The 48,382-nt window shown below is 64.8% G+C and carries 49 protein-coding genes and 1 pseudogene; 12 read left to right on the plus strand and 38 right to left on the minus strand.

Annotated features, from left to right (window positions below; translation table 11 throughout):
* Both AC1DBX_RS19355 and AC1DBX_RS19360 read left to right on the plus strand, forming a co-directional pair.
* Nucleotides 1–186: pseudogene (locus AC1DBX_RS19355) on the plus strand (hypothetical protein); the annotation flags it as partial.
* A 347-nt stretch (nt 187–533) separates the two neighbouring features.
* Entirely contained in the window at nt 534–1,016 is a 483-nt protein-coding gene (locus AC1DBX_RS19360) for a sensor histidine kinase (RefSeq protein WP_476932507.1), read from the plus strand.
* An 856-nt stretch (nt 1,017–1,872) separates the two neighbouring features.
* On the opposite strand, the gene AC1DBX_RS19365 is transcribed toward AC1DBX_RS19360, so the two are convergent.
* The 9 genes from AC1DBX_RS19365 to AC1DBX_RS19405 all read right to left on the minus strand — a co-directional run bounded on the left by AC1DBX_RS19365 (nt 1,873) and on the right by AC1DBX_RS19405 (nt 9,479).
* Nucleotides 1,873–2,223 carry a winged helix-turn-helix transcriptional regulator gene (locus AC1DBX_RS19365; RefSeq protein ID WP_476932508.1) on the minus strand — a complete coding sequence of 117 codons (351 nt, stop codon included), beginning with the start codon at nt 2,221–2,223 and terminating at the stop codon, nt 1,873–1,875.
* Nucleotides 2,220–2,624 carry a VOC family protein gene (locus AC1DBX_RS19370; RefSeq protein ID WP_476932509.1) on the minus strand — a complete coding sequence of 135 codons (405 nt, stop codon included), beginning with the start codon at nt 2,622–2,624 and terminating at the stop codon, nt 2,220–2,222. The genes AC1DBX_RS19365 and AC1DBX_RS19370 overlap by 4 nt, the downstream gene beginning before the upstream one ends.
* A gap of 1,051 nt (nt 2,625–3,675) precedes the next feature.
* Complete coding sequence (locus tag AC1DBX_RS19375) at nt 3,676–3,972, minus strand: GNAT family N-acetyltransferase (protein WP_476932510.1); 297 nt, start codon at nt 3,970–3,972, stop codon at nt 3,676–3,678.
* Nucleotides 3,973–4,778: 806 nt separating this feature from the next.
* Complete coding sequence (locus AC1DBX_RS19380; RefSeq protein WP_476932511.1) at nt 4,779–5,312, minus strand: hypothetical protein; 534 nt, start codon at nt 5,310–5,312, stop codon at nt 4,779–4,781.
* A 306-nt stretch (nt 5,313–5,618) separates the two neighbouring features.
* Complete coding sequence (locus AC1DBX_RS19385; protein ID WP_476932512.1) at nt 5,619–6,152, minus strand: hypothetical protein; 534 nt, start codon at nt 6,150–6,152, stop codon at nt 5,619–5,621.
* Nucleotides 6,097–6,489, minus strand: a complete 393-nt coding sequence (locus AC1DBX_RS19390; RefSeq protein WP_476932513.1) for a hypothetical protein — start codon at nt 6,487–6,489, stop codon at nt 6,097–6,099. The genes AC1DBX_RS19385 and AC1DBX_RS19390 overlap by 56 nt, the downstream gene beginning before the upstream one ends.
* Nucleotides 6,486–6,686 carry a hypothetical protein gene (locus tag AC1DBX_RS19395; RefSeq protein ID WP_476932514.1) on the minus strand — a complete coding sequence of 67 codons (201 nt, stop codon included), beginning with the start codon at nt 6,684–6,686 and terminating at the stop codon, nt 6,486–6,488. Before AC1DBX_RS19395 ends, AC1DBX_RS19390 begins: the two co-directional genes overlap by 4 nt.
* A gap of 161 nt (nt 6,687–6,847) precedes the next feature.
* Entirely contained in the window at nt 6,848–7,231 is a 384-nt protein-coding gene (locus AC1DBX_RS19400) for a hypothetical protein (RefSeq protein WP_476932515.1), read from the minus strand.
* Nucleotides 7,232–8,081: 850 nt separating this feature from the next.
* Nucleotides 8,082–9,479 carry a hypothetical protein gene (locus tag AC1DBX_RS19405; RefSeq protein WP_476932516.1) on the minus strand — a complete coding sequence of 466 codons (1,398 nt, stop codon included), beginning with the start codon at nt 9,477–9,479 and terminating at the stop codon, nt 8,082–8,084.
* Nucleotides 9,480–9,587: 108 nt separating this feature from the next.
* Between AC1DBX_RS19405 and AC1DBX_RS19410 the strand changes: the two genes are divergently transcribed.
* Nucleotides 9,588–10,244 carry a hypothetical protein gene (locus AC1DBX_RS19410; RefSeq protein WP_476932517.1) on the plus strand — a complete coding sequence of 219 codons (657 nt, stop codon included), beginning with the start codon at nt 9,588–9,590 and terminating at the stop codon, nt 10,242–10,244.
* Between the two features lie 492 nt (nt 10,245–10,736).
* Here the strand turns inward: AC1DBX_RS19410 and AC1DBX_RS19415 are convergent, their stop codons facing one another.
* The 18 genes from AC1DBX_RS19415 to AC1DBX_RS19500 all read right to left on the minus strand — a co-directional run bounded on the left by AC1DBX_RS19415 (nt 10,737) and on the right by AC1DBX_RS19500 (nt 27,246).
* The gene (locus AC1DBX_RS19415; RefSeq protein ID WP_476932518.1) at nt 10,737–11,351 is read right to left on the minus strand and encodes a site-specific integrase; all 615 of its coding nucleotides are present in this window, start codon (nt 11,349–11,351) and stop codon (nt 10,737–10,739) included.
* Between the two features lie 221 nt (nt 11,352–11,572).
* Entirely contained in the window at nt 11,573–12,085 is a 513-nt protein-coding gene (locus AC1DBX_RS19420) for a site-specific integrase (RefSeq protein ID WP_476932519.1), read from the minus strand.
* Between the two features lie 718 nt (nt 12,086–12,803).
* Nucleotides 12,804–13,970, minus strand: a complete 1,167-nt coding sequence (locus tag AC1DBX_RS19425; RefSeq protein WP_476932520.1) for a flagellar hook protein FlgE — start codon at nt 13,968–13,970, stop codon at nt 12,804–12,806.
* 31 nt (nt 13,971–14,001) lie between these two features.
* Nucleotides 14,002–14,436 carry a flagellar hook assembly protein FlgD gene (locus tag AC1DBX_RS19430; RefSeq protein ID WP_476932521.1) on the minus strand — a complete coding sequence of 145 codons (435 nt, stop codon included), beginning with the start codon at nt 14,434–14,436 and terminating at the stop codon, nt 14,002–14,004.
* Between the two features lie 18 nt (nt 14,437–14,454).
* Complete coding sequence (locus AC1DBX_RS19435) at nt 14,455–16,602, minus strand: flagellar hook-length control protein FliK (RefSeq protein WP_476932522.1); 2,148 nt, start codon at nt 16,600–16,602, stop codon at nt 14,455–14,457.
* The gene (locus AC1DBX_RS19440; protein ID WP_476873958.1) at nt 16,599–17,327 is read right to left on the minus strand and encodes a C40 family peptidase; all 729 of its coding nucleotides are present in this window, start codon (nt 17,325–17,327) and stop codon (nt 16,599–16,601) included. Before AC1DBX_RS19440 ends, AC1DBX_RS19435 begins: the two co-directional genes overlap by 4 nt.
* On the minus strand, nt 17,324–17,758 hold the full coding sequence (locus AC1DBX_RS19445; protein WP_026538968.1) for a flagellar FliJ family protein: 435 nt from the start codon (nt 17,756–17,758) through the stop codon (nt 17,324–17,326). The genes AC1DBX_RS19440 and AC1DBX_RS19445 overlap by 4 nt, the downstream gene beginning before the upstream one ends.
* Nucleotides 17,755–19,083 carry a FliI/YscN family ATPase gene (locus AC1DBX_RS19450; RefSeq protein WP_476932523.1) on the minus strand — a complete coding sequence of 443 codons (1,329 nt, stop codon included), beginning with the start codon at nt 19,081–19,083 and terminating at the stop codon, nt 17,755–17,757. The genes AC1DBX_RS19445 and AC1DBX_RS19450 overlap by 4 nt, the downstream gene beginning before the upstream one ends.
* On the minus strand, nt 19,080–19,814 hold the full coding sequence (locus AC1DBX_RS19455; RefSeq protein WP_476860124.1) for a FliH/SctL family protein: 735 nt from the start codon (nt 19,812–19,814) through the stop codon (nt 19,080–19,082). The genes AC1DBX_RS19450 and AC1DBX_RS19455 overlap by 4 nt, the downstream gene beginning before the upstream one ends.
* Nucleotides 19,804–20,820 carry a flagellar motor switch protein FliG gene (gene fliG, locus AC1DBX_RS19460; protein WP_476851547.1) on the minus strand — a complete coding sequence of 339 codons (1,017 nt, stop codon included), beginning with the start codon at nt 20,818–20,820 and terminating at the stop codon, nt 19,804–19,806. The genes AC1DBX_RS19455 and fliG overlap by 11 nt, the downstream gene beginning before the upstream one ends.
* Nucleotides 20,817–22,421: a flagellar basal-body MS-ring/collar protein FliF gene (gene fliF, locus AC1DBX_RS19465; protein ID WP_476932524.1), complete on the minus strand. Its 1,605-nt coding sequence runs from the start codon at nt 22,419–22,421 to the stop codon at nt 20,817–20,819. Before fliF ends, fliG begins: the two co-directional genes overlap by 4 nt.
* Nucleotides 22,421–22,732: a flagellar hook-basal body complex protein FliE gene (fliE, locus tag AC1DBX_RS19470; protein WP_028277073.1), complete on the minus strand. Its 312-nt coding sequence runs from the start codon at nt 22,730–22,732 to the stop codon at nt 22,421–22,423. The genes fliF and fliE overlap by 1 nt, the downstream gene beginning before the upstream one ends.
* Nucleotides 22,732–23,124, minus strand: a complete 393-nt coding sequence (locus tag AC1DBX_RS19475; protein WP_028277072.1) for a flagellar basal body rod protein FlgC — start codon at nt 23,122–23,124, stop codon at nt 22,732–22,734. The genes fliE and AC1DBX_RS19475 overlap by 1 nt, the downstream gene beginning before the upstream one ends.
* Entirely contained in the window at nt 23,124–23,465 is a 342-nt protein-coding gene (gene flgB / locus AC1DBX_RS19480; protein ID WP_028277071.1) for a flagellar basal body rod protein FlgB, read from the minus strand. Before flgB ends, AC1DBX_RS19475 begins: the two co-directional genes overlap by 1 nt.
* A 145-nt stretch (nt 23,466–23,610) precedes the next feature.
* Nucleotides 23,611–24,018 carry a hypothetical protein gene (locus tag AC1DBX_RS19485; protein WP_476932525.1) on the minus strand — a complete coding sequence of 136 codons (408 nt, stop codon included), beginning with the start codon at nt 24,016–24,018 and terminating at the stop codon, nt 23,611–23,613.
* Between the two features lie 10 nt (nt 24,019–24,028).
* On the minus strand, nt 24,029–24,532 hold the full coding sequence (fliS, locus tag AC1DBX_RS19490) for a flagellar export chaperone FliS (protein WP_476932526.1): 504 nt from the start codon (nt 24,530–24,532) through the stop codon (nt 24,029–24,031).
* Nucleotides 24,529–25,860 (minus strand): flagellar filament capping protein FliD, encoded by a 1,332-nt coding sequence (gene fliD, locus AC1DBX_RS19495; protein WP_476932527.1) that lies wholly within the window; start codon nt 25,858–25,860, stop codon nt 24,529–24,531. Before fliD ends, fliS begins: the two co-directional genes overlap by 4 nt.
* A gap of 150 nt (nt 25,861–26,010) precedes the next feature.
* Nucleotides 26,011–27,246, minus strand: coding sequence for a flagellin N-terminal helical domain-containing protein (locus AC1DBX_RS19500; protein ID WP_476932528.1), 1,236 nt, complete (start codon nt 27,244–27,246; stop codon nt 26,011–26,013).
* A 294-nt stretch (nt 27,247–27,540) separates the two neighbouring features.
* On the opposite strand from AC1DBX_RS19500, the gene AC1DBX_RS19505 reads away from it, so the two are divergent.
* From AC1DBX_RS19505 to AC1DBX_RS19520, 4 genes are read left to right on the plus strand one after another with little or no spacing between them, the layout of a single operon-like run.
* Nucleotides 27,541–28,029: a flagellar protein FlgN gene (locus AC1DBX_RS19505; RefSeq protein WP_018775825.1), complete on the plus strand. Its 489-nt coding sequence runs from the start codon at nt 27,541–27,543 to the stop codon at nt 28,027–28,029.
* A gap of 10 nt (nt 28,030–28,039) precedes the next feature.
* A complete protein-coding gene (gene flgK, locus AC1DBX_RS19510; protein WP_476932529.1) occupies nt 28,040–29,452 on the plus strand; it encodes a flagellar hook-associated protein FlgK in 1,413 nt (470 codons plus the stop codon).
* Nucleotides 29,453–29,454: 2 nt separating this feature from the next.
* The gene (flgL, locus tag AC1DBX_RS19515; RefSeq protein ID WP_476932530.1) at nt 29,455–30,378 is read left to right on the plus strand and encodes a flagellar hook-associated protein FlgL; all 924 of its coding nucleotides are present in this window, start codon (nt 29,455–29,457) and stop codon (nt 30,376–30,378) included.
* Nucleotides 30,375–30,779 carry a flagellar assembly protein FliW gene (locus tag AC1DBX_RS19520; protein WP_223914333.1) on the plus strand — a complete coding sequence of 135 codons (405 nt, stop codon included), beginning with the start codon at nt 30,375–30,377 and terminating at the stop codon, nt 30,777–30,779. The genes flgL and AC1DBX_RS19520 overlap by 4 nt, the downstream gene beginning before the upstream one ends.
* A 53-nt stretch (nt 30,780–30,832) precedes the next feature.
* On the opposite strand, the gene AC1DBX_RS19525 is transcribed toward AC1DBX_RS19520, so the two are convergent.
* The 3 genes from AC1DBX_RS19525 to AC1DBX_RS19535 all read right to left on the minus strand — a co-directional run bounded on the left by AC1DBX_RS19525 (nt 30,833) and on the right by AC1DBX_RS19535 (nt 32,689).
* A complete protein-coding gene (locus tag AC1DBX_RS19525) occupies nt 30,833–31,378 on the minus strand; it encodes an AMIN-like domain-containing (lipo)protein (protein ID WP_476932537.1) in 546 nt (181 codons plus the stop codon).
* A gap of 320 nt (nt 31,379–31,698) precedes the next feature.
* On the minus strand, nt 31,699–32,001 hold the full coding sequence (locus tag AC1DBX_RS19530) for a DUF4193 domain-containing protein (protein ID WP_018775830.1): 303 nt from the start codon (nt 31,999–32,001) through the stop codon (nt 31,699–31,701).
* A gap of 193 nt (nt 32,002–32,194) precedes the next feature.
* Nucleotides 32,195–32,689, minus strand: coding sequence for a GyrI-like domain-containing protein (locus tag AC1DBX_RS19535; protein ID WP_290370286.1), 495 nt, complete (start codon nt 32,687–32,689; stop codon nt 32,195–32,197).
* Nucleotides 32,690–32,917: 228 nt separating this feature from the next.
* On the opposite strand from AC1DBX_RS19535, the gene AC1DBX_RS19540 reads away from it, so the two are divergent.
* The 4 genes from AC1DBX_RS19540 to AC1DBX_RS19555 all read left to right on the plus strand — a co-directional run bounded on the left by AC1DBX_RS19540 (nt 32,918) and on the right by AC1DBX_RS19555 (nt 38,111).
* On the plus strand, nt 32,918–33,943 hold the full coding sequence (locus tag AC1DBX_RS19540) for a nitrilase-related carbon-nitrogen hydrolase (RefSeq protein ID WP_476851553.1): 1,026 nt from the start codon (nt 32,918–32,920) through the stop codon (nt 33,941–33,943).
* The gene (locus AC1DBX_RS19545) at nt 33,940–34,983 is read left to right on the plus strand and encodes an agmatine deiminase family protein (protein WP_476932531.1); all 1,044 of its coding nucleotides are present in this window, start codon (nt 33,940–33,942) and stop codon (nt 34,981–34,983) included. Before AC1DBX_RS19540 ends, AC1DBX_RS19545 begins: the two co-directional genes overlap by 4 nt.
* Nucleotides 34,980–36,548: an APC family permease gene (locus tag AC1DBX_RS19550; protein ID WP_476932532.1), complete on the plus strand. Its 1,569-nt coding sequence runs from the start codon at nt 34,980–34,982 to the stop codon at nt 36,546–36,548. The genes AC1DBX_RS19545 and AC1DBX_RS19550 overlap by 4 nt, the downstream gene beginning before the upstream one ends.
* A 183-nt stretch (nt 36,549–36,731) precedes the next feature.
* Nucleotides 36,732–38,111, plus strand: coding sequence for a hypothetical protein (locus AC1DBX_RS19555; protein WP_476932533.1), 1,380 nt, complete (start codon nt 36,732–36,734; stop codon nt 38,109–38,111).
* Between the two features lie 25 nt (nt 38,112–38,136).
* Here AC1DBX_RS19555 and AC1DBX_RS19560 read toward each other — a convergent pair whose 3' ends face one another.
* The 7 genes from AC1DBX_RS19560 to speB form a co-directional block, all read right to left on the minus strand.
* Nucleotides 38,137–39,015: a polysaccharide deacetylase family protein gene (locus AC1DBX_RS19560; protein ID WP_476887925.1), complete on the minus strand. Its 879-nt coding sequence runs from the start codon at nt 39,013–39,015 to the stop codon at nt 38,137–38,139.
* Nucleotides 39,016–39,072: 57 nt separating this feature from the next.
* On the minus strand, nt 39,073–39,996 hold the full coding sequence (locus AC1DBX_RS19565; RefSeq protein WP_476932534.1) for an NAD-dependent epimerase/dehydratase family protein: 924 nt from the start codon (nt 39,994–39,996) through the stop codon (nt 39,073–39,075).
* 38 nt (nt 39,997–40,034) lie between these two features.
* A complete protein-coding gene (locus tag AC1DBX_RS19570; RefSeq protein ID WP_476932535.1) occupies nt 40,035–40,793 on the minus strand; it encodes an SDR family NAD(P)-dependent oxidoreductase in 759 nt (252 codons plus the stop codon).
* 100 nt (nt 40,794–40,893) lie between these two features.
* Nucleotides 40,894–42,189 (minus strand): D-arabinono-1,4-lactone oxidase, encoded by a 1,296-nt coding sequence (locus AC1DBX_RS19575; RefSeq protein ID WP_223914341.1) that lies wholly within the window; start codon nt 42,187–42,189, stop codon nt 40,894–40,896.
* A 28-nt stretch (nt 42,190–42,217) separates the two neighbouring features.
* On the minus strand, nt 42,218–43,720 hold the full coding sequence (locus AC1DBX_RS19580) for an aminobutyraldehyde dehydrogenase (RefSeq protein ID WP_476872206.1): 1,503 nt from the start codon (nt 43,718–43,720) through the stop codon (nt 42,218–42,220).
* A gap of 99 nt (nt 43,721–43,819) precedes the next feature.
* On the minus strand, nt 43,820–45,292 hold the full coding sequence (locus AC1DBX_RS19585; RefSeq protein ID WP_476851562.1) for a purine-cytosine permease family protein: 1,473 nt from the start codon (nt 45,290–45,292) through the stop codon (nt 43,820–43,822).
* A gap of 179 nt (nt 45,293–45,471) precedes the next feature.
* The gene (gene speB / locus AC1DBX_RS19590) at nt 45,472–46,476 is read right to left on the minus strand and encodes an agmatinase (RefSeq protein ID WP_223914344.1); all 1,005 of its coding nucleotides are present in this window, start codon (nt 46,474–46,476) and stop codon (nt 45,472–45,474) included.
* 195 nt (nt 46,477–46,671) lie between these two features.
* On the opposite strand from speB, the gene AC1DBX_RS19595 reads away from it, so the two are divergent.
* A complete protein-coding gene (locus AC1DBX_RS19595; RefSeq protein ID WP_476932536.1) occupies nt 46,672–48,216 on the plus strand; it encodes a PucR family transcriptional regulator in 1,545 nt (514 codons plus the stop codon).
* Here AC1DBX_RS19595 and AC1DBX_RS19600 read toward each other — a convergent pair.
* Nucleotides 48,197–48,382, minus strand: a 186-nt coding sequence (locus tag AC1DBX_RS19600; protein WP_476931835.1) for an L-serine ammonia-lyase, iron-sulfur-dependent, subunit alpha, incomplete at its 5' end; no start/stop codon positions are given. The two genes, AC1DBX_RS19595 and AC1DBX_RS19600, sit on opposite strands and share 20 nt — an antisense overlap.

Below are 48,382 nucleotides of genomic sequence, written 5' to 3' on the forward strand. Positions count from 1 at the left end.
GCCCCAGTCAACCTGACGTACCAGTGGTACCGCTCAGGCACCGCCATCACCGGAGCAACCGCTGCCACCTACCGGCTCAACAGCGCAGACGCAGGCAAGACCCTGTCCGTCCGGGTCACCGGAACCAAAACCGGCTACACCACGGTCACACGGGCATCCGCGTCGACACTTCGAATCGTTCGCTAGGGTCTTTCGAAGCTGCCTAGTTTGATAATCAACACACCCGAGACGAGGGAAACCTCACTCCCAGCCTGATAACCCCGCACTGATAGCGGATGCTACGTCAACTAACCAGCCTGATAGTTGCGTGGGCCTTCTATTATGGCCCTACCCCTCACGCGCATGCTGCGGGCCCATACGCCCCCGACACCACTGTGGATCGGCAGGATCAGCGGGATACGGGCGGGCATCAGGAAACCCGGCGGCGCGTTCGGCCAAGGTGCCTTGTGCGGGAGAAAAGCCGAGCCCTTCAAGGTCTGGTGCCCTCGGCGCGGCACCAGAAAATGCCAACGACGCAAGCGCACAGTAAGGGTATGAAATCACTACTAAGCGACGAAGTGGTCGCCGTACGTGGCGTCCTCACCGATACTCACCCTGTCGACTTCCATGCCCTTGGCGTAACCGGTGCAATTGACCGCCTGGCGCTTCCCCTGCGCGGGAGCGGAACTGAGGTGCATCTGGAAACTCCGCACCACATGATGGAAGTAGACCGGCAATCCGCTACCCTCCTGTACCGGGCGGCGCAGGAACTCCTCAGCAACGTCTACAAATTCGCACAGGCGTCAGAGGTGACGGTCCGGCTGGGCTTCGTCACCCGAGGCATGAGCCACAGCGTTCAGCTCAAAGTGACCGACGACGGCCGCGGTTTCGACGCGCCGGCAACCATGATCGGTCGGCACACCGGCATGGGGTTGCGCCTCATGCGATTGGCCGTAGTCCTTGCCGGCGGAGAGATGATCCTCGACTCGTCCCCCGACGCGGGAACCTGCGTGACGATAACCCTGCCCCTGGACTAGCATCCTTCACCGCACATGCGAAGCGGGATGGCAGAACGGCGATGCCGGGATCTGCTTGTGGAAATGCGATCCTGGTGGGCGGCTCATGGAGCCGGGCATATCCCTGCAGTTGCTCAAGGGCATCCGGCTCGACAGGGGCGTGCGTCAGATCCATTTCCCCGGCGAGACCTTCGGCGAGGCTGTTCATGCGTCCGACGATGGGATAAAGCGTGAAGATTCGATGTGGTCACGTGACCGGTCGTAGCGATCTGGATCCGAGCCCGTCGACGTCGACACGAACAACTACGGAGAGCTTGTCGCCAGCCAACACGCTGCCTTTCGCCGGTTCGCTGCCACGCTGCAGCCACCCCAGCGAGTCGGCCGCTCCCCTGGCCCTCACCGACTAGATGACGAATCGTCCGTTGTCGGCCTTCGGTTCGCGCTGTCGTTAGACGAGCGAACAGTGCACTTAATGCAGGCTGCAGCTGTCATTGCGCGTGGTGTGGATTTCACGTTTTGCAGGCCGCGTCGGCGATCTCCTCGACAGCGTGGGTGCGTGCTGTGATTGAGACGGCCTGAACCAACTCGCCCCACCGGGCATCGTCAGTCCACGCACATCCGCGACCTTGGACGTTCAGAACACGGCGTTCATGGCGTTCCAGCCGCCCCCGACCCTGGTCCGCGTCAGGAAACCACCACGGGCATTACCCGGGTACAGCCAAAGCGTCCCCTGGCCAAAAGATCGGCCTTGCCGTCAGCATTAATATTCCCAGGACCCGCCAGCGCAGTCATGGCGTTCCAGCCACCCCCGATCCTGATCCGTGCCAGGAAACCACCACGTGTTAATCCGGGACCGCGATGAATCACACGCGGGCGCTCATACGGCACCGAGACCCGGACTCTCCTTGTGCTGCTTTGGGCCGGCAGCTGGCTCCTGGGCCGCGGACGGACCCTCCGCAGCGCCCCAGCGTGCTAGCGCGACGATCGCCTCGCGCAAGGCGAGCCCGCGATCGGTCAGCGCGTAGGCTCGGGTGTTGTGCCGGAGTGGCAGGCGGGACAGTACGCCGGCGGCCTCGAGCTCGCGCAGGCGGGTCGCGAGTATGTTCGTCGGCACTCCGAGGTCGCGCTGCAGATCGCCGTAGCGCTGTGGCCCGTCGAGCAGCCGCTCCACGACGAGCAGGGCCCACCGTGCTCCCACGATGTCGAGGGCGGCGGCGAGGTCGCTCACGTAGTCGGATCGGCGTCCGGCTTCATCCAAAACGGCGAGTAGTGGTAGCCGTCGGGGTCGTCGAACTGGCGCTGGTACATGAAGGGGTAATCGTCGGTGTCACCGATCCGCCCGCCGGCGGCGCCGGCGCGTTCGGTGAGCTCGTCGACCGCCTCCCGACTGCCGAGATCGAATGAGACCGTGACCTTCGAGGGGGTGTCGGGTCCGCCGACCAGCTCCTCGGCGCCGCCGACGCTCGCGTACATCTCGCGGCTGCCGAGCATGACGTACTGCTCAGGCGCGATGGCGAAGCATGACACGTTGTGATCGGACATCTCGGCGTTGAGGGTCCAGCCGAGGGCGGTATAGAAGGCTGTCGCGCGCTCGACGCTCTCTACCGGGCAGGTAATGAAAAGGCTCATGTGGCCTATGCTTGCAAAATGCAAGTATGACGTCAAGCCCCGGCCGCGCTTAACGATTTGCGGGCTTGTAGGAGCCTATTCAGAGGTACGGCCGAGTAATAGGGACCAGCCCGTGCGTTCGGCCTTGGTGCAGATAGGGATCCTTCAACGGACGGTTGAACTTCCCGGCTGACTTACGAGTGCTCCCAACTCAACACGGCATCACGGAGTACCGCTACCGGCATTTCGCTGCCCAGACGCAGAACCGGCAGATCCAGTTGGTCAAGCCACGCCTCGTGCGCGGCACGGCTTCGGCCGTCGAACGCCGGATCGTCGTAACCTTTTGCCCAGTCTAGGAAGTCGGACCACGCCGCCTCATCGAAATCTTGGCCGGCCCGGCGATGGGCCTCGCGGCCTCGAGGCGTCGCAATCGCTCACGATGGTCGAGCGTCAAAAAGACCACGGCGTCGCACTCTGCAACGATGCTCTCCCCCAGCCGATCATTGACCCGGACAAGACCCAGCCCTCCCGCGGGACGAAAACTTCGCGCATCAGAGACCGCCGAGTGCTCTCCGGACGCTTCTCGACATAAGGCGGGACGGTGGGCACCCAGAAATAGTCGTCGGCGTCCGCGTGAGGAACAGACCAATAGTCAGCCAACGCCCGACCGAGCGTCGTCGTACCGCTACCGCTCGCCCCCATCACATGAACCCTCGCACGCTGCATGACTCAATTATCGGTTGTGGGAAGGGCGCGAATGCATGCGGCGCGCCTTTCTCCTACGCAGCGCTGCTATCCCTTAAACCGGTGGATCTTCGGGCGCCAGGGCGTCCGATGGGGGATCCTCCACCGGGACAATGCAGTCACTCAACGCCTCAGGCGAGGGAGTCAACAAAACCGGGGGCAAGTCCCGAGGCTCAATTTAGGACGTGCCGTCAGTCAGCTTCCTGTAAACGGTCGACTATCCAGGGACGACGACGCTCGCCTGGAGCGAATCCTAAATCGGACGGCCGGAACCGGCCGGCGGGAACACGCTGAATGTTCCCACCGATCGATTGCGCGAAACGCTCATTCAACCGTCGTGCGTCGACGTTGTCGTCGAAGTGGCCATCACGATGTCGCGTTGTGGCTGCCACTCGGCGGCCGCGCTAAGGAGCGCAAGTCCTACCCCTCGTCGCCGCGCGGAGGGAACTACTGCAACAAGCTGAATGAACAGCGGGGCCGGATCGGTTCGACACGCGAGCACACAACAAAAGCCGACAGGAAAATCAGCGATCCTTGCCAGCAAAACGAGCTGCTGCCCAATCTTCGATACGTCGTCCTCGACAGAGTGAATGTTGGTTGACTCGCAGACTGTGCCTGCATCCATCGCATCCAGCGACCGTCCTGCGCCGTCTGCTCCGCCTTACGGACCAAGATCTCCGAGGTGGCAATGCCTCTAGCCCTTGCTTCCATGCGCCGAACCCTGGTTCGTGGTGCGGGGAGTAGGGATTGAACATACCCGCACACTATCAACGACGAATGGCCGCTCCGGGACCTGTCTGAGCGGGTGGCGGACTGGTCACCCCTCCCGTCGCCTGTAAGCCGGTCCCTCACCGGCCGCATCTAACGTCCTTTAGAGTCCTCGCCGTTCCAGGGCTACTGGATTCCCGTAAGACCTGCCGCAAAACGCCCGGCGAAGGTGCCCTTAACGCTACAAGGTCTCATCCCACTTCCTTTGTTTTAGGACGAGTCAGTTGAAGGAACCAGCCCTGACGACGACCAAGCCGGCCAAGTTGGTTGTGTCCAGTCCAACAGGTGAATCTCCGTTGAGAGCGTTGAGGACGTATCCCGGGGGAGATCGACGCAACCCCCGCAGTATTTGAAGGAAGTAAGGAGCGGGGAGGTGTCCTTGGTCGAGCGGTAGCGAGGCGAACATAAAATCCTCACTGATCTGGTCATCGCGAGTCAGGGTCTCTTCCACAAGATTGAATTGCAAAGATCGCCGTTCCCTCGCCTTGGACACGAGCTGTCTTGCCACAGCCTGAGGGACACCGGTCGCTTCGCTGGTCAGGAATTCCTTCAACTCCGTTGTAAGTCCGTCAACCCACGTCTTTGCACGAGGCGTCTCAGTGTCCGCTTGTGGGTCCGCGAGACTCTCCATTGGGATCGATTGTCTATATGCAATCTCCGGCTCTACGCAAGTACGGATGGGTAGAACGAAACCGATTTACGGATGCAACGCTCACACTGCTCATAGTCGGAAGGATGGTTGTTTGCACCGCATTCAACGGGCTGCCTGTAATTGGGGGAACCAAGATAAAGCGCGTAGCTCGGCGCCACTTGGAGGGCATCTGCCGTCGCATGCAGATCTTGCCACTGCTTGCCCGACCTATATCCGAAGTCGATGAACCATTCTTCGTTCTTGACCTTCTTGAGTCGCTTCGCTTGCACAAGCATGCCGAAGGATGCGCCGTCATCGCCAACCCACCACCATAACCAGTCAGCCCCGACACCTGCTCCGTGCTCTTTTAGCCGCTTATCTCCGCCCTCGTGAAGCCTGGTGAAAGGAATGACCTTCACCAAAGGGGGTACCTCGACGAGCATGATGTTGGTAACGGTTTCTTCGTCCCAGCCCAAACCGGAAGTCTCACCCTTGACCATGAGTTGATATGCAGCGTTTCGTGCTTGCTCAAGGACTTGCTGGAGAGTGGGGCTGGAGTTAGTCACCTTGTAATGATGCCAGTTTCACCACCAACAGAAGCTGCGCCTTACGTGTGGGGGCACCATCGGGCGCCGAGCCCCGTGAATCCTGCACCTACAGAGGGGACTCGGGAGAGAAGGCTGTCCCACTGCCTTGGATCCAGGATGACCCCGGTGGGACACTCTCCGCCGACCGCAAACGGCAGCCCGCCGCTTAACTTGGCCGTCCCGTATGTTGTCCCACAACCCCCGCCACAATCACCGTCACAGGTGCAATCTTCGGTACGGAGCGGGTTGCACAATCTTGCGCCGGCGCTGACCGAGCCGGGCTCGTCAGCCCACGCGGATGCCATTGTCAGCGAGGAACTCGCGGGCACGGCCCATCTGCCGGTCGGCGGAGAAGGCATACCACTGGTCGCCAAGGTTCTCGCTGTGGACGAGGTCGCGGAACCGGAAAAAGGCACCTTTGCCCTCGATCGCCCGCTCCAACCGCTCCCGGAGGGCCTCATCGTGCTGCCGCTCGGCGAAGGCTGCCATGTCCCGCCAGGCGTTCCGCGAACCGGTGCAGTTGAGCCGAAGCCAACAGTCCGGCTCCTCCTCGGCGTCGATGGCGGCACCCTCCCCGACCATCATCGGGTCAGTGGCGCTGTCGTCGTACACCTGCCCGGTGCGCAGGTCGAGATAGCCGCCGGTCGACAGCTCGGGATCCCCTTCCAGCACGGTGCTGAGCATGTCCAGGTCTACTGGCACCACTTGGCCTGTCAGCGGCTCGCGGCGCAGACCTGCCAGCAGGTCCTCTGCGAGCAGCCGGTCACCAGCGCCGCCGCGCCACGTCAGCCGGTTGATGACCGACACTGCCACCGGCATCCCGGCGTCTCTGCTTCAGCGCCATCGGTATGCCTGCCCCCACCTGTTGCAGAGCGTCATCGATGACGTGTCCCGTCACCACAGCGAGGAAGCGAGCCGCATCTGTTGCCGCGATCGCTTCACGCAGCTCGGACAGGTCGAGCCCCGGCACCTGCACCTCTGCGGGCCATGCGTGCAGCAGCATCGGGTGCGGCCGGCTCGGTCTCCCCGGCGCCCGGCTCTCCCCATCGTCAGCAGCCCACCGGCGCCCGTACTGGTCCGGGATGCTGCCCCAGCCCCAGTACGACAGGGGGACATCAGGACGGATACCCAATACCTCCACCGGGTCGACCTTCACTTCCCCGACCACACACCGGTGCATCCACGCGTCACCAAGATCGAACGTGAATTGAAACTCAGCCCCGGCCCCACCGTCCGGGCGACCTTGGCAGCAGCGATGTCGATTGGCGCGATGATCGGCCCGCAGATCGATGTGGCCATCTCGGCTCCCGTCTCTTCATCGGTGATTACCCGGCCGTCGGCCAGGGTGAACACTGACAAGTGTGAGCGGTCCCACCGGGCGAAAGCATCGTTTGATGGCATCGGCGAGATCCATGAAGGTATACGACGGTCCCACGGCGAAAATGCGCCCGGGCCACGGCCACAGCTCCTCGCCGCGACCACCGAGCAATTCCACCGTCACCGGCTCTCAGTCTTCAGTCAGCAACTTCGACTACCCGGAAACTGCCACATTGATCTGTTCGCCAGCTAACAATTAGCCAATCTGAGCGGCCCAAGGACATAGCCGCCGTGCGTGCGTCATCTAGCGATGGATACAGCCCGGTAAGCTGAATTTCACATTCTTCACTTAGCGGGTCACGTCCAACACCACAGAACACTTCTAGAGACCCCACCCCATAATCCGCCATAGCGTCAAGCAACGGATTGGCCAGATTAGGCAGAACCTGATCCACCGGCAGCACGGCCTTGGCTGAAGAGCCCACTTCCACTAGGACTACGACTAGCCCCGTCAGTCCGGCAGCCACTTTCGCGAGCATGAGTTCCCATCCAGCAATAAGAACCTCTGCACCGCTAATCATGTGGGCCAGCTCCTCACCGGGGCTCGGCTCCCCCGCAGGGATACAGGTATACCCTAGTTCAAGGCCGTCGATCGCTCCCTGTCGCCCTGCTTGGACACCCTCCGAATAGGCCGTATCGTCCTCAGACGCTACTTCCTCGGGCGGATCTATGGGCATTGATGGATCTGCGAATCCTCGTAGGAAACCCATGGCCCACGCGTCTGCGAGGCTGGGGCTCGGATTCCCGACGTAAGGATTGGATGTCATGGTATTACCCCTGATCCTGGGTTCTTATAGGACCCTTATTGGAGGCTTCGCTGGTGCATCTTGTCAATACGTCCGGGAAGTAGTTGCTTGAATCGGTCCGGTAATCGGCCGCCGTTGTTCGAGAGGCAGGGGGCAACCCCGGAACACTTCAGGTTTTCGTCAACGTTGCCACATCCAGCGTGCTGTCATGAGCGCGCAAGAAAGCGCGCTGTGGGTACGGCTGGTCTCTTGGTCAATGCAGATTAGGACCCGGTGATAAGCTCTTCTACGTTTTGGGACATCTGGACGCTGAAGCCGCGCCATTACAGGGACCTAGGACCACTCTGGGCAGCACGGAGCATTGGGCCGGAACGTGGAAAGGGCGATGTTGCTTGAGTTGCCGCGAAGGCTGATAATTCGGCATATTTTGGAAGTTTCCTTGGCATGCATTTTGCGTCACAGCTTGTTGCGCAAATAGGAGGCTCAGCTCGATTTCTCCGGTGGTCCATTGCAGGACACACTGTTTGTTGCCCTTCCAGTAAGGAGCGTTACCCATGCCTTTTGGGTCTATGGACACAGTGAACGAGCGGAGCATATGCACCGCTTAATTTCAGGGCCGTCAGCATCAGTTTGAGACCGTAAGGATAATGACTGCACCCGGGACCACCGCAACGCCAGCGGGGGGGAACTGTGCGAGTATGCGGGATTCGGGGGGGTTTGGATTCCCCAGTATCTTGAATTCTACATGTGTCCGCGATACTACAAAGATAAACTCTGCCAATTGGCGTGCCTCCGGTCCAAGCTCCTTCGCGGCGTTCGCGACGAAGGCCAGGCAATGATCAACGTCATCTAACTGGACACAGGCGAGCAGGCTGGTGAATGGATTCGCCAGTCTTCCAACAAGATTGGGCATCGTGTTAGCCGCCGGCTTGGGTAGCTCCACCTTCACCCGCTCCAGTTTCACTGGAGCCGGCTCGGGTATCGGCGTGGGAAGGGACATCGGATCAAATATCTGCGGTGGCACAAGCTGACCACGTGCAAGCGAGATGGCGTGGGTCATCACTGCATTAATAAGCTTTGTATACGTGTCTATCGAAGCGGTCAGGAGGCCTGCCTCAGGTTTTTGCTCAAAAAAAGAGGGATTTCGAAGGGCGAACTCTAGATCATTACGCGTCTGAATGTACCGGAGCTTCTTTTCTCGCGCGTCGGCGAGTGCGAAAAGAAAGTCTTCCTGTTCTTCGGGTGTTGGCAGCGGCAAGGGCAGGGTATCGTATGTCACGACTTCGGTCTCGTAGGCGGCAGCACTTGCTTTTGCAATCACAGGAAACTCTTTGAATCGTTTGACGACTTCCGCAATCTCGACGGTCGGCGATATTTCTGCACCTGACCCGGCCTTCTGGTACATTACTGCCACAAACTCGGACTTGGTATGAGACTCTGCATTCGCCTCCGTGAACTCTGCCTTGAAGCTTCCGCTTGCCACCAAGCCGTTAGCTTCGGCTTGCAAACTAGCAGCCAGTTCAGTTTGCTTACTCATCGAAACGGAGGTGATGCGGATGACCGAGGAAAACTCGCCACCCGTTTGGAGACCGCGCACGAAACTATCTCCGAACGCAGTCTTGAATTCGTCAAGACGGTTCGAATCAAGCAGAGCTTTCGCTTGTTCCGTGACCCTGAAGCCCTTGCCTCGGCGCAACGGGTTTTCGACAACGACACTAGCTACCAAAAAGGTTGAGGTGGAATTATAATTGGTCTGCTCAGAAAACCTTGCCTTCGCTGATCCCGAGTAGATGCCGTATCGCCCCTGAGCCTCGAAGGACATGCCGATCCGCTCCTGCAGTTCTTCGTGAGAGTTCACGATGGTGATAGAAGCAGACACTTCTTGCCCAGCGGCAACAGGATTCTCTTGTATAGTGAAGTCCTGAAGTGCCGATCCAACAGCAAATCCAGTGGCACTATCGAAACCCATTCCAATCTCTTCGTCATTGAAGGTGACCCTTCGGACTTGCGGGATCAGTGCCATCTCGTTTCCTCACTCCTGGTCTTTGAGCCAGTTGAGCTCGTGACCGTGTGCGTCATCCACGCGTTTCCGCGATGCGCGTAGTGTGGACCCGACTCCATCATCGCGTCAATGGTAGGCTGGATCTTCATCGCCACGGTCCCTCGCGTGGTGGCAGCCTACGCCCTCCTCGTTGCGGTGATGATCTGGAATCCCGGCACGGCTCCCTGGTGGGCCATGGCGCTGATCGCGTTCGTTGTCGTGCTGATTTCCCTGACCGGCGCCGGTCTTGCGCTCACCCTCAGGGACGGCGACAGGGCCTCCCGCAACGACCTGAGCTTCTCGGTGTTCTTCATGCCCGGTATCCTCGGGGTCCCCATGCCCTGGACCGGACACGGCCAGCATGAAAGCTACGAACAGGCCCTCCGTCGGGCGTGCATGGTGGGCACAGAAAGCTGTCTCGAGCGCCGCCTTGGCCGGGATCTACATCATCCTCAGCACCGCGCTCCGCGGAGCGGGTTTCACCGTGACGACCTCCATAATCTGGGGATCGTCGGCGTAGCCGTGATGCTCAGAAACGGCTTCATCGAGCTCACCCAGCGCCAGGCGGACCCGGAGCGGGCTCGTGAAACTGAAACCATACAGGACGCGTTACGTTCCGGGACGCTTCCCGCCACCATCGACCCGGAAGCATGGTCACTGCGTCTGAGGCGGAGGTACAAGGAGACCCGGTCAGCCATCCGGGTCGCGGCCCGCTTTCATCCTCGTGGCGGCACCGGCGGTCTATGACGCGGTGCGGGTCAATCAAGGGGCATGGTTCTTCTACGTGCTGGCCGCCTTCTTCGTCCTGCTCGCTGCCTTCATCCCCACCAAAGAACGGAAGAACCTGGCCAAGATAAAACGCCTTCTGCTGCAGCTGGACGCGGGCGCCTTCCCAAACGACGGCGGGGCTGAATGCTTCGTCGTTAAGGTCGACTATGGTGTGCTCTTTCCGGAGCCACTTAAGAAAAACCCGAGCCAAATGCCAGTTGAATCGCAGCGTTTCAACGGATGTCCACGTCCCTCCCGCGATATGCAGCCGTCTCAGGAGCCCCTGGGTAAGTTGTCCGGCGGCCGGGGTCGCGCCGAGCGATGCGAACACGGTCGGTGTCTTGCTTCCACGCGTCTGAACCGTAATCTGGCCCGACTCATGAAGTTGAGCGTTGGTGATGAAGTTGATATGGACGCCGCGGTCGTCGGCAATGCGTCGCCGGGTGACGTGGCGGTCGCTGCGAGAGGCCATCATTTCCTTCCCAGAAAGTCGTCGATTCCGAAGCGGAGGATCATCATCCCCACCTGCTGGATATACAGGATGGTTGTTGCTTCATTAGCGTGGCCAAGTGCCATGCTGGCCATCTGGACGGCGCTGCGGATATCGACCCGGTGGGGTCTTCCGTGCAGGTCCCGGCCCGGGCCGGTGGGGATCCCAAGCATGAAGAGTGCTGCCAGGTGCGTGGAATACGTGTGGCGAAGGTCGTGGGTGTGGACGTGCGGGAAGAACCTACCGTTGGCTCGTGCATTTGTTTCAGCGATGCGCGACACGTCACTGGTGATTTCCTCTGCCGTTCTGTAGGACAACGGCGCCCCGTCGGTGGCCGAGAGGAAGAGGATTGCGGGTTCGCCATCCTGGGTGAGAAGGCGTCGGCGTTCCTCGGCTGTCATTTTGTCAAAGGGCCGCTTGATGCCGTTGGTGTCAGTGATTCCACGGAAGGCAGGGGTGGGCGGTTCGGCAACCTGAATGGGATCTTTCGGCACCCATCCTCGCAGGAGCATGCGCCGCGCGCCGCGGATGTAGTCGTGGACGCGTTGCAGGTGGCAACGGAAGGCTGGGAGACGAACGTCGCGCCCCCTCTTCATGATTGCGCCGGGAAGCCACATTTCGATGAGATCGCCCGGCAGGCGCAGGTCCGGCAGCTCGTAGATGGTCAGATGTGCCAGGGTATATGCACGTGCACCGCAGGCTACGCCGAGACTGATGAAGGCTGCGTCCCGGCCCCCGGTCCGATTGATGCGTGTCGTCCGGCCGTCGGGCCCGACGCGCCAAGCCGCAGCCAGTAGTTCCGGGATCGTTGGGGGCTCTAAGGGGTGCCGTCCGCACTTTTGCGGGCAACATTTCGCCCCTCCCGCATCGAAATCTTCGGACCGTCGGGGGTACGGACGACGTCCACGGTGAACGGCACCTCGATCCCGTACGTTTCGCGGAGCCATTCATGAAATGGCCTGATCGTGCTGCGATCGCGATACCAGGTTGTGCCGGAGACCCGAGTGTCGTCGTCTACCGTGCGGTAATTGACGTAGTCGATCAAGTGGGCGTTAGTCGCGCCACGGAGCGAACAATTTCTGTCGACCAGAAACGACGCATACATGCGGAGGCTTTCCGCGTACGACTTCGCCGTCTTCGTTCCGCCGGTTTTGGCATATACGTAGGCCAGCCACTCAGTGGCGTCGTCTTCGATCAGACCGTCTACGGTCAGAACCGGCGACAAAACCGGGCGGAGGTCGAGAGGGCGTTCGCCCAGCTCAGCCGCAATGACGTCTGGGTCCCACGGGCCGCCGTATATGACCCGGACCCTCTGTGTGCCGGTTGCCACGTTACGTCTCGGTACGTGGCACGTGAGTACGCCCCGGCGCCGCCCATCGTTGGCGCGGGCCGGCGAATTCCCCCCGACCGAACCTGCGGGCAGCCGGGAAGACACTCCTGATATTCAGTTCGGGAGCGAAACTATGATGCAGAGCCAACTTGTGTCTTCCTTCCTCCCGCGGCCAGAGGCGCCTGCGGGAACTGCGGAAGGTGTGGTGACAGAATCAGAGTACCGGATGTGTCAAGCAACCGGCCCAGGCCGCGTCGTGCCGGCGGGCTCTACCGGTCAACGTCATCATGTCCGGACTCAGGTTCGGCTGCCCATGGCCAATCTTCGCCACTGGACGTTTCCGGATCCCTGGGTTTTGCGGGAGAGGACTGCCGGCAGCCTGAAGCCGGTGCGTTTTGTCCCTCCCCTGGGCGGCCCTCCCGAACTGCGCATCCCGGGCAGGGCTTCGGCTCTTTAGGATTTCGTGTCTGGCTGGTGGGGTCGATGGACCCTGCTTGCCGCACCACAAGGCTTTCTGCCAGTGCGGACGGCGCGAGTCGCAACCGTCCGCTTGCCTCCGGCCGAATAAGAAGTTCCTGCGTATTCCCCGCGGCCCGAGTCGGCAGACAATATTCTGCAGACCCGGGCGGGGCACAGGAGACACCCCTGCTCCGCAGTTGAACGCGGGGTGAAGTCGCCCACGTGAGCCGGGCAGGAGACAGCCAGTTGTTCCGTAACTTTAGCGCTTGAGCTGGGTCAGTTCCTGGAGAACCTCATCCGAGGTGGTGATGATGCGGGCGTTGGCCTGGAAACCGCGCTGCGCAACGATCAGGTTGGTGAATTCCTGGGACAGGTCCACGTTCGACATTTCCAACGAGCCGCCGGTCAGGGTGCCAAGGCCGGGGTCGCCCGCAGCACCGAGCTGCACGCCGCCGGAGTTTCCGGTTGCGACGTAGGAGGAGCCGCCGGCCTTCTCCAGGCCGCCCGGGTTGGTGAACTTGGCGAGGGCGATCTTGGCGAGGACCTGCTTGACGCCGTTGCTGAACGACCCGACCAGGGACCCGTCGCTGCCCAGCGTGTAGGACTCGAGCTTGCCGACGGGGGCACCGTTCTGGCCGCTGACGGTCAGCGAGCTCATGGCGGCGTAGCCGGAAACCTTGGAGACATCGATGGTGATGCCGTTGACGGTGACGTTGCCGCCGGCGGTGGGCTTGCCGTTCGTGTAGGTCACCGACCCGGTGGCTGTGGTGCCGTTGTCGTCGGCCGCGATGTTCCACGTGCTTCCGGCCTTGGTGAAGGTCATTGACACGCTGCGTTCAGTGCCGGCGGCGTCGTAAACCTTGACGAGACGGTCCAACTTGGTGCCGTCGACGGCGTCGCTGGGCAGGTTTCCGTCCAGCGTCACCGAGTCGGTCTTCTTGGCCACCATGGTGTTGGGGTTCAGCGTAATGTCGCCCACGGGGCCTCCCGCGTTGATCACACCGTTGGTGGCCGTCCAGCCCTGGAGGATGCCGCCGTCGGGGCTTACCAGCTGGTTGGCTGCGTCCGGGCTGAACGCGCCGGCGCGGGTGAAGAGCTGGCTGCCGCCCTTGCTGGTGACGAAGAAGCCGTCACCGGAAATCATCAGGTCGGTGGCCCTGCCGGTGCTCTGCGAAGAGCCCTGGGAGAAGTTGGTGGTGACGCCGGCAACCCGGACGCCCAGGCCGATCTGGGCGGGGTTGCTGCCGCCGGTCGCGGCCTGCGGGCCGGTGGCGCCCTGCTGCAGCTGGGACAGGGTGTCCTGGAACTGGGTGGAGGAGGCCTTGAAGCCTGCGGTGTTGACGTTGGCGATGTTGTTGCCAGTAACGTCCAGCATGGTCTGGTGGGCGCGGAGGCCCGAGATTCCGGAGTACAGCGAGCGGAGCATGGGAACTGCCTTTCTACAGGTGAAGAACTGGTTAGGATGCGGCCGGAGCGGTAAGCCCGGTGATGGAGTCGAGGGGAACGGAAAGGTCGCCGATCGTGACGGACGGAACCGATCCCGCATAGCTGACGGAACTGGCGACGCCGGTCCCGGTGGTGCCGTCCGCGAGGGTGTAGCCGACCGAGTGTCCGATCAGCTGGGCTGCCGCCGTCCGCATCTGGAGGGAGAAGCCCTCCTTGCTGTTGGTGGTCAGTTCGGTCATTTTTTCCATCATGGAGAGCTGAAGGGTCTGGCTCATCATCTGGTTGGTGTCCATGGGCGCGCTCGGGTTCTGGTTCTTGAGCTGCGTCACGAGCAGGGACATGAACACGTTGGCATCCATGGTCTGCGAGGGGGTCCGCACGGCAGAAGCCTGGGGGGCCTCCCCCGCCGCCGTTACCGGCTGGGATGCGATCGGCTGAATCGTCATAAGTCGCGTTCCTTCGTGTCAGACAAGAATGTCGAGGGTGGTCTGGGGGCCGTTCAACAGCCTGGCGGTGCGTATGGCTTGATCATCGGCCAGCGCATCCCAGCGGTTTCCGGGCCGCGGCCCGTTCCGGTCGCCCGGGCCGGAGCCGCTGCCGCCGGGGCCCGAGCCGGTGCCGCCGGGGTCCCGGCCGGTGCCGAACTGGCCGCCGGTCCCCGTCCGGTCCTGGCCCGTGCCGTGCTGGGCCCCGTGCTGCCCGAAACCGGGACCGTTGTGGTCTGAGAGGTCAAGGCTGGCCGCGAATCCGGCGCTGTGGAGTTCCCTGCGGAGTTCGGGCAGGATTCCGCGGACGGCTTCACGTCCCGCATCGCCCGGGGCGAACAGCTCAATCCGGACGCCCGCGGCGTCGATCTGGGCCCGGACCGTGAGTGGACCGAGATCTTCCGGGCTGACCTTGAGGGTCATGATGTGCTGGCCCTGGGGTGCCCCCACAAGGGTGAAAAGCGGTTTGGCCACCTGGGACTGGAGGGGCGCGGCGTAATGGGGCGCCGGCGGGGACGCCGACTGGAACGCCGGCTGCGCAGCGGCCTGGGCAGCCGGCTGGGGCACGGCCTGGACCACGGTTGCCGCCGCCACAGTCGGCTGGACGGGGAAGGCGGCCGCCGCGGGGGCGTCGCTTTCCGGATTGGACCGAGCCTGGGCGGCGTTGGGCACCGGTGCCGCGACTGGTTCCGTCAGGACGCCGGCGTGGAAAGGAGCGGGGGCGTGTGCGGGTCCGGTTCCGGTTCCGGGTCCGGTTCCGGTTCCGGTTCCGGTTCCGGTTCCGGTTCCGGTTCCGGTTCCGGTTCCGGGTCCGGTTCCGGTTCCGGTTCCGGTTCCGGTTCCGGTGGACATGCTGCCGGAGGATCCGGTGCCGGCTCCGGGGCTGCCGGATGGCGCCGGACCGGACGGGGTCGTGCCGGGTGAGGTGGTCGGCGACGTCGGCGCTTGTCCGGGCGCAGAGGGAGCGACGGCGGCGACGTCTGATCCGTTGACCGCCCGCGCGGACACGGCCGCGGTGGTGGCCGCCGGCGACGCACCATGACCAGACCCAAGTCCCTGGGCAGTCTGCGCCGCCGCTGCCGCGCCCGGTGCCGCGCCCGGTGCCGCGGCGGCGGCCGGAGGTGTGGCGCCGGCCTGCACCGGGACTGCCTGCGTTGGCCCGGCAGGTGCAGCAGCCTTAGGTGGGCCACTGAGCACCGGAACGGGACCGGTCGCAGGGGTGGTCCCCGCGGCGCCGGTGGCAGTCGAGGCCAGCGGCGCGGCCGCAACAGTAGCCGGTGCGGTGGCCACGGCGTCGACGGGCGCAGCCGTCGGGGCAGGATCGTTCCCATTGACCGGCCGGTTGACCGGTCCGCCGGCGGCGGCCTTGGGCCCGGCCAGCGGGACCGCGCCCGCCGTCTGCGAGGCCGCAGCGGCGTTCGGCTTACCGTCCAGCATGGTCCCAGCGGGGACGGCGGCCACAGTCTGGCGCCGCGTTGCGGCCAATCCCGGGGTCTCGACGGCCGGGGAATGCGCGGCGGCGGCCGGCAACTCGTCGGGAAGGACCGCCGAGGCCGCGGACGCAGTGACGGCCGGTGCGGCAGTACGGGAACCATCGTTGCTGTCCGACGGCGGGGCTACCGCCTGCGCCGACTGTCCGGGCAGCGCAGCCTGACCAGCCTGACCAAGTTGTGTATAGGAGACAAACTGGGCCGGCGGGAATTCGGCCGTGCCGTAGGGGGCCGGAAAGTACGGGGCCGGGACGTACGGGTCCGGGACGTGCGGGGCCGGCCCGGGGTTGCTGATACCGGACGAAGCAGCGTCGGTCCCCGGCGCGCTCCCGGAAGCAGCGTCGGCCCCCGTCACAGTGTTCGCAGCAGTGCCGATTAGCGAAGCGGGGTCCGTGGCGCCGTCGGGCTGCGGCAGTTCGGCCGCCGTGTCATCGGCCGCCGGTACAGCCTTAGCGGCGCCAGGCTCTGCCGCAGTGCCGTTGCCCGCTGCGCCCTGGACGTCGTTGAGGACCGCGTCGAAGGACGCGGCGGCTGTGTTTCCGTTTTCGCTGCCGGGCCGCGGGTCCGCGCCCTGCCGGGCCGCCCGGACGGTCGCCCCCAGCGCGCCCGCAAGCTCCGTCGATGCCGCCGCCTTCATGATGCCGCCCCTGCGGGAACGATGCGCCGGATGGAGGTCAGGTTGGACTGCTGCTCCCAGGCATCGCGGATCTGGATGGTCTTGCCCGGCACGGGTGCGTCAATCGCCTTGCCGTTGCCCAGGTAGATGGAAATGTGGTTGCCGCCGAAGCTCACCAGGAGGTCTCCGGGTTTCGCTTCTGCGAGGGACGCCACCGGGGTGCCCTGGCGCATCTGGTCGCTCACCACACGGGGAAGCTCCACGCCGAGGTCCTTGAAGACCCGCTGGGTGAAGCCGGAGCAGTCCATGCCGGAGGCCGGATTGGTGCCGCCCCACACATAGGGAACGCCGATGTACTTCTTCGCCACTGCCACCACGTCATTGCCCGTCGCGGCCCCACCGGCATGTACGGTTCCGGCTGCCTGGGCGCCGGTGAGCGCGGCCGTCCCGGCCGCCGCAGCGCTACCTGGTCCGAATGTGCCGCCAATGCCCAGTGACGTGCCCAGTGAGGAGCCCAGGCCCAGGCTGTCCGTGAGGGAGGCGGCATCCGTTGCGCCACTGCCGCCCAGTGCCGCGGCAAGTGCCTGGGTGAACGTGGCGGAGTCGCCGGTGCCGGTTGCGGACGCGAGCGAGGTAGCCGCAGCCTTGGCAGCGGCTGCGCTGGTCTCCGTGGCCGCAGGCCGGCTCAATTCCGCGATCATCGACTGGATGCCCTGCATCCGGCCGATCGCTTCAGTCATGCTCATGGCTTCACCTGCTGCTCATCGCGGTGCCAGAGCGTCGAGGCGATCTCATCGAGGGCCGACTGTTCGGCGCGCAGGTCCGCGGAGTTGACCTCGGCGTCGTGCCGGGCTTGCAGTTTTTCCAGCCCCACGGACCGCGTGCGGGCAGCGATGAACTCGGCCCGGGCGTTGGCTTCGTCGGCCTCGGCCAGGTGGGTGAGGTTTTGCAGGTCCGCGAGCATGCTGTGCGCGGATGACCGGGCGGCGGCCACGGCGCGCAGTGAGGCCGAGCTGGAGATGGGGTCATCCGTGGCGGCAAGTTCGCGGCGGGCGGCGGCTTCGCGGACCCGGACGGAGCTGGAACGTGAGCGGGCGCGCGCCAGCCCGGTTGCCGCCTGGTCCTGCTGGAGCTGGCGGAGGCGCAGGAGGCCGGCCAGTGAGAATTCGCGGTTCATGCTGCTGCTCCCAGGATCGAAGTGAGGTGGCCGAGCCGTTGCCAGGACTCGGGGTGGGCCGTGGATTCGTCCATCGGCTGCTGGAGGAAACCGCTGACGTCGTGCTCGTGGTTCAGCGCAGCGTCCACCAGCGGGTTGGTCCCGGCCTGGTAGGCGCCGACGTCGATCAGGTCCTGTGCCGCCTTGCGGGCCGCGAGGACCCGGCGGAGCGTGGCGGCGGCGTCGAGGTGTGGCCGGGAATTGACCTTGCTGGCCACCCGGGACACGGATCCGAGCACGTCCACGGACGGGAAGTGCCCGGTGACGGCGAGTTTGCGGTCCAGCACCACGTGGCCGTCCAGGATGGAGCGGGCGGCGTCGGCGATGGGCTCGTTATGGTCATCGCCGTCCACGAGCACGGTGTAGATGCCGGTAACGGAGCCGGTCTCGGCCGTGCCGGCGCGCTCCAACAGCCGGGCCAGGATGGAAAAGGTCGACGGCGGGTAGCCGCGGGTGGCAGGGGGCTCGCCGGCGGAGAGGCCAATCTCGCGCTGCGCCATGGCCACCCGGGTCAGGGAGTCCATCATGAGCACCACATCCTGGCCCTGGTCGCGGAAGGACTCGGCGATGCGGGTGGCGGTGAAGGCCGCGCGCATGCGCATCAGGGCGGGTTCGTCGGAGGTGGCGACCACCACCACGGAGCGCGCCAGGCCGGCGGCGCCGAGGTCGTCTTCGAGGAACTCGCGGACTTCGCGGCCGCGTTCGCCAACGAGGGCGATCACCGAGACTTCGGCGTCGGTTCCGCGGGCGATCATCGAGAGGAGGGAGGATTTGCCGACCCCGGAGCCGGCAAACAGGCCCATGCGCTGGCCCTTGCCGAGCGTGGTCATGGTGTCCAGGACGCGCACGCCGGTCTGCAGCGCGGTGTCGATGCGGGCGCGTTTCATGGCGTTCGGTGCCTCGTTGTCGATCGGCACGCGCGGCCCGCTGAGCAGCGGACCCTTGCCGTCGATCGGGCGTCCCAGGCCGTCAAGGACCCGGCCGAACAGGCCCCGCCCGGTGGGAACCAATACCGCGCTGCCTTTGGCGCGCACCGGGTCACCGGCAGCCACGCCGGCCAGTCGGCCCAGCGGCATGCAGCGCACGGAGCCGTCCAGCGCCGCGACGACTTCGGCGTCAAGGCCCGGGTTCCCGCCCACGGTCACGAGGTCACCAAGGGCGCAGTCCAGACCCGACACTTCCAGGCCCAGCCCGATGACCGAGGTGACGACGCCGACCCGTTGCGGGGCGGCCGCGGCCAGCGCGTCGGCATAGTCGGCGCCCTTCGGCCGCCACTCGGCGATCATGCCTGGCCCCGGTACGCGCCGGCACCGAATTCGGCCCGGCCGGATTCTCCCGGCACGGCGTCTCCCGGCACGGTGTCTGCCACCAGTGCATCTCCCAGCGGGCCCTCTGCCGACGCTGCCTCTCCCAGCAGCGCCATGCGGGCACGTCCCAGGGCGGTGCGGAGGCTGGCGTCGAACCAGCCCTGCTGGTATTCGACCTTCGCGTCGCCGCGGCCCAGGGAGGGGTCCGCGATGAGCGGCAGCCCGGCTGGCAGTTCCTGGCCTTCCCGGCTGAGGACGTCGATGTCCGCCGGGTGCAGCCGGATTGCCAGTACCGTGGCGGAGTCATTCCCGGAGAGGGCGCGGGCCAGGGCGGCCCGGGCGGTCCGGGTGCCTTCGGCCAGTTCGTAGCCGAGGATGGCCTCGGCCAGTTCCAGCGCCGTGCGGGCCAGGATTTCCTCGGCGTCCTGCAGCGCCTGCACGTTGCGGTGCGCAAAGTCTGTCCTGGCGACGGCGAGGGCGCGCACGGCACGGTCCAGATCCTGCTGTCCGGCGGCCAGGGAGGCAGCCTGCTCGGCGGCCATCCGGTCCCGCCAGCGGCGCTGCTCTTTCGCTGCGGCGCGCACACCGGCGGCGTAGCCCGCGGCGTGGCCTTCGGTGTAGCCGGCCTGTTCGGCGGCCGGGCCGTTGGCCCGCAATGACGGGAAGACAACGCGCGCCGGGGCGTTGGCCGCGCCGTTGTCAGTAGACATAGTCTTCTTCGTCCCCGCGCTGGATGGTGATCTGGCCTTCGGCCTCGAGCTCGCGGATGGACCGGACGACGGCGGCACGGGCCTCTTCGATCTGCGAGGCACGCAGGGGTCCCAGGGCGGCGATCTCGGATTCGAGGATTTCCAGGTTGCGACCGGAGACGTTTGTGGTGATGGTTTCCAGGACCGGCTCGGAGGCACCCTTCATCGCCATCGCCAGGACGGCCGCGTCGAGTCCGCGCAGCACCAGCTGCACGTCGCGGCGTTCCAGCTTCACGATGTCGTCGAATGTCACCATCTGGGCCCGGATCTCCACCGCGAGGTCGGGATCGAGCAGGTCCAGGCCGTCCAGCACGGACCGTTCCGTGCCAGCGTCGGTCCGGTTGATGATCTCCAGCAGCGGCTGGATGCCGCCCACCACCTTCGAGGCCTGCTGGGACACGGCGGCGCCGCCGCGGAGTTTGAGGGTGTCGGCGACGATCCCGATCGCCTCGGGCGCGCCGGATCCCATGGTGGCGATGCTGAGCGCGACGTCGGCGCGCAGCGAGCCGGGCAGCCCGGACATCACGGCCGAGGCCTTGCGCGGGCTGAGGTGGGCGAGGACCAGGGCGATGGTCTGCGGCAGTTCGCCGTCGATCAGGGCCAGGATCTGCACGGGTTCGATGTCTTCGAGGAACTCGAAGGACTTGCCGGCCATATTGACGGTCAGGCGGTTCATGAGCCCGGCGGCCCGTTCCGAGCCGAAGGACGCCTCCAGCAGGCCCTCGGCGAGTTCCCGGCCGCCCCGGGCCTGGCGCGTGGTTGTCATCGCGGCCTGGTGGAAGTCCTTCATGATCTGCTCGGTGACGTCAGAGTCCACCTTGCGGAGCTTGACGATCTCCCCGGCAATCTCCTCCGCCTCGGTGTCCGTGAGCTGGGCCATGACCTTGGCGGCGTTCTCGGGGCTCATCTGCATCAGGACGACGGCGGCGCGCTGGGTGCCGGTCAGGGGCGTATCGGTGGGTTTCATGCCGGTTGCCTGTCATCCATGAGGCTGCGCAGGTAATCGGCGGCCCGTTCCGGGTTGGCGGCGACCATGTTGTCGATTTCAAACCGGCGGCGCTCGGATTCCAGCTGTTCGGTGCTCGGGCCCGGAAGCGCGGGCAGGGCGGTGATCGGGATCGCCGACGTCGCCGGCGGAAGGGCCACCACAGGCGGGGCCACCGGCATGATCTCCAGGTCCAGGCGTTCGCCGAGGTCCACGGGCTCGCGCTTCTGGCGGCGCCGCAGGATGATCGTGACCACCAGGGCCAGGATCAGCAGGCCCAGCAGGATGCTGCCTGCGGTGACGAGGGTTCCGAAGAACGCGGCCTGCTTCTCGGCTTCGGCGTTGGCCTGGGCCTCGGCGAGCGCCTTGGCGGCGTCGTCGGCGGCTGCGGTGCTGAACGGCACAACCTCGACCGTGACAATATCGCCGCGCGCGGTGTCGGCCCCGGCTGCGGAGGTGACGAGGTTCTTCAGCGACGCCAGGTTCAGGCCGCCGGCGGCGGCCTGGCTGACGGCGACGGAAATGGTCTGCCGCTTGATGGCACCGGCCGGGATGGTCCGGTCCTCGGTGACCTTGTTGACCGCGTTGTTCTTGGTTTCGGTGGAGGAATCGAAGTTGCCGTTGCCGCTCGTGCCGCCGGGAACAGCGATGTTGTCCGGGCCGAGGACGCCCGCGGCTCCTCCCCCGGTTCCGGTGTATTTCTCGGTCTTGGACGATTCACTCAGCGGCAGGGCGCCCTCGGCATTGGAGAAAGTCTCGCTCTTCTGCTGCGCCGATTCGCCCGTCACGTCGGCGGCGACGGCGACCGTGGAGTTGCCCGGGCCCACCACGCGGTCCATGACCGCGCGGACGGCGTCCGAGGTGCGCTGCTGGTAGTCGCTGGCCTGCTTGGTGGACGATCCTGCGGTCCCGCCGCCGACGGTGGAGAGCACGTTGCCTTGCGAATCGACCACGGAGACGTTGGAGGGCTTGAGGTTTTCGATGGCGGCGGAGGTCAGGTGGACGATCGCCTGCACCTTGTCACCGGTCAGGGCAGCGCCGGCGTCGGTCTCGATGAACACTGAGGCGGTGGTGTCCGGGGCCTTGGACACAAACACTGTTTTCTCGGGGATGGCGAGCCGGACCGCGGCGGTCTTCACGCCGTCCATGGCGGAGATGGTGCTGGCAAGTTCGCCCTCGAGGGCGCGCTTGTACGTGACGGACTGCTGGAATTCCGAGGACGTCACGCCCATCTTGTCCAGCAGGGAGTAGCCGGTGGCGGCGGCAGTCGGCAGGCCCGCGGCCGCTGCCTTGAGGCGCTCGTCGTAGACCTTGTCCTGCGGCACCAGGATGGTGGATCCGCCGTCGCTGAGCTCGTACTGAACGTTGTCCTTGCGGAGCTGTTCGACGATGCCGTTGGCGTCGGTGGTCTGGAGGCCGGAGAACAGCGGGGTCAGCACCGGGCGGGTAAGCCAGGCGGACAGGGCAACAATGCCCACCACCAGCAGGGCAGCGCCGATCACGGCGATGGTGCGCTGGCCGGCGGTGAAGCTCTTCAGGCCCGCGCCGAAGCGCTGGAAGAAAGCGTTAATCTGCGGAGGCATCAGGCCTGCATCCTCATGATCTCGTTGAACGCGTCAACGCCCTTGTTGCGCATGGTGGCCATGAGTTCAAGCGTCACCTGGGCACGGGTCGCGGCAAGCGTGGCGTTGTGGATGTCATCCAGGTTGCCGGTCACGGCGGACACAGCCAGCTGGTTCGACGTCGACTGCAGCTGCTGGAGGTTATCCACCGCCCCGGTGAGGGAAGTGGCAAAGGCGGAGCCGTCCGTGCCGGCCACGGGGGCCGCTCCGGCGCCTGTCACATAGTTTGTCGGCAGGACGCCCTGGACGGGGGCGATGGGGGCGACAGTCATTAGGAGCGTCCAATCTCAAGGGCGGCCATGTAGGTTTCGCGGGCGCGATCCACCACCTGCGCGTTGGCCTGGTAGCCGCGCTGGGCGATGATGAGCGCACCCATCTGTTCGGCCATGTCAATGTCCGGGTACTTCACGTTGCCGTTGGCGTCCGCCAGCGGGTGATCCGGCTGGTAGACGACCCTGCCCTCGGCGTTGCCGAGCTGGGTGCTCTTGACGTACACGCCTGAGCCCTGCGAGCCCTCCGCGGCCTCGACATACCGGGCCTGGAAGGCGGGGCCGGACGTGGCGGAGGCGTTGTTCATGTTGGCGAGGTTGTCCGAGACGGCATCGAGCCACTTGCGGTGGACGGTGAGGGCGGAGCCGGCGATGCCGATCATGTCGAAGGTCATCAGCTGGTCCTCAGGGCGGAGCGCACGGCGGTGAACTCGGTATTGACCGCGCGTGCGGCGAACTGGAAACGCAGCACGGTGTCGATGTTGGACAGGGTCTCGGTGTCCAGGTTGACGTTGTTGCCGTTCAGCTGCGTGGGCTCCAGGGACTCCGCCGTGGTTGCCTGGACGCGGCCGTTCCCGGACTGCACCGACGCTGCGAGGGCGTCCTCGAAGCTGACGCGCTTCGCGTGGTAATTCGGCGTGTTGACGTTCGCGATGTTGTTCGCGATGGTCCGCTGGCGCAGTGCCAGCCCGTCCATGGCGCTGGCCAAGGCGGCGGAAGTCACGGATTCGAGCACAGAGTCCTGCCTGGGAAAGGTGGGTGTGGCCGATCCGTGGCCGGTAATCGAGCGATCCGTGCTCTTACAGTGGTTATCGGCACTGGTCAGCGCCGCGTTAGGCGAAATCAAAAGACTATTTCAGATGTTTTGGAACCCGGGATTCCTAGCCGTTGACATCCAGGTACAGGGCTCCGGCGGACTCCCCCACGCCGGGCACCGACGATACCGCCTGCAGCTGCCGGGCGACTCCCAGCCGCGCCTCTTCCAGCCGGAGGGCAACGCGTTCCTGGGCGGCTGCCAGTGCGACGGCGCGACGCCGCGCGGTCGCCGGCAACGGCCCGTTCATCGATGGCGGAGACCAGCGCTTCTCCGGCCGGGGTTCCGCCACCGAACCCGCGGGAGCGGCGAGCGGGCCCAGCGGATCCTTCAGGGTCCGCTCGGCGGCCTGCACCGCCATTTCAAGCACATCCAGGACGGCCATCCAGGCAGCCAGGGTGGTGTCGGCCGGAACCGTCTCAGGGAGGGGCGACCCAGAGTTTATGGATCCGGCTACGCCCAGGTCGGATTCCATGTCGGCCAGGTTAGCCAAAACCAAGGCTCCCGCCACCTGATCCGGTCTGCGAGTTCCATGCCCCTGTGCCGGCATAGGCGCGAGCAGGCGCCGCCGCTGCCGGTGCGGCCGGCGCCGGAACGGAGGCGGCGGCCTCGTGCCAGGCCTGGCGCAGGGGCTCGAGGAGGTCGATCGCCTCCCGGGTGAAGGCAGGCTCGCGCTGGATGTTGGCGTTGATCAGGGCGGTCGAGGCGTAGTTGTAGAGCCCCAGAAGCCCGTCGGCGCCTTCCCAAGCGTCGGTCTTCAGAGAAGACGACAGTTCCGTGATGATGGCCTGCGCGTGGATCAGGTTTTCCGATGCGGTGGTCCAGTCAGCTATCTGCTGCGCCGCTTCCGCCCGGCCCAGGTCCAGAAGGAGCCGGTCGTAGAGCATGGTGAGGAGGCGTGCGGGCGGGGCCGACAGGACCGAGTCCGCGAGGTACTGGTTCCGCTGGCCGGCGTTGCCGTAGCCGCCGCCAAATGAGGGCAAAGTCATGATGAAGAGCTTCCTGACGAGAGGCCTGCGAGTTGGGAAGACAGCCAGGACGATTGAGCCTTCATGCCGCTGAGAGCGACCTCCAGCGCGGAGTAGGTCCGCTGCAGCGTCGTCCGACGCATCTCCAGGCGGTCGTCCCAGTCAGCGATCTGCTCGGTGTAGTCCTTCGCGGCGGACTGTTGTCCCTTGATCTTGGTGCTGAGCAGCCCAGTGGCGGGATCAGCTGCCTGCTTGGCGGCGTCCGCCACGCGGCCGGCGATGGTGGCCACGGCCGCCATTGTCCCTGTGGGGTCCTTCGCCAAAGCGTCACCGAACTTGGTGGCGTCGAATTCCATCGTCCCGGTCTTGGTGACGCTGATACCCAGTTCGGAGGGTGACTTTCCATTGAGTGGCTGTGATGCCGCGGCGAGGATCGCCCCGCTGACCTGGCGGATGGTGCTGTCTCCGGTGAACACGCCGCCTGAGGTGATGGGGTTGCCGGAGGCGTCGGTGCTGCTGACGACGGCGCTCTTGGTGGCGATCTGAGCCAGGACTCCGTTGACGGAGCCGACCAAATCAGAGGCCGCCTTGCTGATCTGGGCGTTGTCACGGGCCACGGTGACGCGTGTGGGGGTGGCAGAGACCTCGGAGACCGTGATCGAGACTCCGCTGAGGACGTCCGCGAAAGTGTTGGTGGCGGAGCTGAGCGTCGCTTCGACGCCAGGTATTCCAGCCCACAGCTTGATCTTCGCGTCCTGGGCCGGCTGCACGGGGGTCAGCACCGCAGTGCCATCCGGATCGGCGATGCTGAACGCGGCGGAGTCCCCCGTCTTGGTAGACGCGAATTGGAGGCGGTACTCGCCGCCGCCTACCGACACTTTCGAAGCCACAATGCCGGCGCCGGAGAGGTTCACGGCGGAAACGACGTCGTCGAGTGAACTGGTGAGCGGCGTGACAGTGATGTTCTGTCCGCCCTCGCCGCTGACGGTCAAGGTGGTGTAGGGCCATGCGACGAGGTTCTTGCTGACGGACACCTGGGTCTGGGCCAGCTGGGAGACGGTGAAATCCACCGCTCCGGGTTTCGCCCGGGCGCCGACCGTGGTGGCGACCTTGGCGGAGCTGCTTGACGCTGAGTACAGTTCCAGGCTCTTGGGGTCGGAGAGTTTGCCGGCCTTGGTTGCGAGATCCGCGACGGCGGTATTGAGTCCCTGCAAGGCCGAGATGCGGGTTTGGACGGTTGCGGCCTTGTTCTTGATGAGGCTTTGCGGGATTGCTTCCACCGCCATGAGGGAATTGATCAGGGCTGTGGTGTCCAAACCGCTGGAAAGTCCGTCGATAGAAAGTCCCATGCCTACAACTCCTTAGAACAATGGTCGACTGAATCAGTAATGGCCGGTGGTACTGCACAGCGCCCGGGGAGAAGAATTCTCCCCCCGGGCGCCACGTGCAGTCTGAACTACCTAGCGGAAGTCACCGGAGTGATCGCTTCCCGCTGTGGTTTAGCGCAGGAGCTGCAGAACACCCTGGTTGGACTGGTTTGCCTGGGCCAGCATTGCGGTGCCGGCCTGGGACAGGATGTTGTTGCGGGTGAACTTGACCATTTCCTCAGCCATGTCCGTGTCGCGGATACGGGAGTTGGAAGCCGTCAGGTTTTCCTTGGCCACGTTGATGGTCTGCACAGCCGACTCGAGGCGGTTCTGGGTGGCACCCAGGTCTGCACGGGCCGTGGAGACCTTGGTGATCTGAGCGTCAATCAGCTTGATCGACGCCTGTGCGTGGTCCGCGGTGTCGAACGTCAGGCCGCCAGTGAGTGCGGTGCCAGCGGTCCCCTTGACGACCGTACCGGCCAGAGCATCGTTGGCAACGCTGACGGATCCGCCGTTCAGTGCCGAGACAACAATTCCGACGCCCGCACCGTTGTCGTCTTTGGTGACGGAAACGCTGAAGTTGGCGGCGAAGTTGGCATCAGAACGCAGGGCATCGGCGAATTCGTCGACGCTCTTGAATGCCTTGAATTTCGGATTGCCCGAACCGTCGACACCGTCTGCGTTGAGCGCTCCGGTCTTGATGGTCGTGTCAACGCCGCCCTTGGACAGCGTGAATGTCGCATCTTTGAGCTCGTCAACCGTTCCGGGAACAGTCTCCGTGGTCAACGCGGCGACGCTGGCAATTGTGAACGAGGAACCGGTGGCAGACAGGTTGCCACCTGCGAGATCGCTGGCGATCGTCTTCACGTTGGCACCACCGAGGTTGACATCGATCTTGCTGTTGGAATCCGCGTTGGCGCCAACCTGCAAAGTCATCGTCGGCTTCGAGCCATCCAGCAGCTGTGCACCGTTGAAGTTCGTGGAGCCGCCGATGCGGTCCAGTTCCTTGACCAGGCTGGTGGCCTCCGTCTGGATGGCACCTCGGGACTCAGCGTTGTTGGTATCGTTCGCTGCCTGAACACCCAGGTCGCGGAGACGCTGCAGGATGGAGTGAGCCTGGTTCAGGCCGCCTTCAGCGGTCTGGACTGCGCCGATGCCATCCTGGGCGTTGCGAGCGGCAACCGAAAGGCCACCGATCTGGGACTTCAGGCCTTCGGACAGGGCCAGGCCAGCCGCGTCGTCACCGGCGCGGTTGATGCGCAGGCCGCTGGAAAGCTTCTCCAGCGACTTGGACAGGTCGTTCTGGGTGTTGCTAAGGCTGCGGTAAGCGTTGTTCGCTGCCATGTTGGTGTTGATCTGCATTCCCATGATGTTTCCTCCATGATTGGGACGATGTGCGATGGCCCATCCGTGGGCCTTCAGAAGTAGTTATCGCCATTTGGCCAGCACACGTAAGGAAGATTCCAAAAAGAGTTTTCAGTTCAACGCCCGGCCTGCACGTGGACGTTATCGGCCTTATTGCCGCTAACGGATCCTGTATCCCTGCCGATAGTTTCTACGAACCCTGCTGAAGGCCGAATCGTCCGCACGATGAAATCGACGCCCTCGGCACCACCGCACCTGTCACCTGCATCATTCACACATGAGGGAGTCCTCCGGACCATGGCCATCCACGAACTTTCAGCCCTGCTGTGGCGGGAGCGTGAACTCCTGGACGTTCTCACCTTCAAGCTGGAGGAAGAGCAGTTGCTGCTCACCGCCGGCAAATCCCGCTGGCTTCCCCACGGCACAAAGGAAGTCGAGCAGGTTCTGGAACACCTCTCCAAGGCGAGCCTCGCCCGCACCATCGAAGCCGCCGTCGTGGCCGAAACCTGGGGACTGCCCACTGACGCGTCCCTGGGTGAACTCGCCGCTGCCGCGCCGGAAGGCGCCTGGTCCGAAATCCTCACGGCCCATCTGACGGCCTTGACCCACCAGACGACACTGATCAAGGAACTGCGCGACTCGAACGAGCAGTACCTGCGCACCGCGGTCCGTTCCACCCAGGAATCCCTCGCCGATCTGAGGCCCACCGCTGCGGCCGGCACCTATGACGCCCAGGGCAAGACCGGGGAAACTGCAGCCTCGCGTATTTTCGACAAGCAATTCTAAGGAAGCGACCATGAGTACCTTCGGCGCCCTGAACACCGCCTACCGTGGCTTGACCGCCGCCCAGCAGGGCATGAACGTGGCCGGGCAGAACATTGCCAACGCCGCCACCGAGGGTTACACCCGGCAGCGCGTCCAACAGTCTTCGATCGCGGCTCCTGCGCAGGGCCTGTTCGGTTCGGGCCGCCCCGAGGCCGGGAACGGCGTCTCCGTGGACGGCATCGCACGCTTGGGCAGCAGCTTCCTTGACGGAAGCGTCCGCTCGACGGCGGCCGAGTCCGGCTACGCCAGCGCCCGGTCCTCGGCGCTCCAAGGGATCGAGGGCATCCTTCAGGAACCCGGCGAAAACGGCATCTCCACCGCGCTCCAGGGCTTCTGGTCGGCCTGGCAAGGCGCCGCCAACCACCCCAACGACTCCGCCGCCAAGGGACTGGTCCTGCAGGCCGGCAACGACCTCGCCAGCAAGGTCTCCTCTTCCTACCGCTCCCTTGAGGGCCAGTGGAGCAGCGTCCGCGGCCAGGCCCAGGGCGCCGTGGACGCCGTCAATGCCGCCGCCACGCAGGTGGCCGCCTTCAACACCAGCATCCGCTCGACCCTCGCCGCGGGAGGATCGGCCAACGAGCTGATCGACGCGCGGGCCAAGCTCACCGAGACCATCTCCCGGCTGACCGGCGGCACCGTCAGGGAACAGGCCGACGGCACCGTGGATGTCCACGTCGGCGGAAACGCCCTCGTGATGGGCAGCTCCGTCCGGGCACTCGCCCTCTCCGGAAGCCAGACTGCGGACAAGCTCGGCACAGCCGTGCAGCTTGAGTGGGCGGACCGGCCGGGTGCGGCAATTGCCGTCGCCGACGGGGAAATCGCCGGCGCGTTGTCCGTCCTGGCGCCTGCCGCGAACGGCGGCGCCATCGACTCGGCCGCACAGTCACTGAACAAGTTCGCCGGCGACCTGCGGGACGCGGTCAACGCCCTTCACTTCGGCGGACGGACCTCTGACGGCTCATCCTCCGGCAACTTCTTCAACCCTGCCGCCGCAGGCCCCGCCGCCCTCGCTCTCGCCGTTGCGCCCAAGGCCGCCGCGGAGATCGCGGTCGGCGTGGCGGGTGCGGGGAACCTGGACGGCAGCCTCGCCGACAAAATCTCACAGCTTGGCACTGGGCCGGGGTCTCCGGACAGCGCCTGGGCAAACATCGTCACCGGGATCGGTGTGCAGTCACGCGGCGCCCAGCAGCATGAAGCGTTGAGCTCGGCAGCGGAAATCTCCGCGCAGTCCAACCGCTCCTCGCAGGCGTCCGTCAGCCTGGACGAAGAAAACGTCAGCCTGCTCACCAACCAGCACGCATACCAGGCCGCGGCCCGCGTCATGACGGCTGTGGACGAAGCCCTGGACGTCCTGATCAACCGCACCGGACTGGTAGGAAGGTAGACATGCTGAACCGGGTAACCAACCTGACCATGAGCACAACCGCCCAGCGGACCCTGCAGGCCCAGCAGGCCAAGCTGGCCCAGCTGCAGGAAAAGGCCACTACGCTGGACAAGATTTCGCGCCCGTCTGACGATCCTGCCGCCACGGCGCAGGCTCTCGATACGCGCGCGCGGCTCGCCGCCAACGCCCAGTACGGCAGGAACATCGACGACGGCGCCAGCTGGCTCAACGCGGCAGACTCCGCCCTCAGCCAGGCCACCAACGTCATGAACCGCATCCTCGACCTCACGGTCCAGGCCGGCAACGGCGCGCTCAACCAGGCGGGCAAGGACGCGATCGCCGTCGAGCTCGAAGGGCTGAACAAGGATCTGCTCTCAACCGCCAACAGCAAGCACCTTGGCCGGAACATTTTTGCTGGAAGTTCGGACGCGGCCACGGCCTTCAGCCCAGCCATCCCTGCCGACCCGAGCATCCCAGGAGACACCGGAACTCCCCCGGTCTTCAACGGCGTCACCGGCGGCTCAGTGGAACGGCGCATCAGTGCCGACAGAACCGTCCGGGTCGACGCGGACGGCGCCGCGATCTTCGGCAGCGGCCCCGGCTCCGTCTTCGACGCCGTCACCAAGACCATCGAGTCACTGCGCAAAGGCGAGGATGCCACTGTGAACCTCACCAACCTGCAGGCATCTTTCAAGAACATCGTCAGCGGGCGTGCTGAAATAGGAACACGGCAGGTGCAACTGGAACGCGCCGGCAACGTCAACACCGAACTGGAGGCCACCTTGGATGCACAGAAGATGGGCATTGAAAAGGCAGATCTCGGCAGCGTCATCATGGACCTGAAGCTTCAGGAAACCAACTACCAGGTGGCGCTCGCGGCGACGGCCCGGGTGCTTCAGCCCACCCTGATGGACTTCCTGCGGTGAGCACCCCGGTCATGGACACTCCGGTCGCCAGCCTGCCCCTCACATTCACCGCACCCATGCCTGGCTTCGAGGAGCTGCACGATTTTGCGCTGCGGAGCGTCGAGGGCGCGGCCGGACTGTACGCCCTGGAGGCAGGTTCCAGCCCGGTGCGGCTATTCCTGGCCGATGCGGCCGTGTTTGCACCGAGCTACTCTCCGCCGATCCCGGCAGCCTCGCTCGAAGCCCTCGAACTCGACGGGCGGGACGCCGCCCAGGTACTGGTCGTGGTGAACCACTCGCCCGGTTCCACGACGGTCAACCTTATGGCCCCGATCGTTCTGAACCGCGCTACGGGACGCTGCACGCAGCTGGTGCTGGACGGCCGGGACTTCCCGCTCCGGGCCGAGCTCGGCTCGCTCTAGCCGACCCGCCCGGCAAGGCGCGCAGCCCTGCCTTGCGACCGGCTTCACCAGCCTCACCAGAAATGCGCCACGTCCACCACGAGCCGGGACCCGGTGCCCGGCCCGGGCAGCGCCAGGACCCGGAACGGCAGCCGGGCGCGGACCCCCAGCCCAATGGTCGAATAGCCCTCGAAGCTGCCCGCCCACGCCACCTGCCGGAACGTCTGGTAGCCGGCCACGTCAGCCAGTTCACTCTTGTTCGGCGGGTTGTAGGTGGGATTGCCGGCGTCGTCATATGCGGGAGCATTGACCGTGAGCTGAATAAAGGCCTGGCCCCGCAACGGGACCGGCAGGCCGGACCCGTCCTGCACCACCGCGGGTACGTAGCGGACACTGTAGCCGGCCACGGGGCCGTTGAGGTCAATGACCAGCCGGTCAAAGCAGTAGTGCTGACCGGTTCGGACGTCCACCGCCTTGGCCTGGCTCATGGCCGGATCCAGTTTGCTCAGCGACCCCCAGGCCAGTCCGCAGTACGGGTCCGCCGCGGCCGGCGCCGGCGCAAGAATCCCGAGCGCGGCGGCCATTAGAACAGCCGCGAGCAACGCGTTGACCTTTTTCAACTGGATCTTCTTCAACTGGGGCTTCTTCAAGGCCGCCACCCCCTGGTGCTGCCTGACCCTTGGGCTGGCGGAACAGTCAGCGCAGGTCAGACGCTTTCAGCGTAGGCGGGCCCGGCCCGGCGGGCGAGGTCCTCCACAGTTTCGGCGCCCAACCGTTAGCGTGGCCCGCTGCTGGTCACGGACGGATTGCACGGACCCTGTTCGTGAAGGTCGTTCACGAACAGATAACACCGCCAGCAGCAGGCCTGGCCGGGAACGGCGAAGCGCCGGCACCCTCGCGGGTCCGGCGCTTCGTACGGCCTGTCTGTTGCCGGAAGGTTTTAGCCTTCGCAGTCGCGGCAGTACTTCATGCCGTTCTTCTCAAGGGCCACCTGGGACCTGTGACGGACCAGGAAGCAGGAGGAGCAGGTGAATTCATCGGACTGCTCCGGAACAACAATGACCGTCAGCTCTTCGCCGGACAGATCCGCACCGGGAAGATCAATGCCTTCAGCGGTGTCGTTCTCATCGACGTCGATCACAGCGGTCTGCGCGCCGCCGCCGCGGGACGCCTGAAGGGCCTCCAGCGACTCAGCGGGAGATTCTTCTTCTGTCTTGCGTGGGGCGTCGTAATCGGTAGCCATATCGGGGTTCACTTTCGTTGCTGCGCAGCGCCATTTCAGGCACCTCAGTGAAGCAGTTTAGGACATTATGCATGGAGTAGAGCAATAGTGTGGCCTATCAGACAGAATGAGTCGGACGGGCCCTGGAAACCCGGGCAGCGGCCCCCGGCCGGGGCCCCTCCGCGCGGCGGCCGGGCAGTGCAGGTGCGGCATTTCAGTCGACCGGCCAGACCACGAGCGTCTGCCACTTCGCTGGATCGGGTTCGACGCCGGGATCGGTAAGGTAGTACTCCCACATTGCTGCTCCCGGGCTCGCGCCGTCCTGCCGCATCCGCGCCATGATCGCGCCGTAAGTACGCTGCAGTGATTCGTAGGGACCGATGTGCATCGCCTCGTAGGCCTGGCCGGCGGGGAGGGTGCCGGCGACAACCGCCGTGTCCGCGCCACTGGGGTTCGTGAAAGGCGCGGCGAGGGGGAACCCCGCTTCGACGTCGACGACGTCGGTCGGCATGCCGCGGTACAGCGCGAACGGGGGTCCGGCCAACTGGACATGCTGCTCCTGCACCGCACCCATGACGGCGGCGAAGGCACGGCCGAAAAAATCCCGCAACGCATTCATCGGGACTGTCTCATGCACCACCGCCGTGGGCTGTTCCTTGAGTTGGGCGGCCCTGATGTCCGGGGCCGGCCCCGGGTTCGTTTGAGTCATACCCCAGACTCTGCCGGGACTAATCCACGGTCTAGGGCCTTACGGCCCGCAGGGGAGGTCCGCGCCGTGGTCCAGTAGCGGTCCGGCTGCCGGCCCGGGGACGGCGCGGGTTCCACCCCGAATAAATAAATGAACTTTATTCATATTAGGTCTTGCCCCATGCGGCCATCACCCTCAAACTAAATGAACAACGTTCATTAATGTGACGCCCGTCTCACTGGAGTAGCCATGATCGAAATCACGTCCCTCGACACCCCGCCCTCCCTCGCCCGCACGCTGCCCTCCGGCCGGCCGGCACTGCGGATCGGCGTCGTGCAGCACCGTTGGCATCCTGACGCCGCGGCCCTGCACGCCGAACTGGACGAAGGCATCGGGCGCGCCGCCCGGCTGGGAGCCGCCGTCGTCTTCCTCCCCGAGCTCACGCTGTCCCGCTACCCCGCGGACACGCTTCCCGAAAATGACGCCGCCCGCGGCGGGACCACGCGCCCGCGGCCCTCGGACAGTGCCGAGGACCTGTTCACCGGCCCCACGTTCCGGTTCGCGGCGGACGCGGCCCGGAGGCACGGCATCTGCGTCCACGCTTCGCTGTACCAGAAGGCGGAGAACCCGGACGGCACAGACGACGGCCTGGGCCTGAACACCGCCATCCTGGTGTCCCCAGGGGGCGAACTCCTGGCCCGCACCCACAAGCTCCACATTCCCGTCACGGCAGGCTACTACGAGGACAAATTCTTCCGCCAGGGCCCGGACGGCGACGATGCCTACGAGGTCCACTCCCCCGCCGAACTCGGCGGCGCACGGTTGGGCATGCCCACCTGCTGGGACGAGTGGTTCCCGGAGCTGGCGCGGATCTACTCCCTCGGCGGCGCGGAACTCCTGGTCTACCCCACAGCCATCGGCTCCGAGCCCGACCACCCCGACTTCGACACCCAGCCGTTGTGGCAGCAGGTCATCGTCGGCAACGGCATCGCCAACGGGCTGTTCATGGTGGTCCCCAACCGCTGGGGCAGCGAAGGCACGCTGAACTTCTACGGTTCCTCCTTCATCTCCGATCCCTACGGCCGGATCCTTGCCCAGGCACCGCGGGACGAATCCGCGGTGCTCGTCGCGGACCTCGACCTGGACCAGCGCCGGGACTGGCTCACGCTTTTCCCCTTCCTGGCCACCCGACGCCCGGACACGTACGGGCGGCTGACCGAGCCGGTACGCCCCGACGCCCCGCTCGGCGCCGACACCAGCAAGGCCACCGCATGAGCGCGTGGCGGATGCCGTCCGAAACGGCGCCCCAGGACCGTGTCTGGATGGCGTTCCCCACCGGCGGCTACACTCTGGGCGAAACAGCGGCAGAAGCCCACGCCGCCCGCTCCGTCTGGGCCGCCGTCGCGAACGCCGTCGTGGAATTCGAACCGGTCACCATGCTGGTGGCGCCGGCGGATGTGCAGACCGCGGCGGACTACCTCCACCCGGATATCGAGGTGGTCCCCGCCGCGCTGAACGACGCCTGGATGCGGGACATCGGCCCCACGTTCGTCCTCGACGACGGCGGCCGGCTCGGCGCTGTCGACTGGGTCTTCAACGGCTGGGGCGGCCAGGACTGGGCCGCCTGGGACAAGGACGCGCTCGTGGCGTCGGCCGTCGCGGCCCGCTCGGGGGCCAGCCACCTTGTCTCGCCGCTGGTGAACGAGGGCGGTGGCATCCACGTCGACGGCGAAGGCACCGTCCTCGTCACCGAGACGGTCCAGCTCGATCCGGGCCGCAATCCCGGGCTCAGCAAGGCCGACGTCGAAGCCGAGCTGGGCCGGACCCTGGGCGTAAGCCACGTCGTCTGGCTTCCCCGCGGCCTGACCCGGGATTCGGAACGGTTCGGCACGCGCGGCCACGTCGACATCGTTGCGGCCATCCCGTCCCCGGGCACCGTGCTGGTCCATTCCCAACAGAACCCGGCACACCCCGACTTCGAAGTCTGCCGGGCCATCGTCAGCCACCTCGCCACCACCCGGGACGCGGCCGGCCGCGAATGGAACATCATCGAGGTCCCCGCCCCGGAAACCCTGACGGATGAGGAGGGGTTCGTCGACTACAGCTACATCAACCACCTGGTGGTCAACGGCGGCGTCATCGCCTGCACCTTCGGCGACCCGATGGACGAAAAAGCCTTGCGCATCCTTGGCGACGCCTACCCCGGCCGCAGGGTAGTCGGCATCGACGCCCGCGAGCTCTTCGCCCGCGGCGGCGGCATCCACTGCATCACCCAACAGCAACCATCCGTCCCCCAGAAAAAAGGTCAGCAATGAGTCAGACTATCGGCCGCGAAGACGGCACCATCACGCACGACGTCGTCGATCCGGCCGGTTCCAAGCACGGCATCTCGGGCAAGGGGCTCAAGGGCGGCCAGCTGGGCCTGCTCGCCGTCGTCGTCCTCGGCATCTCCTCCGTGGCACCCGCCTACAGCCTGACCAGTTCGCTGGGACCCGCCGTCGGCGCCGTGGGCCTGCAGCTGCCGGCGATCTTCATTGTCGCGTTCATCCCGATGATCCTGGTGGCGTTCGCCTACCGTGAGCTCAACGCCGATTCACCGGACAGCGGCACCACCTTCACGTGGGCCACCAAGGCGTTCGGCCCGTTCGTCGGCTGGCTGGGCGGCTGGGGTCTGCTGGCCGCCAACATCATCGTCCTGTCCAACCTGGCCGGCGTCGCGGTGGACTTCTTCTACCTCTTCCTGGCCCAGGTGTTCAACAACCCGGACCTCGCGGACCTGACCTCCAACACGGCCGTAAACATCATGACGTGCCTGGTGTTCGTGGCACTGGCCGTCTGGGTCAGCTACCGCGGCCTGCACGCCACCAAGCTGGTGCAGTACACCATGGTCGGATTCCAGGTCCTCGTCCTGGGCATCTTCGTCGTCATGGCACTCACCCATGCCGCCTCGGGCGACTCGGGCACCGCAATCGCCTTCAGCTGGGACTGGTTCAACCCGATGAAGATCGGCAGCTTCGAGCAGTTCGCCGCCGGCATGTCACTGGCCGTCTTCGTCTACTGGGGCTGGGACGTCTGCCTCACCGTCAACGAGGAAACCAAGGGCGGCAAGGGTACCGCCGGCCGGGCAGGAACCACGACGGCGGTCGCCGTCCTGGCCCTTTACCTCGTCGCGATCGTGGCCACCATGATGGTTGCCGGCACCGGAACCGACGGCATCGGCCTGAACAACCCCGACAACCAGTCGAATATCTTTGCGGCACTGGCTTCCCCCGTCATGGGCCCGCTGGCCATCCTGATGTCCCTGGCCGTACTCTCCGGCACCGCGTCGTCCCTGCAGTCCACCATGGCCTCCCCCGCCCGCAGCCTGCTGGCGATGGGCCACTACGGGGCACTGCCGCCGCGCTTCGCATCCGTCAGCAAGCGGTTCGGGTCCCCCGGTTTCGCAACGGTGATTGCCGGTGTGATCTCCGGCGGCTTCTACGCCGTCATGAAGGTAGTCAGCGAAAACGTCCTCAATGACACCATCATGGCCCTGGGCCTGATGATCTGCTTCTACTACGGCCTCACGGCCTTCGCCTGCACCTGGTACTTCCGGCACAGCCTGTTCTCCAGCGTCCGCAACTTCTTCATGCGGCTGCTGTTCCCGGTCCTGGGCGGCCTGGTCCTCACCGTGGTCTTCTTCCAGACCGCCGTGGACAGCTGGGCACCGGAATTCGGCAGCGGCTCGGAGGTCCTCGGCGTGGGCCTGGTGTTCATTCTGGGGATCGGCATCCTCGCCCTCGGCGTCGTGATCATGCTGGTCGCCGCGAAACTGCATCCGGGCTTCTTCCGGGGCGAGACCATCCGGAAGGACACCCCCGCCCTGGTGGTTCCGGAGTAGCCTCCCAGCAACGACCCGCCGGCCCGGGTGAGCCCGGAGCCGGCGGGTTTTTGCGTGCGTCCGTCGCCCGCATAGCTGCCAGACATGTTGAGGAACACCTCCCCGTGCTAGATTCACGCTGTCTGCATTTCCGCGGGCTCTAGCGCAGCCTGTTCCGGGCGCGGCAATTTGGGGGAAATTTTTATGCTGCTATTCGACCGCGTCCGGCCTCTATCAATTCCGTTGTTCCTGGGTGTGGTCATGATGCTTTCCCTGACACCGCTTGCCCCCGCATCCGCCGCGCCGGATACGACGACGGCGGTCAGTGCAGCGTCCGCCGCGCCGTTGACGACGGCCCCCGTGCCGACGGTCAAGGGCACAACAAAGGTCGGCTACACCCTGACCGCGGTCCCGGGCATCTGGGGTCCGGCACCCGTCACTCTGACGTATCAGTGGAAGGCGAACGGCGTCGTCATCATTGGCGCGACCGCCGCCACCTACAAACTGGCCGCGGCGCAGGCCGGCAAGGCCCTCACCGTCACCGTCACCGGAACCAAGACCGGCTACACCACCGCCGCGAAGACCTCGACCCCCACCACAGCCATCGCCGCCGGCTCGCTCGGGCCGGCCCCGGTACCGACGATCACCGGCATGACAAAGGCCGGCTACACCCTGACCGCAGTCCCGGGCCCGTGGGGTCCGGCACCCGTCATCCTGAAGTACCAGTGGAAGGCGAACGGCGTCGTCATCATTGGCGCGACCGCCGCCACCTACAAACTGGCCGCGGCGCAGGCCGGCAAGGCCCTCACCGTCACCGTCACCGGAACCAAGACCGGCTACATCACCGCCGCGAGGACCTCGGCCGGCACAGCGGCAGTCACGCCCGCCGGACCCGGCGTCGACGTGTCCTGGCCGCAGTGCGGCAAACCCCTGCCCAAGGGCCAGAGCTTCGCGATCATTGGTGTGAACAACGGCCTGGCGAACAACACCAACTCGTGCCTGGCCACCCAGCTGTCCTGGGCCGCCACGTCCACCGGCGGGACCGGGCAGCCCCTCGTGGCCCTGTACGTAAATACCGGGAACCCCGGGACGGCCGGCTCCTGGTGGCCCACCAGCAACACCTATGCCGGGAAGACCGTGGCCAACCCCTACGGCACGTGCACCAAGGGCTCGGTCGGTTCGGCGTGCTCCTATATGTACGGTTACGCCAAGGCCTACGACGACGCCATCATCCGCGGGGTCAAGAACCCGGCCTCCTACACCTGGTGGTTGGACGTCGAGACCGAAAACTCCTGGTCAACGAACAAGGCCGCCAACAGAGCTGATCTGGAGGGCATGGCCGCCTACTTTGCCAGCATCGGCGCCAAAACCGGGCTCTACTCGACCGGCTACCAATGGGCACAGATCATCGGCACGGTGCCCTCGACAAGCAACCTTTACGCCCAGCGAAGCTGGCTCGCCGGCGGGAGCTCCTTCCAAAACGCCAGCAGCATGTGTTTGGCAGCGCCGCTGACAGGCGGCGGGAAAGTCACCATGGCCCAGTACATCTCGGGCGGCTTCGACTACAACAAGTCCTGCATCTGAGTTCCAGCCTCCGGCCAGCCCGGATTCAGTAGTCCGGATAGAGCTCCTCGGACGCTGTAACTGGATTGAGGGGCTCGGCAATCAATGCGGGGTCACCGAGTGCCGCTTCCGCGAGCGCTTCGCACGTCGAGAAGCGGACATCGCCTCGTTCCAGCGCAGTTTCGATCACGGTCCGCAGCGCCTCCAGCCGTCCTGCCCGCCCAGTGAGGAACGGGTGGCAAGTGAGCATGAAAAGAGCACCATGACGTCGCATTGCGTCGATCTCATGAATCCACATGTCCGCCACGACAAGTGGCGACTGGATGATTTCACCGATCTTGGGTTCCGGAAGGAAGGCATACTGCTCCCAGTCATCCAGACTCCAATGTGGGGGGAGCTCCGCAACTGTGCCTGCGGGGGTTTCGATGAGATAGGGGACGTCCGCGTCCATCAGGCTGGAATCGTATTTCAGCCCGTATTCAGCCACCAACGACGGTGTCTGCCACGAGGGCTCCCACAGTGCGGCGCGATGCCCCTTTGGAGAAATGCCGAAACGCCCGAGTGCAGCTAGCGCCAGATCGAAGTCGGCGCGTTCGTCGTCGAAACTCATGTTCACCGCGGTGCGGTGAGTGTGTGAGTGGTGGGCGATCTCATGACCCGATTCCAGGACCTGTTCCACCATGCGGGGATACCGCTCCGCGGTTACTCCTGGAATGAAGAATGTCGCCGGCTGCTGCACATCCTCCAACATCTGGAGAATCCGGGGAACACCCACCTTGGGTCCGAACGCCTGGTGGGTCATCGCCATCGCATTGTCGGCGTAGCGCCGGCCGGCGGCCAGGACGGGGGACTCGGCGTCGACGTCGAAGGTCAACGCGGCAACGCAGGCCGCCCCCTGCCTCCAGCCGCTTTTATCGAATGTCATGTTCGTCCCTCTTCGAAGAAATGAGTCAGTTAGAAGAAACGAGTCAGAAGAAAGGGGTCAGAAGTCATGGGTGGAGAGCCAGTCGGCGTAGTCGCCGAGGGCCCGCTGCAGCGGCCAGACCGATTCGTAGCCGAGATCCGCGGCTGCGGAAGCGATGCTGAAGTGGCCCTGCAAATCCAGGGTTGGATCCGTCCCGGGCCCGATCTCCACGGTGGCGTCCGGGAATGCGATTCGAACTTCTTTGACGACGTCGCTGAGTGTCCAGTACTCGCTGCCGGAGATGTTGTAGGCCAGGGGCCTGGCCGAGGCCGTTTCTGGTGCCTGGACTGCCGCCAGGATGGCAAGAGCGACGTCGCGGACGTAGACAAGGTTGTAGCGGTGGTCGGCCCCGTGGTCCTGGGAGAATGAACCGTCGCGGACTACGCCGCGCATAATGTCCCGCATGACTTCATCCATGCGGTTTCCGGGTCCGTAAACCTGGCCGATGCGCAGGGAGATGACGTCGATTCCATACCTGTCGCCGTAGACCCGTCCGAGCCATTCCCCGGTAACCTTCGTCACGGCGTAAGGCGTCGTCGGATTTACTGGCTCCGATTCGAGAACCACCGGTGCTGAGGTCTTTCCGTACACGCACTCGGAAGAGAAGTTGATGATCCGTTTGACGCCGTGGAGTCGTGCCGCCTCGAAAACCGCCACCGTTCCCTCGACGTTGGCAGCAAACGTAGCCAGGGGAAAGCTCAGGGAATAGGTCGGGTGGGATATGGCGGCGGTATGGACGATGGTGTCGACGTCGTGCTCCTTGAATACTTCGAGGAGACGGGGGATATCGAACAGTTCGCCCTGGACGGAATCGACGTCGGGGCGTGGCGCCTCGATGAAGTCCCGGTTGTAGCTGACTGTTTGATGGCCGGCGTCGGCGAGTTCGTTGACGATGTGGCGTCCGGTGAATCCGGCACCACCTGTGACCAGAACAGAGCTCATGTGATGTTGCCTTTCACTAGGTGCGTTGGATGTGGGATTCAATGTCCGAGTGGGAACGTCGTGGTCCGACCACCATCGACAACAAGGTTTGTTCCCGTGACATACGAGGATTCAGGACCCAACAGCCACAGCGCCGCGGCTGCAATCTCCTCGGGCAGGGCGAACCGGCCAAGCGGCACGGACACTTCGTCCCGGGCGCGTTCTTCTTCGTTCGCGAACTCGGCCGCAAGCATCGGCGTATCTGTCGTGCCCGGCGACAGTGCGTTGACCCGGACGCCGGCCGGTGCGAGTTCGGCGGCCAGTGACCGCATCATCGACAGCACGCCGCCCTTGGTCGCGGTGTATGCGGTGTAGCCTGCCTGGCCGACGAGTGACAGCTCGCTGGCAGTGCAGACCAGCGATCCACCGCCGTTGGCCGAGAGCGTCCGCGCCGCTGCCCGGGCGAAGTGGAAAGTGCCGGTCAAGTTCACCCGGATCAGTCTCTGCCACAGCTCGTCGGATGTTTCGGCGATGGGCGCAACACTGGAGATTCCTGCGGCGTTGAAGGCCCCGCTCAGGGGCCCGAGTTCTGCTTCCGCCCGGGCGAAGGCGCCATCGACCTGTTGGGACTCAGATACGTCGGCTTCGATGAAGATCACAGCGCCCGAGAGCTGGCTTTTTGCGTCTTCAAGCAGACGGTCCGGGAGACCGACAGCTGCAACCTTTGCCCCTTGCGCCAGAAGGGCCCGGGTGGTCGCGAGACCGATGCCGGAGCTGGCTCCGGTGACAAGGTAGGCCTTGTCCTGAAAATGGCTCATGTCTCCTCTTCCCCGTTGGATGTGGAAAGGCGGGCAGCATGCCCCCGGTCACGATTCGGGGGCATACGCCGGATTTGCCGGTTTAACCTTGATGGCTGATTTAGCCAACGAGCGCACGAGTGTGGTCGTTAAGGAACATGCCGCGGGGGTCGAACTCCCGGCGTATCTGGATGAAGGTGTCAAGCTCCGGGTAGAGACGCTCCAACCGGCTCCTCGTCATGAAATGGATCTTTCCCCAGTGCGCGCGGGGCTCGAATTCCTGCAGCACCGCATCCGCATCCCGGAAGAAGGGCCAGTAGTCGGTCCCGGGTTCGGTGGTCAGGGTGATAACGGTGGTGTCGCGTCCTTGGAACTGGGACATGTAGCCTTCGTCGGCTTTCACCCAGCGGACCTCAACGGGGTACTTCTGGTCGGAATGCTTGGTGCGGATCAGCTCCTGGACAGCCTGGACTGCCGCCAGGCCGTGTTCGCTGGGAACGAAGTACTCCAGTTCATGGAACGGTGTGGTGAATCCGCCCGGGTAGATGCGGTACGACCGGTCCAGCCGGGCACCTTCCGTGCGGGAAATTTCACGCTCGTCCTGGACCTGGGCGACGTTGTACCGCTTGGTGTAGCTGCGGTTTGCCATGCTCTGGCCCGGCGAACCGGGCAGGTCCAGGAGCTCACAGGAATCGTTGTCCGGGCACCAGAGGAACGAGTAGTGCCGGTTCCCGTCGATGTCGGCCTGCCAGGTTGCCGCGGTCTCCGCCCACGTGGGATAGGTAATCTCCTCCTGCAGGTAATAGCGGTCCTCGACCGCCAGTTCGACCTCCAGGAAGATTCCGAGCGTCCCCAAGGCGACCTGGGCGGCCCTGAGTTCGCGGAGTTGCCCTTCGCCGATTTCGACGATTTCGCCGTAACCGTTGATCAGCCGGACCCAGCGCAGTGCCGATGAGAAGCTGCCCAGGTTCTTTCCGGAGCCGTGGGTGCTGGTCGCGAGTGCCCCGGCGATCTGCTGCTTGTCGATGTCGCCCTGGTTGCCCAGTGCCAGCCCCTGCTCCCACAGCGGATCGCCAAAGGCGTTGATGGTGGTGCCGGCCAGGGCCCTCGCACGGCGCCCCATGAGGTCGGTTCCGGTGATGGCCGAGAGTGCGGACATGTCCATCAGGACTCCGCCCGTCTGGACAAGCGGTGAGGACGAATGCCCTGAGCCGACTGCACGTACGGGGAGGCCTTCGCGGATGGCGAACCGGACGGCGTCGAGCGCCTCCTGTTCGTTCCGCGGCCGGACCGTGAACGCCGGCGTGGCGCTCTGGTTGCCGCCCCAGTTGGTCCAGGTTACGTCTGTCCCGAACGGAGCGGACGGGGTTGCGGCGCGCGCCGACGACGCGGAGTGGGGATGATTCGTGGTGGTCATTGCTGGGCTCCGATGCTGGTCTAAACGCTCATGCGCCGTGGTTGATCATGACGTGCTTGGTCCGGGAGTAATCGTCCAAGGCATACAGCGAGAGGTCGCGGCCGTAGCCGGATCCCTTGAATCCGCCCCACGGAACCTCGCAGGCCAACACCAGGTGTGAATTGACCCAGACGGTGCCGAAATCGAGCTGCTTCGGAATGCGGAGCGAGAGGCTCGAATCCCGGGTCCATACCGAGGCGGAAAGCCCGTAGGGACTCTCGTTGGCCCGGGTGATGGCCTCTTCAGTGGAGCTGAAGGACTCGACGGTGACCACTGGGCCAAAGATTTCGTGGGTAGCAATATGCGCCCCGGCCGGGACGTTGCTGATTACAGTGGGTTCAATGAAGTAGCCGGGGCCTTCCAACGCCGAGCCGCCGATGGCCACCTGAAGGCCCGCAGCTTTTGCCTCGGCAAGCGCTTCCTTCACGCGTTCGAAGTGCGGGCGCGAAATCATGGGACCGATTTCCACATCTTCCCCTGCGCCCGGAGCGCCGACGACGAGCGTGCTGACTTCGCGTACCAGGTGTTCGGTGAACTCCTCGGCCACGGACTCGTGCACGAGCACACGGCAGGCGGCGCCGCAGTCCTGGCCGGCATTCCAGAAGCCGGCGTTTCGCACGCCGGCGGCGGCCGCGCGGAGGTCGGCGTCGGGGAAGACAACAACCGGGGCCTTGCCGCCGAGTTCCAGATGGACGCGCTTGACGGACCTGGCCGCGGTCTCCGCCACTGCCTGTCCGCTGACGACGCTTCCCGTCAACGCAACGAGGGCGACATCAGGGTGTTCGGAGAGTCGCTGCCCAACGGTTCGGCCCTTTCCCGTCACGACGTTGAGGATGCCGTCGGGGATGCGTCCGGCGACAAGTTCTGCCAGCTTCAGCGTCGAGAGCGGCGTCTGTTCCGAGGGTTTGAGGACGATGCTGTTTCCGGCGGCGAGGATGGGCGCGATCTTCCAGGCAGCCATCAGCAGCGGGTAGTTCCAAGGGGTGATGACGCCGACGACGCCGACGGGTTCCCTGAGGATGACCGAGGTGTGTCCGGTGGCGTAGTCGCCGCCTGCCATGGAGGTCAGTGTGCGGGAAGCCCCGGCCATGAACCGGAAGGTGTCGATGGTGCTGGAGACATCGTCCTCCGCGACGGTTCGCGGTTTGCCGGTGTTGGCGGACTCGATGATTTCGAAGGCTTCACGGTTGGCTTCAATGATGTTGGCGATCAGGGAGAGCACCTCGGAGCGTTCCTTCGGTGTCGTGGTGCCCCAGGACTTCTGGGCCGCCACGGCTGCTTCAACCGCAACGTCCACATCCGCGGCCGTGCCGGCAGGAACCGATGCGATGACCTGTTCCGTGGTGGGGTCGACGACGTCGATCAGCCGGGTCGCGGAACCGGAAACAAACGTTCCGCCGATGAAGTGCCCCGCCGGAGGCAGGAAGCTGGCGCAGCTTTGCTCCTCGGAGGAACGTCGGACTGTGAACTGCTCGGTGTCAGTGAGTGTCATGATATTTCGCCTTTGTTTTCTGCGCCGATCGCGGCGCCGGGAGTTTGGTGTGGGGGCGGGCGGTCTGTGCCCGGGGTGCGCGGTGTGCCGGAGCGGGCGTTACGCCCGCGGCGCCTCAATCAGGTCACCTGCGAATGCGGGCGACTGAAAGGGGGCGGCTTCCGGCGTTTTCCGGAACATGCGTGCCGCGAAGTAGTACAGGGGTGCAACAACCACCAGGCCGACAATCCAGGAGAGGTCCACGCCGTTCATCGCTGCGGCAGCGGGGCCCGTGAACATCGCTGTCGCCGAGAACGGAACCTGGATCAGTGCGCCGGCAACATAGGCTCCGATCGCCACCCAGTTGAACCTTCCGTACACTCCGCCGTCGCGCTTGAAGAAGTCTTCAACCCGGTAGTCGCCGTGCCGCAGGAGGTAGTAATCGACCAGGTTGATGGCCGTCCAGGGAACCAGGACGTACATCAGGAAGGAGAGGAAGTTCGTGTAGAAGAAGATGAAATTGTCACGGGCGAACAGCGCGATCATCAGGGCGAGGGTGAAGAGGAGGATTGACGCAATGGTCCGGGTCTTGGCGTGGGGCAACCAGGCCGGCCTGAACGTCTGCCCAATGGTGAGGGTGCACAGGACCCCGCAGTAGAGGTTCATGGCGTTCGACGCCGCAACGCCAAGGCAGAAGATTCCGATGATCACCATGGTCCATGGCCCGAGCAGGGCTCCCAGGCTCCCTACTATTTCGACGCTGCTGCCATCGCTGATCAGCGCCAGTGCGAGCGTTCCCACCAGGGCACCCAGGACCATCGGGAAGAGTGTTCCCAAGACGCAGCCTGAATAGGACGCCCAGAACGCCGGGGCCGAGCCGGTGCCCTGAGGCATGTAGCGGGAGTAGTCCGAGACGTAGGGAGCGTAGGCGAGCTGCCAGAGGGCGGAGACGGAGATAGTGGCCATGAAGCCGACCCAGTTGAAGTTTCCCTGGTCCAGGAAGCTGGCCGGCAATCCGTGGACGGCCAGGATCCAGACGAAGGCCAGCACCAGCGCCAGACCGGCCACGATGCTCAAGATGCGTGCATAGGCGTGGATGAGCCGGTAGCCGAAGATGGTGGCCACGACGCTCACGACGCCAATGACAATGATGCCTGCATCGACGCTGATGCCCGGGGTGACTGCGGCCAGCGCTTGGCCGCCAAAGACGAGGTTCGCCGCAAAGAACCCGATGTACATGACCACCACGATGACCACGATCAGCAGTGCCCCGTACGAACCGAACTGGCCGCGGGTCTGAATCATCTGCGCCACGCCCAGCTGCGGGCCCTGGGCCGAATGCAGTGCCATGAAGATGCCACCGACAACGTTCCCAATGATGATTCCGACGATTGCCGGCACAAAGCTGAGCCCGAACACCGTCGTCGCGAGTCCCCCGGTCACGATGGTCATGATCATGATGTTGGAACCGAACCAGATGGTGAAGAGGTCCCGGGCCTTGCCATGGCGTTCGTGGGCCGGGATGGGTTGAATGGTCTTGTCCTCGAGCCGGGGTACTTCGGCTGTGACGGCGTGAGTGGGTCGAGCGTTCATGATGCGTTCCGGGAGTTCATGGGAACCTCTTTGTTCTGTCCCGGCGCTTCGTCGAGCACGGGATCTGATGTATCAATCATTCGTGACTTTTGTCACAGTGGTAATCCGGCGATTGAATAGTTGCCGTAGACCTGTTCATACATATGTATAAATCAGGCGCGAGAGCCCAGCAGTTGTGGTCAGACGGTGGCCGCTTGCAGCTCCTCAGTGACGTTGGCGGTGGCCTTGCTGCGGTTCACCATCAGGGCGAGGAGGTCGAAGACCAGCGTCGCCGCGGCGACTGTGGTGATGTCTGCATGGTCGTAGGCCGGAGCGACCTCGACGACGTCGGCGCCCACGATGTTGATGCCGTTCAATCCGCGGAGCAGCGCCAGCAGTTCGCGGGAGTGGAGCCCGCCCATTTCCGGAGTGCCGGTGCCCGGGGCGTAGGCCGGGTCCAGGACGTCGATGTCGATGGAGACATAGACCGGGGTGTCGCCCAGCCGGTCCTTGACGCGCTGGATCGCGGCCGGAACCCCGATGACGTCCAGGTCCGAGCAGCGGATGATCTGAAAGCCGAACTCGTGGTCGCGAAGGAAATCGTTGCGGTCATAAACCGGGCCGCGGATGCCGACGTGCATCGACTTGTCCTCGACCAGAAGGCCTTCCTCGAAGGCCCGGCGGAAGATGGTTCCGTGCGTGACCGGCTGGTCGAAATAGGTGTCCCAGGTATCCAGGTGTGCGTCGAAGTGGAGCAGGGCCACGGGGCCGTGGACCTTGTTCAAGGCCCGCAGCATCGGGAGCGCGATGGTGTGGTCGCCGCCGATGGAGATGAGCCTCTTGCCGGAGCCGGCGTCGCCAAGGAGCGGGAGGGCCTGTTCCTCGATCTCGCGGACTGCGCGGGCGATGTCGTAGGGGGTACAGGCGATGTCGCCGGCGTCCACAACCTGGGCTTCGTATACCGGCTCAACGTCGAGCTCAGGGTGGTAGCCGGGGCGCAGGAGCCGCGACGCTTCACGAACAGCGGCCGGACCGAAGCGGGCGCCGGGGCGGTAGGAGGTACCGCCGTCGAACGGGACACCGACGATCGCAATGTCGTAATCCGGGACCCGGTCAATCTGAGGAAGCCGGGCAAAGGTGCCCAGGCCCGCATAGCGGGGAACTTTTGTTGCGTCGACGGGGCCGATTGGCTTGTGCGTGGTCATGACTGGGGTCCTCCGGTTGCTGTGGTTTCAGTCGGCCTGGCAATTTCTTCCTGCGCCGGTCGAGGTCTATCCCTTAACTATTAGTGATCGGCGTCACGCGGTACATCCGCCGATTGACTACAAAGAGCCGAGAGGCTTATACATATGTATAAGCGGCTTGGGGACGGCCTCCGGACTCATGAACAGGAACCGCGCATGGCGATCACCGTGGCCGAACTGCTTGCCGAACCCCAGCTGGGACTGAGCCTTCTGGCGGGTTCCGCCGGTCTGGGCAACCGGGTCACCTGGGCCCACACCTCCGACCTGCCGCGCCTGTGGGAATGGGTCACCGGCGGGGAGCTCATGATGACTAACGGGCTCTCCATTCCGGCCGATCCCGAGGGGCAGGTTGAGCTTGCCGAGGCACTGGTCAACGCAGGTGCCAGTGCACTGGCGATCGGCGAGCAGATGCATGCCCCTGAACTCTGTCCCGAGTTCCTCGAAGCCTGTGACCGCTTGCCGTTGCCGGTCATCAGCATCCCCTATCCGCTACCGTTCATCGCCATCGCACGTTCGGTCGCTGAGTCTTCGTTGCTCGAAGAGTCCCGCAGGCTGCGCCAGACGGCCCGTATTTATGACCTGCTGCGGCTGGCGGGGCCATCTGAGGACAACTGGCTGGGACTGATCCTGGGTATCGAAGCCGAACTCGATGCCAGCCTCTTCGTCATTGATCGACGGTGCCTGCACGCCTGGCATCCCGGAGGCCAGCCGCTGCCACCGGGCCTCAAGCAGCAACTTGAACCGCTGACCAGCAAGTCACCGGTGGCCAGCAAGAAGTTCCAGTGGCATCGGTTGGGGGAAGGCCACCTTCTGATGATGGATATCCCGACTCACGCCAACGCGCTTCTGGTGGTGCTGCCGAAATCCGAACCGCTCCCGGACGCGGTAGTGCTGCTCCATGCGGCCACAGTCCTGGGACTCGAGCTGTCGCGGACGGTGCTGTCTCTCGAGAACCAGCGCCGGCTGGGTGCGGAGTTCCTTTTGCAGACCTTTGACGGGCGCCTGGGCATAGCCGACATTGAAAGCCGACTGCCTGAGTTCGGGATTTCGTCACGGGAATTCCTCATCATCTCTATGTCCAGCGACGACGGTGAGCGCCTGGCAGGGATCCACGTTGATCTCTGGCGACACGGCTACCCGACGGCGTGCCAGCGCAGATTCGACACAATCCATTTGGCTGTCGCAGCAGACTGCACCGATGATCTGCTGCGACACACGGTCCCCCTGGACGTCAGGATCGGGATCAGCCGGCCGTCCGCGGCCGCTGGTGTGCAGAGAGCTCTTCAGGAATCGATGTGGGCACTTGGGACGGCGTCAAGCACCGGCGAGCGGTTGGTCCGCTATGCCGAGGGACCCTCGTGGCTCGGGCTCACCAGCTTTGAGGAAGGCCACGCCCTGGTCCAGCGGCTCCTCGGACCCATTTTTGAGTACGAACAGCGGGAAAACGGGGACCTCATCGTCACGCTCAAGACGTTCCTCGACACGCAACGGTCCTGGCAGAAAACGGCAGCCGCCCTGTTCGCGCATCGGCAGACCATCATCTATCGCATCCGAAAGATCAGCGAGCTGACGGGCCTCGATATGACCGAAACCTCCACTCTGGCGCAACTGTGGTTTGCCCTGCAGATCCATGAAGCCATGGACCTCCACGACAATCCGCGGCGCCTGCCGTCGGCCGAGGTCAGCACTCCACGACGTTGACGGCGAGGCCGCCCATCGCGGTTTCCTTGTATTTGGAGCTCATGTCCTTGCCGGTTTCGCGCATGGTCACGATAACTTCGTCCAGGGAGACCCGGTGCGTGCCGTCGCCCCAGAGCGCCATTTTGGCGGCGTTGATGGCCTTGGCGGCGGCGATCGCGTTGCGTTC

This window comes from Arthrobacter sp. 10N44_2 (assembly GCF_056394385.1).

Coding starts and splice junctions, on each gene's coding strand:
- AC1DBX_RS19550 (WP_476932532.1), top strand. CDS start 34,980: ATGAGTCAGACTATCGGCCGCGAAGACGGCACCATCACGCACGACGTC.
- AC1DBX_RS19450 (WP_476932523.1), bottom strand. CDS start 19,083: ATGATCGCCGAGTGGCGGCCGAAGGGCGCCGACTATGCCGACGCGCTG.
- AC1DBX_RS19505 (WP_018775825.1), top strand. CDS start 27,541: ATGGCCATCCACGAACTTTCAGCCCTGCTGTGGCGGGAGCGTGAACTC.
- AC1DBX_RS19535 (WP_290370286.1), bottom strand. CDS start 32,689: ATGACTCAAACGAACCCGGGGCCGGCCCCGGACATCAGGGCCGCCCAA.
- AC1DBX_RS19400 (WP_476932515.1), bottom strand. CDS start 7,231: ATGATTAGCGGTGCAGAGGTTCTTATTGCTGGATGGGAACTCATGCTC.
- AC1DBX_RS19545 (WP_476932531.1), top strand. CDS start 33,940: ATGAGCGCGTGGCGGATGCCGTCCGAAACGGCGCCCCAGGACCGTGTC.
- AC1DBX_RS19410 (WP_476932517.1), top strand. CDS start 9,588: ATGGTAGGCTGGATCTTCATCGCCACGGTCCCTCGCGTGGTGGCAGCC.
- AC1DBX_RS19475 (WP_028277072.1), bottom strand. CDS start 23,124: ATGACCTTCGACATGATCGGCATCGCCGGCTCCGCCCTCACCGTCCAC.
- AC1DBX_RS19500 (WP_476932528.1), bottom strand. CDS start 27,246: ATGGGAATGCAGATCAACACCAACATGGCAGCGAACAACGCTTACCGC.
- AC1DBX_RS19375 (WP_476932510.1), bottom strand. CDS start 3,972: ATGGATGCAGGCACAGTCTGCGAGTCAACCAACATTCACTCTGTCGAG.
- AC1DBX_RS19585 (WP_476851562.1), bottom strand. CDS start 45,292: ATGAACGCTCGACCCACTCACGCCGTCACAGCCGAAGTACCCCGGCTC.
- AC1DBX_RS19595 (WP_476932536.1), top strand. CDS start 46,672: ATGGCGATCACCGTGGCCGAACTGCTTGCCGAACCCCAGCTGGGACTG.
- AC1DBX_RS19565 (WP_476932534.1), bottom strand. CDS start 39,996: ATGAGCTCTGTTCTGGTCACAGGTGGTGCCGGATTCACCGGACGCCAC.
- AC1DBX_RS19555 (WP_476932533.1), top strand. CDS start 36,732: ATGCTGCTATTCGACCGCGTCCGGCCTCTATCAATTCCGTTGTTCCTG.
- AC1DBX_RS19540 (WP_476851553.1), top strand. CDS start 32,918: ATGATCGAAATCACGTCCCTCGACACCCCGCCCTCCCTCGCCCGCACG.
- AC1DBX_RS19455 (WP_476860124.1), bottom strand. CDS start 19,814: ATGTCTACTGACAACGGCGCGGCCAACGCCCCGGCGCGCGTTGTCTTC.
- AC1DBX_RS19360 (WP_476932507.1), top strand. CDS start 534: ATGAAATCACTACTAAGCGACGAAGTGGTCGCCGTACGTGGCGTCCTC.
- AC1DBX_RS19445 (WP_026538968.1), bottom strand. CDS start 17,758: ATGAACCGCGAATTCTCACTGGCCGGCCTCCTGCGCCTCCGCCAGCTC.
- AC1DBX_RS19485 (WP_476932525.1), bottom strand. CDS start 24,018: ATGGAATCCGACCTGGGCGTAGCCGGATCCATAAACTCTGGGTCGCCC.
- speB (WP_223914344.1), bottom strand. CDS start 46,476: ATGACCACGCACAAGCCAATCGGCCCCGTCGACGCAACAAAAGTTCCC.
- AC1DBX_RS19405 (WP_476932516.1), bottom strand. CDS start 9,479: ATGGCACTGATCCCGCAAGTCCGAAGGGTCACCTTCAATGACGAAGAG.
- flgL (WP_476932530.1), top strand. CDS start 29,455: ATGCTGAACCGGGTAACCAACCTGACCATGAGCACAACCGCCCAGCGG.
- AC1DBX_RS19425 (WP_476932520.1), bottom strand. CDS start 13,970: ATGCTCCGCTCGCTGTACTCCGGAATCTCGGGCCTCCGCGCCCACCAG.
- AC1DBX_RS19580 (WP_476872206.1), bottom strand. CDS start 43,720: ATGACACTCACTGACACCGAGCAGTTCACAGTCCGACGTTCCTCCGAG.
- AC1DBX_RS19435 (WP_476932522.1), bottom strand. CDS start 16,602: ATGAAGGCGGCGGCATCGACGGAGCTTGCGGGCGCGCTGGGGGCGACC.
- AC1DBX_RS19430 (WP_476932521.1), bottom strand. CDS start 14,436: ATGACGATTCAGCCGATCGCATCCCAGCCGGTAACGGCGGCGGGGGAG.
- AC1DBX_RS19385 (WP_476932512.1), bottom strand. CDS start 6,152: ATGCCGGTGGCAGTGTCGGTCATCAACCGGCTGACGTGGCGCGGCGGC.
- AC1DBX_RS19440 (WP_476873958.1), bottom strand. CDS start 17,327: ATGAGCATGACTGAAGCGATCGGCCGGATGCAGGGCATCCAGTCGATG.
- AC1DBX_RS19415 (WP_476932518.1), bottom strand. CDS start 11,351: ATGAAGAGGGGGCGCGACGTTCGTCTCCCAGCCTTCCGTTGCCACCTG.
- fliD (WP_476932527.1), bottom strand. CDS start 25,860: ATGGGACTTTCTATCGACGGACTTTCCAGCGGTTTGGACACCACAGCC.
- fliG (WP_476851547.1), bottom strand. CDS start 20,820: ATGAAACCCACCGATACGCCCCTGACCGGCACCCAGCGCGCCGCCGTC.
- AC1DBX_RS19560 (WP_476887925.1), bottom strand. CDS start 39,015: ATGACATTCGATAAAAGCGGCTGGAGGCAGGGGGCGGCCTGCGTTGCC.
- AC1DBX_RS19370 (WP_476932509.1), bottom strand. CDS start 2,624: ATGAGCCTTTTCATTACCTGCCCGGTAGAGAGCGTCGAGCGCGCGACA.
- flgK (WP_476932529.1), top strand. CDS start 28,040: ATGAGTACCTTCGGCGCCCTGAACACCGCCTACCGTGGCTTGACCGCC.
- AC1DBX_RS19570 (WP_476932535.1), bottom strand. CDS start 40,793: ATGAGCCATTTTCAGGACAAGGCCTACCTTGTCACCGGAGCCAGCTCC.
- fliF (WP_476932524.1), bottom strand. CDS start 22,421: ATGCCTCCGCAGATTAACGCTTTCTTCCAGCGCTTCGGCGCGGGCCTG.
- AC1DBX_RS19575 (WP_223914341.1), bottom strand. CDS start 42,189: ATGACCACCACGAATCATCCCCACTCCGCGTCGTCGGCGCGCGCCGCA.
- fliS (WP_476932526.1), bottom strand. CDS start 24,532: ATGACTTTGCCCTCATTTGGCGGCGGCTACGGCAACGCCGGCCAGCGG.
- AC1DBX_RS19530 (WP_018775830.1), bottom strand. CDS start 32,001: ATGGCTACCGATTACGACGCCCCACGCAAGACAGAAGAAGAATCTCCC.
- fliE (WP_028277073.1), bottom strand. CDS start 22,732: ATGACTGTCGCCCCCATCGCCCCCGTCCAGGGCGTCCTGCCGACAAAC.